This window comes from Bacillus sp. EB106-06-01-XG163, assembly GCF_058791615.1.
Window position 1 is genome coordinate 57,672 of record NZ_JBYTDS010000002.1, and the last position, 55,649, is coordinate 113,320.

Here is a 55,649-nt window from a genome sequence, read left to right on the forward strand (position 1 = left end):
TCAAGGAGGAATGAGCATGAGCCTTGGAATTGACTTTCATGTCAAAGAATCCGTGCTTTGTATTCGATTAACAGGTGAACTCGACCATCATACGGCAGAATCATTAAAACAAAAGGTTACTGAATCGCTGGAGGCTGACGGCATCCGTCACATTGTGCTGAACCTTGAAGATCTTACCTTCATGGACAGCTCCGGCCTCGGCGTGATTTTAGGGCGTTATAAACAAATTAAACAGCTCGGCGGAGAAATGGTCGTGTGCGCGATTTCACCCGCGGTGAGACGTCTGTTTGACATGTCCGGCCTGTTTAAAATCATCAGGTTCGAACAATCAGAACAAAAAGCGCTTTTAACGTTGGGGGTGGCATCATGAAAAACGAGATGCATCTTGAATTTTCAGCCCTCAGTCAGAACGAATCGTTTGCGCGCGTAACAGTTGCTTCTTTTATCGCACAGCTCGACCCGACGATGGATGAGCTGACGGAAATCAAGACCGTCGTATCAGAAGCGGTAACAAACGCGATCATCCACGGCTATGAAGAAAACTGCGACGGAAAGGTGTACATCTCCGTTACGCTGGAGGATCATGTCGTCTATCTGACCATACGTGACGAAGGCCTCGGGATCACGGATCTTGAGGAAGCGCGCCAGCCGCTATTTACGACAAAACCCGAGCTTGAACGCTCCGGAATGGGCTTTACCATTATGGAAAACTTCATGGATGATGTCACGATTGATTCCTCGCCGGAGATGGGAACGACGATACGCTTAACAAAACACCTATCAAAAAGCAAAGCGCTTTGTAATTAAGGAGATTTGTTATGGATGTGGAGGTTAAGAAAAACAGCAAAAACGCGCAGCTCAAGGACCATGAAGTCAAAGAATTAATCAAAAAGAGCCAAGAGGGCGACCAGCAGGCAAGAGACCTCCTCATAGAAAAAAACATGCGTCTTGTGTGGTCCGTCGTTCAAAGGTTCTTAAACAGAGGCTATGAGCCGGACGATCTGTTTCAGATCGGCTGTATCGGATTGTTAAAATCCGTTGATAAATTCGATTTGTCCTATGATGTCCGTTTTTCAACTTATGCCGTGCCGATGATTATCGGAGAAATCCAGCGCTTCATCCGCGATGACGGAACCGTCAAAGTTTCAAGATCTTTAAAAGAGCTCGGCAATAAAATACGCCGGGCGAAAGATGAACTGTCAAAAACATACGGAAGAGTGCCGACCGTCCAGGAAATCGCGGACCATTTAGAAATTGATGCGGAGGATGTGGTGCTTGCGCAGGAAGCGGTGCGGGCGCCTTCATCCATTCATGAGACCGTGTATGAAAATGACGGGGACCCGATCACCTTGCTTGATCAGATCGCCGATCATTCAGAAGAGAAGTGGTTTGACAAAATCGCCCTCAAGGAAGCGATCAGTGATTTGGAAGAACGGGAAAAACTCATTGTCTATCTGAGATATTATAAAGATCAGACACAGTCGGAAGTAGCCGAACGGCTCGGGATTTCCCAAGTCCAGGTATCGAGGCTGGAGAAAAAAATATTAAAGCAGATTAAAGTGCAGATGGATCATACGGAAAGCTGACCTTTTACGGGCCGGCTTTTTTTATTTGTGCATCGGTGGTAATTTATGGTCTTTTGCCGCTGATGAATGAGAACAAAAGTGAACCGCATACTACATATATAACCACCCGAAAGATGGTGATGCAAGATGGAAAGACGAATATTTCTCAGACTTCGCCACCGCGTGAAGGCTCATACCGGAGATATCATCACAATCGGCGACGCCGCGCAGATCGCGGGACAGCAAAAGCTGAAAAAAAAACTGTCGGCACTGCCGCTGTATAAGGTCACGAAAAAAGACAAAAATATCGTCGTGCTGGACATCATAAAAGTGCTGAAAACCATTCATACCGCTTTTCCCGCTCTTGATGTACAGACCGTCGGCGGCGCTGAAACGATAGTGGAAATCCATTACCAGAAAAAGCAGCTGTCAGCCGTTTTGTTCGTCGGTGTCTGGCTCCTGCTTTTTATCGGTTCATGTCTTGCCATTATGAATTTTCATGAAGATGTCAGTATGAGAGAAGTTCATATCGCCTTATATGAAATCATAACGGGCGAACGGAATGAATATCCGTATCTGCTTCAGATTCCATACAGCATCGGCCTCGGTCTCGGTATGATCGTCTTTTTTAATCACATCTTCAAAAAACGCCTGAATGAAGAGCCAAGCCCGCTGGAAGTCGAGATGTTTAATTATCAGCTTGATCTCGATCATTATGTCGCAATGCACGAAAATGAAGAGACGATGAAAGATCTGCATGATCGTTAGCATTCTTTTCGTTATGTTTGTCGGGCTTGGCGGAGGGCTGACCGTGGGAGCGGGCTTTGTGGCTTTTTTAACCGTTATGGGAATCATCCCCCGCCTTATGCAGCTGACAAAAACAATGCGCTTTGTACAGGCCTACGAAGGAGCTGTTATTTCAGGAGCTGTGTTCGGCGGCTGGGAAACCTTAAATATGAATCATTTTTTTTTATCTGAATGGCTGGCCGTTCCGGTCGGGCTTTTGGCCGGCATGTTTGTCGGCATGCTGGCCGCCGCGCTTACAGAAGTGCTGAATGTGCTTCCCATTCTTGCCAAACGGATCGGCTTCGGCAGCAAAATCATCATATTGCTGATGGCCATTGTGTTCGGCAAAATAGCCGGCTCTTTATTTCATTGGCTGTATTTTATCCATCATTCATAAGGAGGAACCGACATGACAAACTTAAAAGAAAATTACAAAACAAAAGTGAAAGACTATCAGCCGAAACCGCCATATGTTTGGAATTGCGTCAAAGCCTTTCTGATCGGCGGTTTGATCTGTCTGATCGGGCAGGCTCTTCAAGACTTTTACATCCACTTTTTTAATTTTAATGAAAAAACAGCGGGCAACCCGACGGCCGCCACTCTTATTTTAATTTCCGCCCTTTTGACCGGATTCGGCATTTATGACAGACTCGGGCAGTTTGCCGGAGCGGGTTCAGCCGTGCCGGTGACGGGTTTTGCAAACAGTATGACAAGCGCCGCTCTGGAACACAGAAGTGAAGGACTCGTGCTCGGAGTAGCGACAAACATGTTTAAATTGGCGGGAAACGTCATTGTATTCGGCGTCGTGGCAGCCTATATCGTAGGCCTGATACGGTTTGCTTGTGAAAAACTGTTTTCGTAGGAGGAGAAAAAATGAAATTGACCGGAAAGCAAACCTGGGTGTTTGAAAACCCGTTATTTGTAAATGCGGCGGGGACGGCAGCCGGACCGAAAGAAAAAGACGGCCCGCTCGGTTCGCTGTTTGATAAGACATACGATGAAATGCATTGCAATCAGAAAAACTGGGAAATGGCGGAACGTCAGTTAATGGAAGATGCCATCAACTCCGCTTTGCAAAAACAGAACTTGAAAAAGAGCGATATTGATTTGTTACTCGCGGGGGATCTTTTAAATCAAAATGTGACCGCCAACTACGTCGCCAGACATCTGAAAATTCCGTTCCTCTGTCTGTTCGGCGCCTGTTCGACATCAATGGAAACGATTGCCGTCGCATCCGCGCTCATTGACGGCGGTTTTGCGAACCGGGCGATCGCAGCCACGAGCAGCCATAACGCGACGGCAGAACGGCAATTCCGCAATCCGACGGAGTATGGCGGGCAAAAACCGGATACCGCCACTTCAACGGTTACGGGGGGCGGGGCGGTCATCATCAGCCAAAACCCTTCTGATATCAAGATTACAAGCGCAACAGTGGGAAAAGTAAGCGACCTTGGAATAACAGATCCGTCCGATATGGGATCCGCCATGGCGCCCGCTGCCGCCGACACAATCAAACAGCACCTGCAGGACTTAAACCGCACGGCGGATGATTATGATCTGATTTTAACGGGAGACCTTTCAGGCGTCGGCTCGCCGATCGTGAAAGATTTGCTCAAAGAAGAAGGCTATCCCGTGGGAACGAAACACGATGACTGCGGTCTTCTCATCTATACGCCGGACCAGCAGGTGTTTGCGGGCGGAAGCGGCTGCGCCTGCTCCGCGCTTGTTACGTACACACATATTTTTAATCAATTAAAAGCAGGGACTCTAAACAGGGTACTCGTTGTCGCGACAGGAGCGCTTTTGAGTCCGACAATGATCCAGCAGAAGGAAACCATTCCGACCATCGCGCACGGTGTGGTATTTGAGCGGGCGGGAGGTGCATCATAAATGGAATATCTGTTGGCTTTTGTTTGCGGGGGAATCATTTGCATTATCGGTCAGCTGCTGCTTGACATTTTTAAACTGACACCCGCCCATGTGATGACAACTTTTGTCGTCATCGGCGCCTTGTTAGATGGGTTCGGAATTTATGACAAATTTATCGAATTCGCAGGCGCGGGCGCGACGGTTCCCATCGTCAGCTTCGGTCACAGCTTATTGCACGGCGCCATGCATCAAGCTCACGAGCATGGATTTATCGGGATCGCCATGGGGATTTTTGAACTTACTTCCGCCGGTATATCTTCAGCGATTTTATTCGCATTTCTTGTAGCCGTTATTTTTAAACCGAAAGGATAATGCCTGATGACGAAACGGAAGGTCATTCTTGTGACAGACGGGGACGTATACGCCGCAAAAACAATTGAATACGCCGCGGAAAAAGCAGGCGGACGGTGTATTTCCCAATCAAAGGGCAATCCGTCAACGAGAAGCGGCCCCGAACTTGTTCAGCTGATTAAAGCCGCGCCGAATGACCCGGTGTTTGTCATGTTTGACGATTCAGGCCTGCAAGGGGAAGGGCCGGGCGAAACGGCGCTGAAATATGTCGCCTCACATCAGGACATTGAAGTGCTGGGTGTGATTGCAGTCGCTTCTAAGACCCATCAGGCTGAATGGACGAAAGTCGATGTCTCCATTGACCGTGATGGAGAAGTGACGGAGTTTGGCGTCGATAAAACCGGAATGAGAGAAATGGACGAGCACAGAATGAACGGAGATACGGTGTATTGTCTGGATAAATTGGACGTTCCCCTCATTGTGGGCATCGGCGACATAGGTAAGATGGGAAGAAAAGATGACATATCCAAAGGCTCGCCGATCACGATGAAGGCGGTCGAATTCATTTTAGAAAGGAGCGAAAGCCATGCCGGAAAAACCGGAAAACATGATCAAGGTGTACCGGGATCCTAGAAAAAATGAACAATTTTTTAAAGACCGCGTCGGTATGGGAACGAGCTATGATGTCGGCGTCCGCAAAGTTCGAGTATTAGACCGGGAAGTCCAGATTTACTTTGTCAACGGATTAACCGATACTTTGTTTATCATTCATTTAATGGAACAGCTCGTCGACGTCAATAATTATGACGAGAATGCGGATGAAGCGATTGACGTTGTTGAAAACAGGCTTGTCAATCAGCAGGTCCAAAAAGTCAAAACGCTCGACGAAGCAACGGATCAAGTGCTTTCCGGACTTGTGGCCGTTATCGTTGAAGACGCGGGTTTCGCCTTTATCGTTGACGTCAGAAGTTACCCCGGACGCACACCTGAAGAACCGGATACGGAAAAGGTCGTCCGCGGTGCAAGAGACGGTTTTATTGAAAATATCGTCATTAATACAGCATTGATCAGAAGACGAATCAGGGACGAAAGGCTCCGCGTCAAAATTACGAAAGTCGGCGAGCGCTCTAAGACCGATCTTGCGATTGTGTATATAGAGGACATCGCGGACCCGGACCTTGTCAGCATCGTCGAAAACGAAGTGAATGCGATTGACATTGACGGACTGACGATGGCTGATAAAACGGTGGAGGAATTCATCGTCAAACAAGGCTACAATCCGTTTCCGATGGTCAGATACACGGAGCGGCCGGATGTGGCCGCCAATCACATTTTGGAAGGGCACGTCATCATCGTCGTCGATACGTCACCGAGCGTGATCATAACGCCGACAACAATATTTCACCATGTTCAGCATGCGGAAGAATACAGGCAGGCGCCTTCAGTGGGCACATTTTTAAGATGGATCAGGTTTTTCGGTATTATCGCTTCAACCGTTCTGCTTCCGATCTGGTTCCTCTTTGTTCTCGAGCCGTCTCTTCTGCCTGAAAGATTGGATTTTATCGGTTTAAATAAAAATACGCATATCCCGATCATTCTGCAAATCTTTTTGGCCGATTTGGGGATTGAGTTTCTCAGGATGGCCGCGATCCATACGCCGACCGCTTTATCCACCGCCATGGGTCTGATTGCGGCGGTGCTGATCGGTCAAATCGCCATAGCGGTGGGGCTGTTTTCAGCAGAAGTGATTCTGTACGTATCGATCGCCGCCATCGGATCATTTACCACGCCGAGCTATGAGCTCAGCCTCGCCAATAAAATGATACGCCTCATCTTAATGGTGCTCGTGGCCATTTTCCAAGTGAAAGGCTTTGTGATAGGTTTTACATTGCTGCTGATCATAATGGCGAATATCCGCTCGTTTCACACGCCGTATTTATGGCCGTTTTTACCGTTTAACGGCAAGGCGTTGTGGCAGGTGCTCGTCCGGACGACAGTGCCGGGAGCCAAAGTCAGACCGAGCATTGTTCACCCGAAAGACCGTCAAAGACAGCCAAGCGGTTCATAATCGCATTGAAACCGACAGAAGATTATGATATTGTATGTCTTAACTTATACGGGACTTGTATAAGGACAGCTCAAAAGAAGCTGTCCTTTTCACCCATATGCGGATCAGAAAGAGGGAATGAGCATTGTTCTTACATGGCACAAGCAGACAAAACAAACTAGGTCATTTGGAAATCGGAGGTGTGGACGCGCTGTATTTAGCGGAGCATTACGGCACGCCTCTTTATGTTTACGATGTGGCTTTAATACGTGAGCGCGCTAAAAGCTTTAAACAGGCATTCATTGACGCGGATTTAAAGGCGCAGGTCGCGTACGCGAGCAAGGCGTTTTCTTCCGTTGCGATGATACAGCTCGCTGAGCAGGAGGGGCTCTCATTGGACGTTGTATCCGGCGGAGAGCTGTTTACGGCGGTTGCGGCTGGTTTTCCGGCTGACAGGATTCACTTTCACGGCAATAACAAAAGCGAAGAAGAGTTGAAAATGGCGCTCGATCATCAAATCGGCTGCATTGTCGTTGATAATTTTTATGAAATATCCTTACTCGCGGAACTGTGCCGCAAATCAGGGCGCACAATGGATGTGCTTCTGCGGATCACTCCGGGGGTAGAGGCGCATACGCATGATTATATTACAACGGGACAGGAAGATTCCAAATTCGGTTTTGATCTGCATAACGGGCAAATAGAAAAGGCGATTGAACAAGTATTACAGTCAGACCATATCCGCCTTCTCGGCGTTCACTGCCACATCGGATCGCAAATTTTTGATACGGCGGGCTTTGTGCTGGCCGCAGAAAAAATCTTCGCAAAACTGAATGAATGGAGAGAATCATTCGGCTTTGTCTCTGAAGTGCTGAATTTAGGGGGCGGCTTCGGCATCCGCTACACGGAGGAGGATGAACCCCTTCATCCCGCCGTTTATGTGGAAAAAATTATCGAAGCGGTAAAAGAAAACGCAGCGCTGCACGCTTTTGACATTCCGGAGATCTGGATTGAACCGGGACGCTCGCTCGTCGGAGACGCCGGAACGACGCTTTATACCATCGGTTCGCAAAAAGAAGTGCCCGGCACCCGTAAATATGCAGCGGTTGACGGGGGCATGAGCGATAATATCCGTCCTGCGCTGTATCAGGCGAAATATGAAGCCGTATCGGCAAACAGAATCGGAGAACACCACGATAAAACGGTATCCATCGCGGGTAAGTGCTGTGAAAGCGGTGATATGCTCATTTGGGATATAGATCTTCCGGAAGTGAAAGAAGGCGATCTTCTCGCCGTTTTCTGCACGGGAGCATACGGATACAGCATGGCTAACAACTACAACCGCATTCCGCGTCCCGCCGTCGTTTTTGTGGAAGACGGCGAAGCGCATCTTGTCATTAGAAGGGAAACTTATGAAGACATTGTAAAACTGGATCTGCCGTTTAAGACGGGGGTCAAACAATAAATAAAAAAGAGACCGGAACAATGGCGTCCGGTCTCTTTTTGCATTCAGCTGTTAGAACTTGATCCGCTGTCTCCTGTAAATACCGACACGATCGCATTCCAAATCGAAGCGAAGAAATCAATGACTTTTTGAACAAAGCTTTTGCCTTCATCGGATTGAATGAACTTCGTGATTTTGTCTTTTGCCTTGTCAAGCTGGCTGCCGACTTGGCCCCAATCAATCTTGGCATTTTTCATTTTATTAAACAATGAAACGAGCTGGTCTTTTTGAGCGTCAGTCAGTGTAATGTTAAGGTTTGAAGCCGCATCATCGACCTTTTTCTCGATTCCTTCTTTTGTATCGGGCACACCGTTTTTCGCGAAATCATCTTTAATGTTTGCGATGAGCGCGGAGGCGTTTTTATCCCCGATTTTATCCCCGAGATTTGAAGTGGTGACAAGCTCTTGGTTGGCGACCTGTTTTACATCTTCTGAAATCGCTTTGTCTGATGAGACTTCATATGCCTTGATGATTCCCGTTAATGCTGCGGTGCCTGATACCTCAAACGGCGCCGTCACGTATACTTTCGCATCTTTCACTCCTGCTGTCATCAGGGCGTTTAAGTACATTTCATCCGTGATGGAATCGATATTATGGGTCTTAACGTCAAGCCCGGACCCTTTCTTTGCCACCGTGATGGATGATGAAGAGATGGCTCTTGTGCCGATTTGGGCATTCGATATATATTTTCCCAGATATTCATGTTCTTCTTTATTCGTGACCGTCACTTTTGTCGCGTTATCAGGGACATTTAATTCGTCAAGCACTTTCTGACGGTTTTCGTTTGACAGATCCGCCCCCAGTGTGACGATGACATCTCCGACTGCGGCATCGGCCAGGCTGATTTTCGGTATTGTGCACAATACAACGGCCGCCGCCAGCAATCCAATCCACATTTTTTTCAAAGCGGTTAACCTCCTTCTTTTCACAAAAGCCGTTTTGAAGCGGTTTGTGAGGGCCTGCGTGAAGCAGTTCCGATACATAGACGGCTGTGAAGCTGTTCTGGTTTCATTTTCTTTCTGTGGAAGCGGGGAGATTCGTTTTCCGGCTGAAGGTATGGTATAATAGCCGCGAAAAGAAGAGCAGAGGCCTCTTCCTTCAAAAGAATATCAAAAAGAAAGCCGGCTTACAATTGAAATTCATATTGAAGAAGGCTTTGACAAAAAACAATACGGAAGTAGGAATGAGAATGAAAACTGGTTACATCGAAATGGAAAACGGCAGCAGAATTGAATTTGAACTTTATCCGAATGAAGCGCCTAATACAGTCGCTAACTTTGAAAACCTGGCGAATACGGGCTTTTATGACGGCGTTATTTTCCACCGCGTGATTCCGGGCTTTGTCAGCCAAGGCGGAGATCCGACTGGGACAGGCATGGGCGGAAGCGGAAAAACGATCAAATGTGAAACAGAAGGCAATCCGCATAAGCACGAAGCCGGTTCTTTATCAATGGCGCATGCCGGTAAAGACACGGGTTCAAGCCAATTCTTCATCGTACATGAGCCGCAGCCGCATTTAAACGGCGTTCATACTGTATTCGGAAAAGTGACAAGCGGTTTAGAGCATGCGAAAAACATGTCTAACGGAGACAAAATGAAAGAAATCCGTGTAGAAGGATAATGACGGAAAACCCGCCTTTTTCAGGCGGGTTTTTTTATGTATATGAAAATTCTCATGTGTAAATCATGAAAAAATACATATATGAACATCAGCGATCATTCTGGTATAGTGAAAAAGACCGATTACAACAATGAAAAGAGGTAGAAACGTTGGTTCAATTGGCAACCGTTTTATTTGTCATTATCATTCTCGCACTTATGATTTGGTTCAGGGTGAAAAAGGGAAACAGGCCGATTAAAGGCGGCGGCTTCGGCATCATTCTCCCGCTTTTGATTATCGCCGTCATTTTTACATTCAGCATCAGCCAGCTCATGAATATCCCGGGAAAGCCGTTTCATTTTCCCGCTCTTTGGGAGCTCGCCATCGCCGGACTGTTAGGCGCGGTATTCGGTGTCATCATGCTGTCGCAAACCGCCTATGAAATCCGGGAAGACGGCTTTGTCTACTCCAAGCGGAATAAAAACTTTAAATATGTCATTATCGCGATTATTGCGATCCGTATCGTGCTCAGCCAATATTTCAAAAACATTGACGCGGCGGAATTCGCCGTTTTAACGATGGAACTTGCTTTTGTGTATTTGTGCATTTGGCGGATCGGAAGCTTCGTGAAATACCGTAAAATCAGCAGATCCGGCTTATAAAATGAAAAAAATGGATGAGGTGCGGGGCTTATTTGCCCTCTGTGCAGGGATTCATGGTAAAATAAAAACGACCATGGCTAATGGGAGGAAATCACTTGAAATCAGAAAAAGAAAAAACTTCTAAAAAAAGCGCCGTACTTGATTGGGCGAAAGCCATTATCATCGCTGTCGTTCTGGCACTGCTCATCCGAAACTTTTTATTTGCCCCTTATCTCGTTGATGGAAGATCAATGGATCCGACGCTGCATGACCGCGAGAGAATCTTTGTCAATATGACGGTCAAATACATAAGCGACTTCAAACGCGGCCAGATCGTCGTGCTGAACGGAGAAAACGAGCACTATGTCAAGCGGATTATCGGACTTCCCGGCGACACGGTGCAAATGAAAAACGATCAGCTGTACATCAACGGCAAAAAAGTGTCCGAACCGTATTTAGCGGCAAACAAGCACAAGGCGAAGCAAGACGGCTATGACCGGCTGACAGAAGACTTCGGCCCGGTGAAGGTGCCGGACGACAAATATTTCGTCATGGGTGATAACCGCAGAGAATCTATGGACAGCCGCAACGGCCTCGGTCTCTTTACGAAAAAACAAATAGCGGGCACATCAAAATTCGTCTTCTTCCCGTTTAATGAAATTCGCAAGACGAAATAAACCGTACAGGCAGTTTTCTTATAAGAAAACTGCTTTTTTATATAAATTTATCTTTCCACCCTCAAAAACAGAACATAAATTCGTATATCTATTTAATAGATAGAAAGTTTTACAGATACATGAAACATCTTCCCTTTATGAAACGTTATATGAATAACTCACGCAGGGAAGAACGGTTTTCTATTCATGAACAAAAGGAATATGACATAGTAATGAATAGATTGATACGGGCTGGAGGTAGAAAAATGGGAAGAATTAAAACAAAAGCAGCCATTTTACTTGTACTGCTGCTGTTATTAGCGGGCGGTTATATGGTCATAAACGATATTGAACTGAAAGACGTGCCGACTGCAATCGGACAAACCCTGTCCCAGGAAAAAGAAGAATATACAGTCAAAACATATAAAATTACGAAAATCGAAGGAACTGAGTACCACGGTACGGCAGAAAACGGCACAAAAATTATTTTTAACGGCGACAAGCTGAAGCAGGATCTCTCCGATGTGAAAAAGGGAGATAAGATTAAAGCGTATTTCAGCAAGTCAAACCGGATTGACGGCTTATTGAAGGTCGTCAAAGTGAACGAATAAATAAAGGCGCCTTTTATGGGAAAAGGGCGCTTTTTATTTTTCTGAATAATTAGGTGCAAATTCATTGCGCCTGCCGCAAAGGATGTTATAATAGCGGATAAGGACAAAAAAATATTGATTGTATCCTTCGGGGCTGGGTGAAAATCCCGACCGGCGGTAATAAGGCGTTTTGCGCTTTACAGCCCGTGACCCGTATGCATCTGTATACGGTGGATTCAGTGAAAAGCTGAAGCCGACAGTGAAAGTCTGGATGGGAGAAGGATGAGAGAAGCTATGCAAAAAATAAACTTACTGTATAGTCTTATTTCTTATGGATTAAAACTGGCAAAGCCCCGAACTGTGTAAACATTCGGGGCTTTTTTGACGCCAAATTGCGTGGAAGAAGGGAGGGATAACGATGGAAGAATATTATATGAATACGGCAATAGAACTTGCCAGACGCGGTGAAGGACAGACACAGTCCAATCCTCTTGTCGGCGCTGTCGTCGTCAAAAACGGACAGATCGTCGGAATGGGCGCCCATTTGCAATACGGAGAAGCGCATGCCGAGGTTCACGCGATTCATATGGCCGGCAGACACGCAAAAGGCGCCGATTTGTATGTGACGCTGGAGCCTTGCAGCCATTACGGAAAAACACCGCCATGCGCCGAACTGATAATAAAGTCGGGGATAAAAAGGGTGTTTATCGCTGTGAAAGATCCGAATCCGCTTGTAGCCGGAAAAGGCATCGGAATGCTGGAAGCAGCGGGCATCGAAGTGAAAACCGGACTTCTCAGGCAGCAGGCAGAAGAGCTGAATAAAATGTTTCTTCACTTCATGCGGACCGGACTTCCGTATGTCACCTTGAAAGCGGCCGCGAGCCTTGACGGGAAAACAGCGACTGAAACCGGTGACAGCAAATGGATTACATCAGAGGCGGCAAGGCTTGATGCCCAGCAATACAGGAAATCGCATCAAAGCATTCTTGTCGGAGCAGGCACAGTCAAAGCCGATAATCCGAGCCTGACCTGCAGGCTTCCTGATGCGGTGAAGCAGCCGGTCAGAGTGATTCTCGATACAAAGCTGACCATTCCTGAAACGGCAAATGTGCTCACTGACGGCGCTGCGCCGACATGGATATTTACGGCCAAAGGTGCAGACGTGCAAAAGAAAGACCGGCTGACCGCACTCGGAATAAAAGTTATTCCGCTGGAAACAGACCGCATTCACGTCCCTGAGGTGCTCAGTATTCTCGCTGAAAACGGCATAATGTCGGTTTATGTGGAAGGCGGAGCATCCGTACACGGAAGTTTTGTCAAGGAAGGCTGTTTCCAAGAGCTTCATTTCTATTTCGCCCCTAAATTAATCGGAGGAACGCTTGCTCCCAGCTTGATCTCCGGTGAAGGTTTTCAATCAATGAAAGATGTCCCCCATTTACAATTCACACAAATCACCCAAATCGGGCCGGATATAAAACTGACGGCCATACCTAAAGATGGAAAGGATGGTGACGATGTTTACAGGAATCGTTGAAGAAACAGGCACGATCCAAGCAATCAAAAAGACAGGCCTTTCCATGGCATTAACCATCGCCGCTTCAAAAGTGACAAGTGATGTGAAACTTGGCGACAGCATTGCGGTAAACGGCATCTGCCTGACCGTAACCGGATTTTCTGACAATCAATTTACGGTTGATGTCATGCCGGAAACAGTGAAAGCCACTTCGCTGAACGGCTTGTCAAAAGGCAGTAAAGTAAACTTGGAAAGAGCGATGTCCGCCAACGGGCGGTTCGGCGGCCACTTTGTATCAGGGCACGTGGACGGAACGGCGGAAATTACGCGGATCGAGAAAAAAAGCAACGCGGTCTATTACGATTTAAAACTTTCGCCGGAACTGACAAAAGCGCTCGTATTGAAAGGTTCAATTACGGTAGACGGCGTGAGCCTGACGATTTTCGGTTTATCAGACGAAAGCGTGACGGTATCCATCATTCCGCATACCATCTCAGAAACGATTTTTCAGACGAAAACAGTCGGATCGACCGTAAATATTGAGTGTGACATGATCGGCAAATACTTATACCGCTTTTTGCACAAAACAGAACAAACGAAAAGCAATCAAACTATCACGGAAGCCTTTTTAAGCGAGAACGGCTTTTAGAAAGGAAGATCGATATGTTTCATCCGATAGAAGAGGCGTTAGAGGCGCTGAAAAAAGGTGAAGTCATCATTGTTGTCGATGATGAAGACAGAGAAAACGAAGGAGATTTCGTAGCGCTGGCTGAGCATGCCACGCCGGAAGTGGTGAATTTTATGGCGACCCATGGGAGAGGCCTGATCTGCACGCCGCTGTCTGAAGACATCGCCGGCCGGCTGGATCTTCACCCGATGGTCGATCATAATACGGACTCACATGAGACCGCGTTTACGGTCAGTATTGACCACAGGCTGACAAAAACGGGCATCAGCGCGCAGGAACGATCCTTTACCATTCAGGCGCTGTTGAACGAAGAATCTGTGTCTGACGATTTTCAGCGTCCGGGCCACATTTTCCCCTTAATCGCAAAAAAAGGAGGCGTCCTGAAGCGGGCCGGCCATACGGAAGCAGCCGTTGACCTTGCAAAAGCCTGCGGATCTCAGGGAGCGGGCGTCATTTGTGAAATTATGAATGAAGACGGCACTATGGCCAGAGTGCCGGAGTTAGCCGAAATCGCCGAACGCCACCAGCTGAAAATGATTACGATAAAAGACTTAATAGAGTACCGTTACAACATTACGACCCTTGTGAACAGAGAAGTTGATATTACGCTGCCGACTGACTTCGGCACGTTTAGAGTTTACGGATATACAAACGAGGTTGACGGAAAAGAACATCTCGCCTTTGTCATGGGGGATGTCCCGTTTAACAGCGAACCCGTTCTTGTCAGAGTGCACTCAGAATGCCTGACGGGCGATGTGTTTGCATCCCATCGCTGTGATTGCGGACCTCAGCTTCATGCCGCGCTTGCGCAAATTGCTGAAGAAGGCCGCGGCGTTCTATTGTATTTGCGCCAGGAAGGCAGAGGGATCGGTTTAATCAATAAGCTGAAGGCGTACCGATTGCAGGAACAAGGGTACGACACGGTTGAAGCGAACGAAGCGCTCGGCTTTCTGCCTGATCTGCGCAACTACGGCATCGGCGCCCAGATTCTCCGCGACTTAGGGGTTCAGCATATGAAACTTTTAACCAATAACCCCCGGAAAATCGCCGGCCTCGAAGGATACGGTCTCAGCATTTCAGAACGGGTGCCGCTTCAAATGGAAGCGAGTGAGCATAACAAGCAATATTTACAGACCAAAATGAAAAAACTTGGACATCTGCTTCATTTCTAAAAACAAATCTCACAAAAAAGGATGGATAACATATGAATATCATACAAGGAAACCTAGTAGGAACAGGACTTAAAATCGGAATCGTCGTCGGCAGATTTAATGAATTTATTACGAGCAAGCTGTTAAGCGGAGCGGAAGACACGTTGCTTCGCCACGGTGTAGAATCAAACGACATTGACGTCGCTTGGGTGCCGGGAGCGTTTGAAATCCCGTTTGCGGCAAAGAAAATGGCGGAAACGAAAAAATACGATGCCGTCATTACGCTCGGCACGGTTATCAGAGGAGCGACAACGCATTATGACTATGTCTGCAATGAAGCGGCAAAAGGCATCGCCCAGGCGGGAACGGCGACGGGCGTCCCGGTTATCTTCGGCATCGTGACGACTGAAACCATTGAGCAGGCCATCGAACGAGCCGGAACAAAAGCCGGAAATAAGGGAGCGGATTGCGCAGTATCTGCCATTGAAATGGCAAATTTAAACCGTTCATTTGAATAATTTGTTGAAAAGCGTTTAAAACAGCGGCGAAAATGATATAATGTGAGGAAACGGATCGCCTTTATGTATCCGTTTGATAGGACATGAATGGACATTTTGGATATAGAGGGGTTTTTATGTTAATTCGTTATAAAAAATCGTTTGAAAAGATTGCGATGGGTCTTCTGTCATTTATGCCGAATGAAAAAGATCTCAAGCAGCTTCAGCAGACAATAAAGGACTATGAAACGGATACTGGCCGCCAGCTCTTTCTTTGGAAAGAGGATGAAGATATCGTCGGAGCGATCGGAGTCGAAAAAAAGGACTCAGAAGTTGAAATCCGGCATATCAGCGTGAATCCTTCTCACCGCCATCAAGGAATCGGAAAGCAAATGATGGACGCCTTAAAACGCCTGTTCAAAACGGAGGCACTCGTTCCGAATGAATTAACGCAAAGCTTTTTTGAACGCTGTCAACATCAAAAAGATCAGGATATCTCATATAATAACTGACAAATGCTCCCGGAATCTTCACGGTTTCGGGAGCTGTTTTGATATAGAAAAAGCAGGGCTGACCGTCAGCCTCTGCTTTTTTTTCTTCTCTCAATTTCCCGTTCGCGTTCCTTAATGACATCCGTCCTGTCCCGCAGGCGGTGTTTATGAATAAGAAAGGTATCTGATACGCCGTCTTGCCCCCATGTATAGCCCTTTCGGCGGCATTCGGCAAGACATGCTTCTTTCAGGGCTTCATCTGTAATCGGCAGCATAACACTTCTGTAAGGCAGGCCCGCTTCTATATCGTCTGACAGCGTTTCTATCAGCTCAATCAGCTTCGGGTGGCTGAGACCGAGAGAACAGACCGCCTGCTTTTCAGACCGGAGAATACGTAAGCTGTTGGCAATCAGCCGTTTCGCCCCGGCTTCATTTCCCCTGCGCTGGTGATACAGAGCGACGGCAAGCTGAATCAGGCCGACCCAATGAATGCTCCGCTTTTCAGCCGGGCTTTCTTTCCAATATTCCTCTAACAGTTCATGACACTCAAAATAATCTCTTGATGCGTGAAATTCGGCCAAAAAGCCGATATAAGCTTTAGGATACAAGCCGCTTCCTCCTTTTATGCTAAAACCAGTGTACCACAGCGCTATGAAAAGGAAAAAAAGAGCGGCTTGGTGTCTGAAGCCTGAGGAACTAGCAGATGTAAGATGCTCCTACGACAACGAGCAAAATAAACAGAACGACAATTAATGCAAAACCTCCGCCGAAACAAGCTCCGCTCATGTGAAATCAGCCTCCCTTTGTTTCAAGTTTACACGGCTATCATATGTGCATCCGCCTTTAAAGGTATAGGCGTATATCTTCTTTTTCAGTATTTTCTAAATAACGGAGGACGTGTATAAAAGTATTGGACGAGAGCATTTCGGTGGATTATACTAAAGGGTAGCCAGTTTTTCCGGCAATGAGAGTGATATTGAAAATGGTGAGATAATGGTAGAATATCAAGTGAAAATTGATACGTTTGAAGGCCCATTGGACCTGCTGCTTCATCTGATTAACCGTCTTGAAATCGACATATACGACATACCCGTGGCAACCATTACTGAACAATATTTATTATATGTACATACAATGCAAGAGCTTGAACTTGATGTCGCCAGTGAATATCTGGTCATGGCGGCGACGCTTCTCAGCATTAAAAGCAGAATGCTGCTTCCGAAACAAGAGGAAGAGCTGTTTGAAGACGAAATGCTTGAAGAAGAAGACCCTCGGGACGAGCTGATTGAAAAGCTGATTGAGTATAGAAAGTATAAAACCGCTGCGAAGGATTTAAAAGAGCGGGAAGAAGAAAGACAAAAGTCATTTACAAAGCCGCCGAGTGATTTAAGTGAGTATGCAAAAGAAATCAAACAGACGGAGCAGAAACTGTCGGTGACCGTTTATGACATGATCGGCGCGTTTCAAAAGGTGCTTCAGCGTAAAAAAATCACGCGGCCGAAAGAAACGACCATTACAAGGCAGGAAATACCGATTGAAGACAGAATGAACGAAATCGTAAAAAGCTTAAAAACGGCGGGGAGAAGAATAAACTTCACGGAGCTTTTTCCTTCTCGGCAAAAGGACCATCTCGTCGTGACGTTTTTAGCAGTCCTGGAACTGATGAAAAATCAGCAGATTATCATTGAACAGGAAGAAAACTTTTCAGATATATACATTACGGGGAGTGAATCCATTCATGGCGCTTGATATCGTGAATTGGAAAGCGATTGTGGAAGCCCTGCTGTATGCGGCGGGTGATGAAGGGCTGACCAAAAAGCAATTGGTGACGGTGCTTGAAATAGAAGAAGCGGAACTGGCCGGAATCATGGAAGAAGTGGCCGCTCAGTACAAGGAAGACGACAGAGGCATCGAGCTTACCGAATATGCGGATACGTATATGCTTGGGACGAAAAAAGAATTCGTGCCTTATTTGAAAAAACTAATCGAAGTGCCGTCAAAAGGGCTGTCACAGGCTTCTTTGGAAGTGCTGGCGATCGTTTCGTACAAGCAGCCGATCACACGGGCGGAAATTGAAGATATCCGGGGCGTGAAGTCTGAGCGGATTCTGCACAGCCTCGTGTCAAAAGCGCTGCTGTGTGAGGTGGGCCGCGCCGACGGTCCCGGCCGGGCGATTTTATACGGCACGACACCGGTATTTCTTGAACAATTCGGCTTAAAAACATTGGAGGAGCTCCCGCCGCTTCCTGAAAATGCGGAGGAAGACGTTCTCCAGGAGGAAGCCGATTTATTCTTTGAAAACTTCAACCAAACTTTTGAGGATATTAAATAATAATCGTTTTTCATCATACGATAGTAGGGAAAGGCCATTGATGAATGACGCAAATGACGACGTACAAGAGAGGAAGGAAACGGACGGAAATGGGAAATTCGATTGTGAGGGCCCATACTGAAGAAACTGGTGAATTTTTAGCCGAGGTTGTCACGATGGTCAGCAGCTATTTAAATCATACAACTTTGCCGGAGATGCGGGCTCAAGGAGAGGCGGATGAGGCATACTGCCGCGACGTGCTCAGTGTGCTGAGGAGGATGACCGTCTTTTGCGAAGGCGCCCAGGAAGCCTGCAGGCGGCTTTTAATGCAGGAGCCGTTTCATGAGGCGAGAGCGGAAAAAACGCTGTATAAAGTATATCATCAGTGCGTGGAAGAGTTTTTCATGCCGAAAAAGGATACATGGTACGAAAACAGCCGCGCCGCTTATACAGGCCAAAGCGCGATTGAATTCTACCAGCAAGTGCCGGACTCGCTGCGGAGCCTTCTGCTTTCGCTCAGCAGTGAATTTCTGCGCATGCGGGAAGAATTGGCGCAATATGAAGCATCAGGCTCAAATATGGCATCAGTCAGATAAAAACTCTTCCTTTTGGGAGAGTTTTTTTATGTGAAAGTGATGCAATTGGTATTCATAAGTCATGGACATGCGCATAAACTTGTACAAACCCACAACAAGGACGTGAGCATTCATGCGCTTTCTCAAAAAAGCTGCCGTATTTCTTTTGACTTTTGTTATTCTTTTTTCCATTACAGACGGCAATACGGCACATGCCCAAATACATGTCAGCGCAAAAAGCGCGATTATAATCGACGGAGCATCTGGCAGGGTGTTATTCGCCAAGGATGAACATCATAAGCGGCGGATTGCAAGCATTACGAAAATCATGACGGCGGTGCTGGCGATTGAATCAGGGAAGATGGAAGAGACCGTGACGGTTTCCCCGAATGCCGTAAAAACGGAAGGCTCAGCCATTTATCTTCAGCCGGGACAAAAAGTAAAGCTGAAAGATCTCGTATACGGGCTTATGTTAAGGTCAGGAAATGACGCCGCTGCGGCAATAGCGGAATATGTCGGCGGAAGCCTTGACGGTTTTGTATTTATGATGAACAAAAAAGCCGAGCAAATCGGGATGGAAAATACAAAATTTCAAAATCCGCACGGGCTGGACGACCATGAAAATTTATATTCAACGGCGTATGACATGGCGCTTTTGACTAAATACGCGATGGAAATCAAGGAATACCGGACCGTTTCAGGCACAAAAGTGTATAAGGCGGAAACGATGGACCGGGTATGGAAAAATAAAAACAAGCTTCTGACCGGGCTCTACCGTTACAGCACAGGCGGAAAAACAGGTTACACAAAAATCGCGAAACGGACGCTCGTCTCGACGGCCTCAAAAGACGGAACGGATCTCATCGCGGTCACCATAAATGATCCGGATGATTGGGATGATCATATGAATATGTTTAATTATGTCTTTGAGCACTATAAAACCTATGTCGTCGCTAAAAAAGGCGGCATCCCGAAGCTGAAAAAGACGTTTTACGGAAAGCGCGCTTTTATTGCCCGGGATGTCAAATATTTGTTAAAAGAGGATGAAATCGACGATGTAAAAATCCGCACAACCTTAATAAAACCGAAAAAAGCCTGGAAAAAGGACGCCTCTCTCATTCCTGATGTCGTCGGCCGGATGACTGTTATGCATGATGGGAAAGTGATCGCCAAGATCCCCGTCTATTATGAAAATGAGCGCCATAAAAAACCGAAAAAGCATTTCATTGAGACGTTTACGAGCCTGTTTATGAGCGCGGCGGGCGGTTCGTCATGGTCAATTTAATCTGGGTATGTCTGACGGTAATCGGACTTGTCTTTGCGATGTTTAACGGTACCTTGCAGGATGTGAATGAAGCCGTTTTTAAAGGAGCGAAAGAAGCGGTTACGATCTCGTTCGGATTAATGAGCGTTCTCGTGTTCTGGCTCGGCCTGATGAAAATAGCCGAGCAGTCCGGCCTTTTGGATATATTCAGCAGAATGTGCCGCCCGTTTATTTCTAAGCTGTTTCCCGATATTCCCCCTGATCATCCGGCGATGGGATACATCTTATCAAATCTCATGGCAAACTTTTTCGGACTGGGAAATGCGGCGACACCGCTCGGCATTAAAGCCATGGAGCAGATGAAAAAGCTGAATGGAGGTAAGTCTGAGGCCAGCCGTTCCATGATTACCTTTTTGGCGGTAAATACTTCGAGTATTACATTGATACCGACAACCGTCATTGCCGTGCGCATGGCTTACTCGGCGAAATCACCGACCGATATCGTCGGGCCGACCATCTTAGCGACTTTAATTTCGGGAATCGGCGCGATTTTCATTGACCGCTACTTCTGGTACCGCCGCAAAAGAAAAGGGAGGTAAGCGAATGGAAATGGTGAATTGGGTGTCTTTAGCCATGATTCCGATTATTATCGCCGGTATATTGATATACGGCACGATCAAAAAAGTGCCGACGTATGAATCATTCGTTGAAGGCGGAAAAGAAGGAATTGAGATTGCGTTTTCCATCATTCCGTATTTGGTCGGGATGCTGGTGGCGATTACCGTATTCCGGGCCTCGGGCGCGCTGGATTTTGTCATGGGGCTGTGCAAGCCTTTCTTTACAGCGCTCGGCATTCCCGCAGAAGTCGTGCCGCTTGCTCTGATCCGCCCGATTTCGGGGACGGCGGCGCTCGGCATGACGACAGATCTGATCGCCGTGTACGGGCCTGATTCATTTATCGGCAGGCTGGCCTCGGTCATGCAGGGATCGACTGACACGACGCTGTATGTCCTGACGGTGTATTTCGGGGCGGTCGGCATCAAAAAAATGGGGGATGCTTTAAAGGTTGGTCTTCTTGCTGATTTGATCGGGGTGGTTGCATCAATCATCATAGTTACGTTATTATTTGGAAGCGCCTGAAATCAGGCGCTTTTTATATATCAGAATAACTCTCCTTGAAAAAGCTTGTTTGTTCAAGGGGAAAAAAGTAAGATTATACTTGAGGTGAACGACATGGAAAGACTGCAAAAAGTTATTGCTCATGCCGGCGTGGCATCACGCAGAAAGGCGGAAGAGCTGATAAAAGAAGGAAAAGTAAAGGTGAATGGAAAAGTAATAACAGAGCTCGGCGTAAAAGTGACCGGTTCTGATCAGATTGAAGTAAACGGATTAAAGGTGGAGCGGGAAGAACCCGTGTACTTTCTGCTTTATAAACCGAGAGGAGTGATCTCAGCAGCTGATGACGACAAAGGGCGGAAAGTGGTGACCGACTTTTTCAAAGAAGTGCCGCAGCGCATTTATCCGATCGGCAGGCTTGATTATGATACGAGCGGACTTTTATTGCTGACAAATGACGGCGAGTTTGCCAACAAACTCATGCATCCGAAATACGAAATTGATAAGACGTACGTCGCCAAAGTGAAGGGGATTCCTTCCAAGGAACTTCTGAGAAAGCTTGAGCGCGGCATTCAGCTTGAAGAAGGCAAGACGGCGCCGGCCAGAGCGAAATTGCTTTCCCTGGACAAAAGAAAGCAGACGAGCATCATTCAGCTGACGATTCATGAAGGACGGAACAGACAGGTCCGCCGCATGTTCGAGGCGATCGGTCATGACGTGCTGAAACTAAAACGTGAAGAATACGCATTTTTAGATTTAAGAGGCCTGCGCACAGGAGACGCAAGAGAATTGTCGCCGCATGAGGTGAAAAGGCTGCGGGCTTTAGCGGAACACGGTAAAAACGCTTTCTAATTTTCACATAACCTTCAAAAATTACAAAACGTGTTGATGATATAATTGAATGGATTTGCAGGCAGGGGAGGGGAGCAGTGTACAATGAACAAAAAACGGCGGCGTTTATTCATTCGGACCGGCATCCTTCTCATCTTACTCTGCGCGCTCGGATATACCATCTATAATGCCGTATACACAAACGGTGAGCGTATATCTGAGGGGTCCAAAGCCCCGAATTTCGCGCTGAAAGATACAGAGGGCAGACTCATAGAACTGAGTCAGTTAAAAGGAAAAGGTGTTTTTCTGAATTTCTGGGGAACGTGGTGTGAGCCGTGCAAGCAGGAATTTCCCTACATGGAGAATCAATACAAGCATTTTAAAGACCTCGGTGTCGAGGTGGTTGCGGTAAATGTCGGCGAATCAAAAATTGCAGTACATAATTTTATGAAAACATACGGCGTCAATTTCCCGGTTGCGCTCGATACTGACCGGCAAGTGCTGGACGCGTACGGCGTATCACCTATTCCGACGACATTTTTGATCAATCCCGACGGAAAAGTCGTGAAAGTGGTGACCGGCACGATGACAGAACGCATGGTTCATGACTATATGAATTTAATTAAGCCGGAGGCGTCTTCATGAAAAAGGTCAAATGTGAATGCGGGCACGTGAATCCAGCCGGGACGGTTTTGTGCGAGTCGTGCGGGAAGCCGCTTGATGATCAAAAATCGCCGCTTGCCGATATGCGGTACGACGGCAGCGCAAGGCGTTCGCAAACATATAACAAAACAATCGTAGATAAGGTATGGAACTTCTTTTCTTCCGTAAAAGTCGGAATATGGCTGATCGTCATTACTCTGGCGGCGTCTGCTTTCGGCACGGTTTTTCCGCAGGAAGCTTATCTGCCGCCGGGCGCCCAGCCGGATACATATTATGAACAGCAGTACGGCATAATCGGCCAAATGTATTATCTGTTGGGATTTCATCACCTGTACGGCTCATGGTGGTATATGCTCCTGATCGCATCCATTGGCATATCACTGGTCATCTGCAGCCTGGATCGGGTGATTCCTTTGTACAGGGCGCTGAAAAATCAAGGAGTTCGGCGGAATCCGGTCTTTTTGAAGAGGCAGCGTCTATACAGCCGGACAGAAACCGAGCTGAGCGGGGATGCGGCTGATAGCCTCAGAACACGATTGAAAAAAAAGCATTATAGAGTGCGAGAACAAGAGGGAAGCATTCTGGCGGAAAAAGGCCGTTTTTCAAGGTGGGGGCCCTACGTCAATCATATCGGCCTGATCATTTTTCTGATCGGAGCCATGCTGAGATTTGTACCCGGTATGTATGTCGATGAAACGCTCTGGGTCCGTGAAGGCGAAACCGCTCAGATCCCCGGTACCGACGGCAAATATTACTTAAAAAACAACCGGTTCACGATGCAGACATATAACAAAGACACTGAGAAAAAAGTATTCGCCGACGCCATTGACAGAGCCGGAAACGGCAAAGTCGCCAAATCCTTCACAACGGACGCGGTTTTGTACAAGAGGGAAGGCGACATTGTATTCGGTGAAAAGCCGAAGCTTAAAAGAGTCAAAGAAAACAATATCCGCGTCAATGAACCGCTGCGCTTTGACTCCTATTCTGTGTATCAGGTGGACTATAAAGAAAACCAGCTCGATCAGATGGTATTTCAGCTGATCGACCAAAAAACAAAACAGTCATTCGGCAAACTGAAGATCAATCTTCTTGATCCCGACACGGACTATGATCTTGGTAACGGTTACAAAGTGCAGATCGCCAGTTATCTTCCTGATTTTTATTTTAACAAGGACGGAGAACCGAGCACGAAAACGAAGGTTCCTAACAATCCGGCTTTTGTCTTTAAAATCACGGCTCCTGACAAGCCGAAAGGGGAGAAAAGTTTTGTTGCGATTCAGCAGACTGTTGAAGGTTCCGAAAGTAACAAGTACAAATTAAAATTCGACCATGTGGAAACGAAAAACATTACAGGACTCACCGTCAGAAAAGACTTAACCTTATGGGTGCTTGCCGTCGGCGGCGCGATCTTTATGATCGGCGTCATTCAAGGAATGTACTGGCAGCACAGAAGGATCTGGATCAAAACAGGTGATCATGAAGTGCTTGTGGCGGGACATACGAACAAAAACTGGTTCGGTCTGAAAAAGGATATCGAATTTGTTCTTAGCGGGACCGGGATTCAAGAGCCGGCCGATCAAAAAGAATTGGCCAAAAATCAGGCCTAGTGAAAAAGGAGTGGTGTCATGGCGGAGCTGAGCGCAAATTTTCTTTATGCTGCCTTTTTGATTTATTTAATTGCCGTCCCGATTTTCGGCGGCGCCATCCGGGGAACAAAAGGTGCTAAGGACGGTAAGGGCCGCTGGTCGGCTATCGGAATCACGTTAACCATTTTCGGATTTCTTTGTCATCTCGGCTACTTCATTGCGAGATGGTCGGCAAGCGGACATGCGCCTGTCAGCAATATGTTTGAATTTACGACGTCATTCGGCATGATGCTTGTTCTCGCTTTTATTATTATTTACTTTATTTACAGACTGCCTTCATTAGGCATGTTCACATTGTCTATCGCGCTTTTGCTTATCGCATATGCAAGCATGTTTCCGACAGACATTACGCCGCTTATTCCGTCACTGCAGAGCAATTGGCTGTACATTCACGTCACGACGGCGGCGCTCGGGCAGGCGATTCTTGCGATCAGTTTTGTAGCCGGCGTCATTTTCCTGTTAAAGCATGTCGACCAATCCAGACCGGGCAAAAAAACGTTCTGGCTTGAAGTCATCATGTTTATACTCGTGACGACCGTGGCATTTATCGCCGTCACGTCGGCATTCCGGCTGGCGGACTACAAAGCTGAATTTAATTGGGTGGATAAAAAAGAAGCCAAAAGCGTCATGATATATGATATGCCTGCGCTTGTCGGCCCGCATGAGGGAGAACTGCTTACGGAAGGCGCAATGAAGCCGCTTATTGAGCTTCCGGCCATTTTTTCAGGCAGAAAGGTCAATACGGTGATCTGGTCGTTTGGCGCAGGTCTCGTTTTATACGGTGCGCTCAGGCTGATATTCAGAAAGAGAATCAGCGCTCTTATCAGCCCGCTCGTCAAAAATGTGAATCTGGACTTGGTCGATGAAGTCGGCTACCGCGCTGTTTCCATCGGTTTCCCGGTATTCACACTCGGCGCGCTTGTGTTTGCGATGATTTGGGCGCAGCTTGCATGGACGCGTTTTTGGGGCTGGGACCCGAAGGAAGTATGGGCGCTGATCACCTTTTTATTTTACGCAGCGTATTTGCACTTGCGGCTGTCAAGAGGCTGGCATGGCGAAAAGTCCGCGTGGCTTGCCGTCATCGGCTTCGCCATTATTATGTTTAACTTAATTTTTGTGAATCTCGTGCTTGCCGGACTTCATTCGTACGCATAGATGCAAAAAGCCGATACAGTTCTCAAGCTGCCGCACAGTTTGTTAAAATGAAAGTAACAGAAGGAAAGCAGGGGGAAAACGATGGATCAAACAAATGAAACTAAAATATTAGTAGTAGATGATGAAGCCAGAATTCGACGCCTTTTAAGAATGTACCTTGAACGGGAAAACTATGTGATTGAAGAAGCGGAAAACGGCGACGAGGCCATTAAAATGGGGCTGGCATCAGATTATGATCTGGTGCTCTTGGATTTAATGATGCCGGGAACGGACGGAATCGAAGTATGCCGGCAGCTCAGAGAAAAAAAAGCGACGCCGATTATCATGCTGACGGCAAAAGGGGAAGAAGCCAACCGCGTCCAGGGGTTTGAAGCGGGTACGGACGATTATATCGTCAAGCCTTTCAGCCCGAGAGAAGTGGTGCTTCGGGTAAAGGCGCTTTTAAGAAGGGCTTCCCAAACATCTTATCTGACAGCCAATACCCCGACAAAAAATGTGCTCGTCTTTTCGCATCTATCCATTGATCACGATGCTCACAGGGTGACTGCGGACGGCACGGAGGTGAGCCTGACGCCGAAGGAATATGAACTGCTGTACTTCCTGGCGAAAACACCGGACAAAGTGTACGACAGGGAAAAGCTTTTAAAAGAAGTGTGGCAGTATGAATTTTTCGGAGACCTCAGAACGGTGGACACCCATGTCAAACGGCTCCGTGAAAAATTAAATAAAGTGTCCCCGGGAGCGGCGAAAAAAATCGTCACCGTATGGGGAGTCGGATACAAATTTGAGGTAGGCGCTGAATGAAGTTTTGGAAAAGCGTAGTAGGAAAGCTTTGGTTTACCATTCTTTCACTCGTGTTAATTGTTTTATTTATTTTAACGGTGCTGCTTCTGGAATTTATAGAAAATTACCACGTTGAAGAAGCGGAAAAAGATTTAACGCAGCTTGCCGACAAAATTGCGGTCATAATAGAAAATCATGAAGACCAGCCGCTTGCCAGATCCATCACGTGGGAACTGGCGGACAATTTAACGAGCATCGCGATCATTCAGGATGATAAGCATGTCTGGTATTCGCCCAATGACGATAATCATTTATCCTCTATTACATTAGAGCAGATCAAACATGACCGGGATCTGCACAAGGCGCTGACAGACCGCAAAAAAGTAAGCAAACGCGCGGTCCCCAACAATGCCGGTTCGGATAACGAACGGCTGATCGTCGGAGTGCCGTATGAAAAAGACGGCAAAAAAGGCATGGTCTTTTTATCCCAATCGCTGCTTGCCGTCAAAGATACGACGAAACATACGACACGCTATATTTTTCTTGCGGCGGGCATTGCCATCGTCTTGACAACGTTTTTCGCGTTCTTTTTATCCAGCAGGGTGACATATCCCCTTCGGAAAATGCGGGAAGGCGCCCAAGACTTGGCGAAAGGAAAGTTTGATACAAAAATTCCGATTCTGACCCAAGATGAAATCGGGGAACTGGCCATTGCCTTTAATCAGATGGGACGGCAGCTCAATTTCCATATTAACGCGCTGAATCAGGAAAAAGAACAGCTGTCCAATATTTTAAGCAGTATGGCAGACGGGGTCATCACCATTAATATCGACGGCACCATTTTGGTGACCAACCCGCCGGCCGAACGTTTTCTGCAGGCATGGTATTATGAGCAGAACATGAACATTAAAGAAGGAGACAACCTTCCCCCTGAAGCAAAAGAGCTATTTCAAAATGCAGTGAACACGGAAAAAGAGCAAATGATTGAAATGACGCTTCAAGGAAGGTCATGGGTTTTATTGATGTCGCCTCTTTATGCGGAATCACACGTCCGCGGCGCCGTGGCCGTGCTCCGTGATATGACCGAAGAGCGCAGGCTGGATAAATTGCGTGAAGACTTCATTGCCAATGTCAGTCATGAGCTCAGAACCCCGATTTCTATGCTGCAGGGATACAGCGAAGCAATAGTGGACGACATTGCAAGCACCGAAGAGGAGAAAAAAGAAATCGCGCAGATCATTTATGATGAATCTCTTCGCATGGGCCGGCTCGTCAATGATTTGCTGGATTTGGCCAGAATGGAATCCGGACATACGGGCCTGCACTATGAAACGGTAAACCTGCATGAATTTCTGGAGAAGATCTCCCGCAAATTTTCCGGGGTAGCGAAGGAAAAAGGCGTTTCGCTCACAGAGGACATCTCGGTGTCTCAGCCGGAGTGTGTCTTTGATGAAGACAAAATGGAACAGGTGTTTACCAACCTTATAGATAATGCGCTGCGCCATACGGAGTCAGGCGGAAGCGTTCATATCGCGGCTCAGACCGTAAAAGACGGACTGAAGATCGATATCAAAGATTCCGGCTCTGGAATACCGGAAGAGGACCTGCCTTTTATTTTTGAACGTTTTTATAAAGCGGACAAAGCAAGAACAAGAGGCAGGGCGGGAACCGGGCTCGGACTCGCCATCGTAAAAAATATCGTGGAAGCCCACGGCGGCTCAATTGCGGTTCACAGCAGCATCGACAAAGGGACGACGTTTACATTTTATATTCCGACAAAAGTGCAGGATGACGTCTGAAATTGACGAACAATCTTGTTCCATACGAAACACCCGCATGTTCTGCGGGTGTTTTTTATTTGTTTCTCCTTTAAAAATTTAAGAATATGTTAATATAAATTCCCTTCCAAATTCCAGTTTCTCGTAATATAGTTGTAATGTAACTTTTCAACGCATTTTTACGACAAAAAAGTGAACGGAGGGGTTTCCCATGGAAGAAACCTTTCAGATATTATATGATGCATACCATCAAGATTTATATCAATTTTTATTTTATATGGTAAAAGATAAGTCGCAGGCTGAAGATTTGACGCAGGAAGTGTATATCCGCGTCTTGAATTCCTATCATACATTTGAAGGAAGAAGCAGTGAAAAAACATGGCTGTTGTCCATCGCACGCCATGTGGCGATTGACTGGTTCCGCAAGCAGCAGACGATCAGACAGCGTATTATGGGTACGTTTGATTGGGATACACAAGATGTCAGAGATCAGCATTTGCTTCCGGACGAACTCGCCGTACAGCATGAAAACGTCCGGGAAATTTATACCGCGCTTGATCATTGCACCATTGATCAAAGAGCTGTTATTATCTTGAGATTTATTCAGGGATATTCCATTCAGGAAACAGCCGCCGCTCTCCGCTTCTCGGAAAGCAAAGTCAAAACGACCCAACACAGAGGGCTCAAAATACTTCGGAAACAGATGGAGCTTTTGAGGGAGGAGCTAATGGATGATGAAGTCATATTGGAACGAAGAAAGAGTAGAGGAGTTGTTAAGACAACTTCCGGCGGTTAGAGATCATCGTTCACCCGAGGCCATTTACCGGAATATTGAAACGGGTAAACCGTACAGGAAAAAACCGGCCCGAAGCTGGATCGGCCCCGCCGCAGCCGGCGTCTGCGCATTGTGCATCGCTCTGATTATATCTCCTCACCTGATGACAAACAAATCTTCCGGTGATCTTACCGCTGACAGCCGCCAGACAGAAAAAGCCAGTCAGTCAGCTTCTGTCAAGCCGCCGGATCAGAAGACGTTCGTCGTCTCAAACCAAAACAAAAACAATTACATTACTTTGGCATTTGCCGATTCAGAAACATCCGCCGTCATTCCGGTCAGTTTTGAAAAAAAGAAGCCGGATGAATCGGTTTCAGAGGCTTTATCCGAAGCGGAAGACCTAGAAGTGCCCGAATCCTTCCTGTCTGTGCCGAACCTTTTGGACGGTGTGCAGGTAACGGCGGATAAGAAGGATTTGCTTGTGCAGGTAAACGGACGGCTCTCTATCGAATCAGTTGCCGATGCTGACTTATTGAAAAAGATGCTGAAAGAGACTTTGACATGGAGTCCTTACGAGCGGATTAAATTGAAAAAGGTTCAAAACGGAGCCGGACAGGATTTTTATAAATCTTACGGCATATCCGCTGAAATGTCCGTACATAAACAGACAAACCGGGCGTATTTTTCTTACAGCGACAGTCTGGGACAAGAGTATCTCATCCCGTCTGAACAAACCTATTATTCAGTATATCAGGCTATTGACGGGATGAAGACAACAGACGGAGGCTCACAGACCGCGAGCATTATAGAAGCCGATGCGATTGCATCGGTATCGGAAAGGGAAGACGGCGAGCAGCTGCGGATTCAATTGTCCGAAAAACATAAGGTTGAAGATTCGCTGGAAGGGATTTTAATGATCGAAGGGCTTCTGTTAACTGCGAAGGAATTCGGTTATTCTGAGGTGCTGTTCACACATGCGCATACAAAGAAAATCGGTAATTATGATGTGACAAAACCTATCGCTGTGCCTGCCGCGCCTAATCCGCTTCCAAGCCATTAAACGTAATAAAACCCAAAACATATGAATGTTTTGGGTTTTTTGTTGGTTACGGAAGGTCAATCAGTTTAACGGAAACAATATCCTGAATTGAAGTCAGCTCATTGACGACTTTATCATCTAAATGTTTATCAAAAGAAAGCATCATAATGGCTTCTCCGCCTTTTTCTTTACGGCCTACCTGCATAGTAGCGATATTGATATCATTATCGCCGAGGATGCGTCCGACGCGTCCGATTACACCAGTCGTATCCTGGTGCTGGATATAAACGAGGTGGCCGGCAGGATTTAAGTCAATATTAAAGCCGTTCAGTTCAACGATTCGTTCACCGAAGTGAGGGATATACGTAGCCGTTAACGTAAATGTGCTCCGGTCTCCGGTTACTTTTACGCTGATGCAGTTATCATATCCTGATTCATTGGAGGAAATCTTCTCGCTGAAGCTGATACCGCGTTCTTTTGCTACACCGCCGGCGTTCACTTCATTGACCGTTGAGTCTACACGCGGTTTTAAGAAACCGGACAGCAGGCTTTTTGTAATAAATGATGTTTCAAGTTTGGCGATGGTGCCTTCATATTGAATCGCAACATCTTTGACGGGTTCCTTCATACATTGTGACACGAGACTTCCGATTTTATCGGCAATTTGGTGATAAGGCTGGATTTTTTTGAATTCATCTTTCGTCATCGCAGGCAGGTTGATCGCTGACATGACAGGCAGACCTTTTGCAAACTGCAGCACTTCTTCAGAAACCTGTGCAGCGACATTCAGCTGTGCTTCTTTCGTTGAAGCGCCTAAGTGAGGTGTGGCGATCACCAGCGGATGGTCGGGAAGCTTTGATTCAACTGGCGGTTCCACTTCAAACACGTCAAGGGCAGCGCCTGCGACATGGCCGCTTTCCAGCGCTTCCAAAAGCGCCGCTTCATCAATAATGCCGCCTCTTGCGCAGTTGATAAGACGGACGCCTTTTTTCGTTTTGGCAATGGTTTCTCTGTTAAGCAGTCCTTTTGTTTCCTTTGTTAAAGGCGTGTGGACGGTAATGATATCCGCGCTTTCAAGCACTTCTTCGAATGTCCGGCTGTTTACGCCGATTTTACCGGCTCTCTCTTCGGTTAAGAAAGGATCGAATACATGAACCGTCATACCGAACGCTCTGGCGCGCTGGGCAATCTCGCTTCCGATCCGGCCCAGACCGACAATGCCTAAAGTCTTTCCGTAGAGCTCCGCCCCGACAAAAGCCGTCCGGTTCCATTCTCTTGATTTTACTGAGATATTGGCTTGCGGAATGTGTCTCATTAATGAAGAAATCATCGCGAATGTATGCTCTGCCGTTGAAATGGTGTTTCCATTCGGCGCGTTTATCACGATAACCCCATGTTTTGTGGCCTCATCGATGTCGATGTTGTCTACGCCGACACCGGCTCTGCCGACGATTTTTAAAGAGGTCATTTTTTTAAACAATTCTTCGGTTACTTTCGTGGCACTGCGGACTAACAGGGCATCAAAGGTATGTAATTCATCTTCTGCATCCGCGACGTTTTTTTGAACAATTTCTATAAAGTCTGATTCCATCAGCGGCTTTAAGCCGTCATTGCTCATCTTATCTGAGACCAAAACTCGAAACATTGTTAGATTTCCTCCTAGTTTAGCTGACTAAATATCTGATAATTTATCATATTCTCAATAGAGTGTCAATGTGTATTGACGCAGTAAAGGAGAAAAGGAAACCGCTGAATCAGCTTAAATTGGGCTTCCCCAATATTTTATTTAAATTTGAGCAGTTCTCTATACAATTGCAATTTGATCATATATAATGTGAATAAATTCATAAGATCAATCTTCGGGGCAGGGTGAAATTCCCTACCGGCGGTGATGAGCATCATGCTCTAAGCCCGCGAGCTGCTTCGGCGGCAGGATCCGGTGAGATTCCGGAGCCGACAGTATAGTCTGGATGGGAGAAGATGGAGGTTCAGCAGACGTTTTGATGCTTATATCAAACGTTTCTTTGCCAAGCCTTAGTAAGCTCCCGCTTTTTAACAAAAGCGGTTTTTTTATTGGGGCGCAAAAGAACCTTTCCTCTTTTCGAGAGATTTGATCGAAAAGGAGAGAGCATTGTGAAAGTAAAAAAATTAGTTGTCATCAGTATGCTTAGCAGTATTGCTTTTGTGCTTATGCTGTTAAATTTCCCGTTTCCGGGGCTGCCGGATTACTTGAAAATTGATTTCAGTGACGTTCCTGCAATTATCGCCATTTTGGTTTACGGGCCTGCGGCGGGGATTGCGGTTGAAGCGATTAAAAATATTCTGCAGTATATCATTCAAGGAAGCATGGCCGGCGTGCCTGTCGGGCAGGCAGCCAATTTTATCGCAGGAACGCTGTTTATTCTGCCGACGGCGTTTATGTTTAAAAAGCTCAATTCGGCAAAAGGGCTTGCAGTGAGCCTGCTGGCCGGAACCGCGGCGATGACCGTGCTGATGAGTATTTTGAACTATATTCTTATCCTGCCCGCGTATACTTGGTTTTTACATTCACCGGCACTGTCAAACAGCCAGTTAAAAACGGCGGTTGTGGCAGGAATCCTGCCGTTTAACATTGTAAAAGGCGTTATCATCACCATCGTCTTTACGTTCATCTTTACGAAGCTGAAACCTTGGATTGAACAAAAACGCAGCATCCAAACACAATAAAGGCTTAAAGCGTCCGTTCTGTGAAAACAGCCGGACGCTTTTTTGTTTGTGCTGATCGCAAAAAATAAGACTCCGGCCGATAACAGCCGGAGTCTTATTCAGGACGAAAAAGCTCCTCTCACGGGGAGGGCTTTTTTATTCGTATTTCAGCGGGTCGCCTTCGAACGGTTCATCCGCAACTTTGATTGAATCAGTAGGGCATCCTTCAAATGCGTCAATCATATCTTCTTCCAGAATTTCCGGAACTTCGACGACGCCTTTATTTTCGTCAAGCGTAACGAACGCAATGCCTTCATCATCATAATCATAAATGTCTGGTGCCGCAGCTCCGCAGGCGCCGCATGCAATACACGTATCTTTATCTACAATTGTGTACTTTGCCATGAATAAAACCTCCCAGATTGTTCGTGTTGGAACAAATGGTTTACCTTATATATTTTTAAATATAACACCTATTCCTCTTACTTATTGTAATGATGTTAGTGTCAAATTTCAACAGAAAAATGATTGAGAATGCTTATCACATAAGGGATTCTCTTTAGCACTTCCCCCTAAAAGATGACTTTAAACGTCAAATTTATATGAAAATCTGTTAAAATAAAAAGAACCAAAAAACGAAACTTGTCACAGAAGAAATGTAGGTGTGTTTAGATTGGCGATAAACTACTTTGATACCGTGGTTCTCGACTGTCTGGACAAAATAGACGGCGAACGGACTCCGAGTGCTGTGTTTCATTTATTAAAAGGAAAAAAGTCGTCTCAAACCATTCAGGATGCCGGCTTATTTCAGATCGCTAAATATTTCGGCATGGCTTCACATTGTGAACGCGGCGATATTGCGGCTTCTTTGCATAAACTCACCGAGAACTCATACATTACAGCCGGAAAAGAAGAGGGAACGTGGAAAGTGACTGCGCGCGGCGTTCAAAAGCTTGAACGGGCGTTTGCCGAGCGGCCTTGGCCGAAGCACTGCCACGGCGCGAATTATCAAACGCCTGCTGTCACCCTGTGGAGGCGGCTTTCCCTGCTCATTCAAGTCCTGTCAAACAAAGAGCATCAATGTAATCAATATATACCGGTTACCAACGATGTGCAGACGCTGAGATGGGTCAAACGGTTTATGCGCAAAAACAGAGATGCTAAAGAGCTTTCCGTCCAAATGCATGAGACGCTGTTTCACCTTCTGCAAGGCGTAAGTGAACGGCAGGCGCTTATTTTTGTCTATTCTTTAACTTCATTCAACAGAATCGGCAAAACGAATAAGCAGCTTGCTCTCCAGCTGAACGAAGATGAATGGTATGTGTCCGTCCAGTTTTGGGGAGCGGTACATTATGTTATTCAATCGCTTCCGCAATGTGCATATCCCGCTCTGCGCGAGCTGTTGTCCGATCTGCAGGCGGAAAGCGCGCTGACACAGTCTGCCAGAAAAACCTTTGAGCTGTTGGAAAAAGGGTTTCCGATTGAACGGATCGCCGCGGTCAGAAATTTAAAAACAGCCACAATCGAAGATCATATCGTAGAAATATCATTGCATCAGCCTGCATTTTTTATAGAACAGTATCTTTCTGAAGAGGAACAGCGTATGATAACGGCATTTGCAAAACAGCATCAAACGAATAAAATTAAACGGATTCGCGAAGGAATGCAGATGCGCTTCAGCTATTTTCAGATCAGGCTGGCGCTGGCAAAGACGGTGAATCAGCATGACTGAGCTGCATAAAGCTTTATCCAGGTATTTTGGTTTGCATTCCTTTAAAAAAGGGCAGGAAGAGATTATGACTAGCGTGCTCCAAAAAAAAGATACGATCGCCATGCTTCCGACCGGCGGGGGAAAATCATTATGCTATCAGCTCCCAGGTTACATGATGGACGGGCTGGTGCTGATTATTTCGCCGCTCCTTTCATTAATGGAAGATCAGGTGCAGCAGCTGAAAGCGAAAGGAGAAAAGCGGGTTGCTGCATTAAACAGCATGCTGAATTCCGCAGAGCGGCATTTTATCCTCAGCAACATCAGCCGGTATAAATTTCTCTATATGTCTCCTGAAGCCCTTTCTTCACCTTATGTGCTGAACCGTTTGAAAAATGTCCCGGTCAGTTTATTTGTTATTGATGAGGCTCATTGCATATCAGAATGGGGACATGATTTCAGGCCTGATTATTCGAAGCTCGGGCCCTTCAGGCAGGCACTCGGAAAGCCGCCTGTATTGGCGCTGACCGCAACAGCGACAAAAGAAACGCTCAGAGACGTGACGGATGTGCTCGGACTTGAGCATGCGGTGCGTCATCTTTATTCAGTCAACCGGCCGAATATTCTCCTGGCGGCAGAACATTTGGCGGATAATGCCGAGAAAATAAGCAGGCTCACGGAGCTTGCCGAAAAGCTTGAAGGTCCGGGTATCATATATTGTCCGACCAGAAAATGGGCGGAAGAGCTTGCGGCTGAGCTGAACGAAAAAACGGGAAAGCGGACGGATTATTATCACGGCGGTATGGATACAGGCGACAGGATTTTAATCCAGCAGCAATTTATCCATAACCAGCTTGATTGCATCTGCTGCACCAATGCGTTCGGCATGGGGGTGGATAAGTCAGATATCCGCTTTGTCATTCACTTTTATCCTCCCCAAACGGCCGAGGCCTTTATGCAGGAAATCGGCAGAGCGGGACGAGACAGCAGCCCGAGTGTCAGTATTTTGCTGAGGACGCCCGGCGATACCGAGCTTCAGCAGCAGATTATTCAGACAGAAAGCCTGTCTGATTATGACCTGGAAGGCATTCTGGCCGTCATACGGGATGCCGGTACGGGTGATGAGCGAAAGCTTCGGGACGTTCTGATCAATAAGGGCGTCCAGGAAACACAGGCGCGAACGGCCGTTCATCTGTATCTGCAAGGAAAAACCACAAAAGAGCAGCTGCAGGAAGAACTGACATACCGCGTGGAAAAGAAGCTGCGTAAAATGAATCGTTTTTCGGCGTTATTAGAGCGGAAAGAATGTATAAGAGAAGCGCTGCTGTCTTATTTTGATGAACCGTATGAGCCTGATGGTCAAACCGGACAATGCTGCAGCAGCTGCGGACTTGATCTGGCTCCGTACGAGCAAAAAGGAGAACGTAAAAACATGGAACGGTTTGAAGATTGGAAGTTGGAATTAGGCCGGATTTTCGGTTCAGAGTCTGCGGGTGAGTTCAGCTGAGACGGCAAAGCGAATTGATCCGGCAGCTCTCAGACCGGGAGATTGTGATGCAGCTGTATACCACTCAATTGCTCATATTGGCGGTTTCAGCTGTTATCGGCTTTTTCTTTTTTACCGACATTCACGATTTTTTAAAGCTGTGGCATATACGTGACGATAATATCATATGGTACGGTGTAACTCTTGCCGTCCTTGTCATTTTTGCCGATCTGGCGGTGATGAAATGGTGTCCTTCGCATTTATATGATGACGGCGGCATTAATGTATTGCTTTTTAAGAACAGGCCGGTTCTGCACATTTTGTTTTTGACGCTTCTCATTTCGTTCAGCGAAGAGATTTTGTTCAGAGGCGTTCTGCAGACACATATCGGCTTATGGGCCGCCAGCTTCATTTTTACCGTGCTTCATTTCAGATACTTGGCGAAGTGGCTTCTGTTTATGATGGTTGCGGGCATCAGTCTTTTGCTGGGGCTTATCTATGAATGGACCGGCAATTTATTCGTTCCGGTTACAGCGCATTTTATTATTGATGCGGTATTTGCCTGTCAGATCCGTTTTCAATATGTTAGGAGGGGTTTGCATGACGGAAATGTCAAGAGTTGAAAGAAGAAAAGCTCAGCTGCGTGCCGAGCAGCAGGTTGCCGCGGCCGCGGATGAACAAATTGAATATCTTGAAGACAGCCTCCCGACAAGACAATCTGTAAAAGAGGAGCGTAAAAAAAAGGAAGAGCAGGTGAAGGAAAAAACCAAAACAAAAACGCCGCTGTTCACTTTTCTGACCGTCCTGTTCATTATCGTAACAATCGGTGTCTTTTTCGGTCTTCTTTATATGACGAACAGCAGCAGATTTGACCCGAAGGACTATGAAGATGTCTTCATAGACCACAGTGAAAGCGCGCCTGCCGTTATTCCGAAAGGCGCTCAGAAAGAAACGTCAGAAACCGCTCTTTTAGAACAACCGAAAAAAAAGTCTGACGACAAAGATAAGAAAGAAGCGGCTGCACCTGAAAAAACGAAAGAAAAACCAAGTGAAAAAACACCTGAAAAAACGGAAACGCCCTCAGAAAAACAAGTAAAGCCGACAGACACCGATTACGCGGAGACAAAACAGCAGTCTCCGCCGGCTGTCCGTGAAAAAGCGGCTCCGGCTGAGGCGAGTGATCAAGCCGGGACTGTCCCAAAAAAAGTGCGGACCGTACAGCATACTGTACAGCCGAAAGAAACGCTTTACCGCATTTCAATGAAATATTATAAAAGCCGGGCGGGCGAAGAAAAAATCCGCAGCTACAACGGATTAAACGGAAACGACGTGTACACCGGCCAGGTTCTGAACATTCCGCTGTCTGATTAAAATAAATGCATGTTTTCACCGCGTTTTTCATATAGTGTACCAATGAAAACGGACAAGGTGTGAAGCGCATGGATTCTTTATGGAAGCAATTAGACCGATTTGCTGACGGACCGACGAAACAAATGCTTCAGGCGCTGGTGAAACGGAAATTAAAATACGAAAATTATGCCGCACAATGCCGAAGATGGCAGTGGGCGTCCCTCGTTTGTTTTTCCCTGATGTGCATACTGCTGATGTTTAAAAGCTTTAATGCCCCCCAAGCCTCTCCGCAGCTGATTCTGCAGGAAATATTAGGCCATACGGTTTACTTGTGCTGGATTATGGCTTCCGCTTTTGCGTATTGCACTTCTTATTATTTCAAAAAAAAGGAAGAAAAAGCTGAGGGTGAATTTCATAAACTGAGGTGTGAAATTATCCAAAAAAGCACGGATTTATGGCCCCAGCCTGAAAAATGGAGGGCGAGAGAATCTGTTTTTCACTTGATGAAACATCGGTATGATATCAATCTTTATTTTGAAAGCAAATAAAATGAGGCGTTTTCCGGAAAGGATAGAAACGTCTTTTTTTGTTTGTCCGTCTAATATAAGACAATGACAGAATGGAGAGTGCGTTTATGAAGCTTACAGCGGGAATTCTCGGCTCATTGGCGGGAGCGGCTGCGGTTATGGCGGCCGTTATGTACAAAACGGCAAACGGCAGCCATCTGAAAACACATACATTTACGCTTGATAAAATGAAGGGGATGAAGCCGCTCACCATCTTTTTTATATCTGACGTGCACCGCCGTTTAATTGATGAAAAGCTTCTCCGCGAAGCGGCAGGTTATAAGCCGGATGCCGTTTTGCTCGGCGGTGATTTGGCGGAGGGCGGAGTTCCTTACGCCAGAATTGAAGAAAACATCAAACGTCTGACGGCTCTCGCGCCTGTCATGTATGTGTGGGGAAATAACGATTACGAGGTCAGCCAGCAAAAACTGCTCTCTCTTTTACGGGCATACAAAGTGATCCCGCTGAGAAATGAATCGGTTCAGTTTGCTTATAAAGGGGAAACCGTTACGATCTGCGGCGTGGATGATATCAGGATGATGATGGATGATTACGATGCTGCAATCAGATATACGGATGCTGACAAAGTAAACCTCCTGCTTTGCCATAACCCCGACATCCATGAGCAGATGAGGGAGTCAGACGGGATTGACGCTGTGTTCAGCGGCCATACGCATGGCGGCCAAATCCGTTTCGGACGGTTCGGGCCGTACGAATTGGGCGGGACGGGAACGGTAAAAAAAGCGCATTACCTGATCAGCAACGGCTACGGGACGACAAAAGTTCCGCTGAGGCTCGGGGCGAAACCGGAGACGCATATGATTACGCTGTGCGGACCGGATGAGCCGTCTTCCTGAAACAAACCCGGCCGCGGTGATAAAAAACGGCATTCTGCTTGTCTTCCCGCTGTACACGGTGTAAACTGATAACAAATTAAGAACCTATGACTCATTTATTCATATACTGTGTTATATGATTTGTGTGCAAGAAGAGGCAGGAGGGAACATTATGCGGCTTGAGCGTCTGAACTATAATAAGATTAAAATCTTTTTAACCCTCGACGATCTGACTGATCGGGGACTGACAAAAGAAGACCTCTGGAAGGACTCGTTTAAAGTCCACCAGTTATTTAAAGATATGATGAATGAAGCAAATACAGAGCTCGGCTTTGAAGCGAATGGTCCGATCGCGGTGGAAGTATATTCTCTTCAGGCACAAGGCATGGTTGTGATTGTAACGAAAAATCATGACACGGACGCAGAAGATGACGAATATGACGATGATTATATCGAGATGCAGGTCAAACTTGACGAAAGCCCGGATATTATTTATCAGTTCCATTCGTTTGAAGATATCATTCAGCTTGCCGGAAGCCTTCACCGTATCGGGATTACCGGCGGCACCGTCTACCACTATGAGAACCAATACTATGTAAGCCTTGAAGACCTCGGCTCCCGTTCCGCCGAAGGCGTCATCGCGGTGCTGGCTGAATACGGACACCCGGCGACGATTACGATTTACAGGCTCCATGAGTACGGAAAACTCATCATGGACGGCAATGCTGTGGAGACCATCCAGAAACATTTTTCATAAAAAAGATTTGAAACGGCAGCTGTTTTCAGCGGCCGTCTTTTTTTAAGCGAAATAATGGAAAAATCATTGTCTTTCTTCTATGCACGGAGATATTGAAGGTGTATACTAGTCACTGAAAGGGAGCATGAGAGAAACAGAAGATTTTAGGAGGTTAACTCAAATGGCAGCCGATCGATTCACCGGTCATAATGAAGAAGACAAACATGATGTATTAAAATCAACCCAAACCGTAATACATAAAGCTCTGGAAAAATTGGGGTATCCAGAAGAAGTGTATGAACTGCTGAAAGAGCCGCTCAGATTATTAACGGTTAAAATTCCTGTTCGGATGGATGACGGGTCTGTGAAAATATTTACAGGCTATCGTGCGCAGCACAATGATTCCGTAGGTCCGACAAAAGGCGGCATTCGTTTTCACCCAAATGTAACTGAAAAAGAGGTGAAAGCACTTTCCATCTGGATGAGTTTAAAATGCGGAATTATTGATCTTCCTTATGGCGGTGGTAAAGGCGGAATTGTTTGTGATCCGAGAAATATGTCATTCAGAGAGCTTGAAAGACTGAGCAGGGGATATGTCAGAGCGATCAGTCAGATTGTCGGACCGACTAAAGACGTCCCGGCGCCTGACGTATTTACAAACTCACAGATTATGGCTTGGATGATGGATGAATATTCAAGAATTGATGAATTTAACTCACCCGGCTTTATTACGGGAAAACCGCTTGTACTCGGCGGATCCCACGGCAGGGAATCAGCGACGGCAAAAGGCGTCACCATCTGCATAAAAGAAGCGGCCAAGAAAAAAGGTCTCGATATTCAGAACGCGCGCGTCGTCGTACAAGGTTTCGGAAACGCGGGCAGCTATCTGGCCAAGTTTATGCATGACGCCGGCGCGAAAGTTGTCGGAATTTCTGACGCGTACGGAGGCCTTTACGATCCGGACGGTCTTGATATTGATTATCTGCTTGACCGCAGAGACAGCTTCGGAACGGTGACGAAGCTTTTCAATGACACCATTACGAATCAGGAGCTGCTTGAGCTGGACTGTGATATACTTGTCCCGGCGGCGATCGAAAACCAAATTACAGAAGAGAACGCTGACCGCATCAAAGCGAAAATCGTTGTAGAAGCGGCAAACGGACCGACGACACTGGAAGGAACGAAAATCCTGACAGACAAAGGAACGCTGCTGGTTCCCGATGTTCTGGCGAGCGCCGGCGGTGTAACGGTTTCTTATTTTGAATGGGTTCAAAACAACCAAGGCTTCTACTGGAGTGAAGAAGAAGTCGAGGAAAAACTGGAAAATATGATGATAAAATCGTTTAATAATATTTATGAAATGTCCCAAAACCGCCGGATTGACATGAGGCTTGCGGCTTACATGGTCGGCGTGCGGAAAATGGCGGAGGCTTCGCGTTTCAGAGGCTGGATATAAACCAATCGTTTGCATAAACAAAAAAAATCTCCTATGATAATATAGGAGATTTTTTATATGAGTGGAAACTTATGATGGAAATGCCAATCGCAGGAGTTGAAGGACATGACAGAAGAAAAAGCAATTATAATAGGCGGAGGTCCTTGCGGATTATCGGCGGCTATACATCTGAAGCAAATTGGCGTGAACGCGCTTGTAATCGAAAAAGGGAATGTCGTAAACAGCATTTATAACTATCCGACCCACCAAACTTTTTTCAGTTCAAGTGAAAAATTGGAGATCGGCGATGTCGCCTTTATTACGGAAAACAGAAAACCGGTCCGAATACAGGCTCTCTCTTACTACAGAGAGGTTGTCAGAAGAAAAGAGCTGCGCGTAAACGCCTTTGAAACGGTGGAGCGCGTAACGAAACAGGAAGACGGCCGTTTTCTTGTAGAAACATCAAAAGACCGCTACCTCACTCCGTTTTGTATCATTGCGACAGGATATTATGATCATCCGAATTATATGAACATACCGGGTGAAGGGCTTCCTAAGGTATTTCATTACTTTAAAGAAGGCCATCCTTATTTTGATAAAGATGTTGCTGTGATCGGCGGGAAAAACTCAAGTGTGGACGCGGCTTTGGAACTGGTGAAGTCCGGTGCGCGCGTCACGGTGCTCTACAGAGGACATGAGTACTCCCCGAGCATCAAGCCGTGGATTCTGCCTGAGTTTGAGGCCCTCGTCAGAAACGGCACAATCCGGATGGAATTCGGCGCTTGTCTTGAAGAAGTGACGGAAGATGAAATCATTTTCCGCTCCGGCCGGAATGAGACGGTCCGGCTGAAAAACGATTTCGTATTTGCCATGACGGGATACCATCCCGATCACGGTTTCCTCGAAAAAATCGGTGTGCGGATTGATGCGGAATCAGGCCGGCCGTTTTTCCGGGAAGAAACGATGGAAACAAATGTTGACGGTGTTTTTATCGCCGGAGTCATTGCGGCTGGAAATAACGCCAACGAAATTTTTATCGAGAACGGCCGTTTTCACGGCGGCTTAATCGCAAACGAAATATCAAAACGGCTGGGTGCAGAGAGCATATGATCATTCATATGCTCTTTTTTAAAAAAATTGAAAGATGTAAAAATATGAACAACATGGTACGATAGATATAGGAATATAAAGGAAAGAGGTTGCCTGATGTTTGCAATCATCTCTGCAGGAATTGCTCCCGGCATTGCGCTGTTAAGCTATTTTTATTTAAAAGATCAGTATGACAATGAACCCGTACATATGGTGCTGAGGTCTTTTTTTCTCGGGGTTGTCCTTGTGTTTCCGACCATGTTTATCCAATATGTTCTTGAAAAAGAGCATGTGGGGGGAGGAAGCTTTTTCGTTTCGTTTTTGTCTTCGGGATTTCTGGAAGAATCGGTGAAATGGTTCGTTCTGATGATCAGTGTGTATCCGCATGCTCATTTTGATGAGCATTATGACGGAATCGTTTACGGGGCCAGTGTGTCTTTAGGATTTGCCACGCTTGAAAATATTCTGTATCTATTCGGCCACGGTGTTGAGCATGCTTTCATCAGGGCGCTTCTGCCGGTCTCCTGCCATGCGCTGATCGGAGTGATTATGGGATTTTATCTCGGAAAAGCCCGCTTTTCGCAGAAAAAAGCCCGTGTCAAATGGCTTGTGATTTCGCTGGCCGTGCCTTCATGTCTGCACGGTTCTTACGATTTTATTCTTACCGCCCTCAATCATTGGGTATATTATATGCTGCCGTTTATGCTGTTTTTATGGTGGTTCGGGCTGCGAAAGGCAAAAAAAGCACGCTCCGTCAATATGATCCAAGTGTGAAGAAACCGCGCGTCGCGTGCGGTTTCTTTTTTTATGCATTGACGAGGGATAAGAAGGAAACGTGCATAAAAATAACCTCGTGACAGACAATACGGGTACACTTTAAATTTTGCAGTAGGAGGCTTGAAGAGATGAAGTGCAAAGGAGCCTTTATGGCATGTCTCATTCTATTTTCTTTCGCCGCCGCTTTCTTCGATCATCATGAAACGGTTCATGCGTTTTCAAATCAAGTGATTCAAAGAGGCGCGACAGGTGATGATGTTATAGAATTGCAGGCCCGTCTTCAATATAACGGATTTTATAACGGGAAAATCGATGGTGTTTACGGCTGGACCACATACTGGGCCGTGAGAAATTTTCAGGAGAAATTCGGCATGAAGCCGGTTGACGGCCTCGTCGGCGCGAAAACCAAACAGGTGCTGATTTCTAAATCAAAATATTACCGTGAATATGTAATGGAGCAGATCCAAAAAGGGAATACGTTCACTCATTATGGCAACGTCCCATTGAAAAACCAAACAAAACCGAGAGCCGGAACGCAGAAGCCGGCGGGAACGAATAAGCCTGTTCAAAAGCCGCAAAACAATACAGGCGGTCAGTCAAATCAAAAGCAAAATACGACAGCGGCCAATATGCCTGGCGGTTTCTCAAACAACGACATCAATCTTCTGGCACAGGCTGTGTACGGGGAAGCGCGCGGTGAGCCGTTTGAAGGACAGGTTGCCATCGCCGCGGTTATTTTAAACCGTATTAAAAGCCCGTTATTTCCGAATACGGTGGCCGGCGTCATTTTCGAACCGCTCGCGTTTACCGCCGTTGCCGACGGCCAAATATATATGCAGCCGAATGAAAGAGCAAAAGAAGCGGTTCTTGATGCGATCAACGGCTGGGATCCTTCTGAAAACGCGATTTATTATTTCAATCCTGATACGGCGACAAGTAAATGGATTTGGGGACGTCCACAGATTAAAAGAATCGGAAAGCACATTTTCTGTGAGTAAAAGTACGCAAAATGAGGTGTTAACATGATTAGAGGAATCATTATCGCTGTTCTCGGTGTCGCGATCGCCGCAACCGGATACTGGGGATATAAAGAGCATCAGGAAAAAGATGCGGTCCTTCTGCACGCGGAAAATAATTATCAGAGGGCTTTTCATGAATTGACGTACCATGTAGATCAGCTTCACGACAAAATCGGGACGACGCTTGCGATGAACAGTAAAAAATCTCTGTCTCCGGCGCTCATTGATGTATGGAGAATAACATCTGAAGCTCATAACAATGTGAGCCAGCTGCCCTTGACTCTCATGCCTTTTAATAAGACGGAGGAGTTTTTATCCAACATAGGAGATTTCAGCTATAAAACATCCGTCCGGGATTTAGACCAAAAACCGCTTGATAAGAAAGAATATACAACACTGAACAGCCTGTACAAACAGGCGGAGAACATTCAAAACCAGCTCCGCAGCGTTCAGCATCTCGTCATGAGCAAAAATTTACGGTGGATGGATGTTGAGATGGCGCTCGCCTCTGACAAAAAACAAAGCGATAATACGATCGTCGACAGCTTTAAAACAGTCGAAAAAAATGTAGGCGCTTTTTCTGAAGACAGCATCAGCCCCACGTTTACAAGCGCAAATACAGAACGAAAAGGTTTTACGCATCTGAAAGGAAAACAAATTACGGAGAAAGAAGCGGTCAAAATCGCGCAACGGTTTGCGCCTGATCATAATTATTCAATTAAAGTGGTCAAAAGCGGCAGGAAGACGAATCGGGACGTATACAGCATCCGCATGAAAGACGCCGACAACAAGTCTTTTATCTATATGGATATTACCCAAAAAGGCGGACATCCGGTCTATTTGATTCAAAAACGGGCCGTGAAGAAACAAAAGATCAGCCTCAATGAAGCATCTAACCGGGCCGTCGCGTTTTTAAAGAAAAATGGATATGAAACAAAAGGCCTCGAAATTGATGAAAGCGCGCAATATAATAACATCGGCGTCTTTTCTTTTATCCCCGTGGAGAAAAATGTCCGCATTTATCCGGAAGCCATCCGAATGAAAGTGGCGCTGGATGATGGTGAAGTCGTCGGTTTTTCCGCGCGTGATTACCTGGCGGCGCACCGCACGAGAACGATTCCGGCTCCCGCTTTGTCAGCTGATGAAGCGAAAGCGAAGCTGAATAAAAATGTTGAAGTGCGGGAGACCCGGCAGGCGCTGATCACGAATGAGCTCGGTCAGGAAGTGCTTTGCTACGAAATGCTCGGGACGATCGGGAAAGACACATATCAAATGTTCATTAATGCGGACGACGGAAAAGAGGAAAAAATAGAAAAGTTAAAAAGTGCAGAACCTATATATAAAGACCTATAAAAATAAAGGAGGAAAGGACTAAAAGTCTTTTCCTTTTTTTCGTTACATGCTTTAATAAAAGCATAAATAATGAAAGAGTGAAGGCCCATGATAGCTGTCGGAGATTATATTTGGATTGAATACATAGAGAACAATGAGCCCAAAAAAGCGAGGAGCAAAGCAGTAAGCGTTGAAAACGGCGAACTGCACATCTCATATCCCGTCGATCTGGATTCGGGACGGACGGTCTTTTTGCATAAAGGATTGGAAATAACAGCGGAATTTATGGGGAATGGCCACGTGCCGTATCAATTTAAAAGCATAATCAAAGGAAAGAAAAAAGACCCCATCCCGATGATCGGATTGGACATCCCCCCTCAGGAGGAAATGAAGCGGATTCAAAGACGCCGATACGTCCGTGCAGACGCAGTATTGGATGTATCCGTCAAAATGGAAGCGAAAAAAACCGCTTTCCAAACGGTTTCCTCTAATATCAGCGCCGGCGGAATCGCTGTTGTGATGCCTGAGCATATTTCCGCGGAACCAGGTGAAAAGCTGTATGTCTCATTTTCTCTTCCCGGCAAGGAAAATACAGCCGATATTACGGCCGAGGCTGTTACCCAGCGGATTTTTTATGATGAAAAGGCGGATAAACAAAAAATGACGCTTGAATTTGCAGAAATCGATCCCGCATCGCAGCAGCTTTTACTCCAATATTGTATGCGCGCGCAGCTGCAGCAGAGAAGAAACAGTCTGTCGGAATAAACAGCAGCGCACTTTTCCATACTAATCCTAATGGAGGTGCGCGTGTATGAAAACGTTTGAACGTCTGCTGGTCAAATTGGTCTGCATTCAGCTTATCATTTTGGGCGCGGTGCAATTTTTGCTTCATTATCAGCCTATTGAACCTTATATTTCGAAAGCTGTGAAATATGAGGGAGTTGATAAAATGGAGAAAAAAGAATGGATTGAAACGGTAAAGCGGTAAATCAGCTCAATTTTTTCGCCCCTTTTCCGGCAGTTCATGATACAATCCATAGAGGAGTAAAGAGCAAGGAGAGAGATTATGGACAAGAAATTATCAATTGCGATCGACGGGCCGGCCGCTGCCGGAAAAAGCACCGTTGCTAAAATAGTGGCTGAGAAAAAATCATATGTGTACATTGATACAGGAGCGATGTATCGTGCCATTACATATACGGCGCTCAAGCAGAATGCCGATTTAACTGATGAAGCGGCGCTTACAGAGCTGCTGAAGCGTACGGAAATTGAGCTTGTATCCGTTCCGGAAGGACAAATCGTTCTGGTAAACGGAGAAGATGTGACAGAAGAAATCCGTAAAGACGAAGTCAGCAACCAAGTATCAATCGCCGCCAAGCATAAAGGCGTCAGAGAAGAAATGGTCAAAAGACAGCAGCAGCTCGGACAAAAAGGCGGTGTCGTCATGGACGGCCGTGATATCGGTACTCACGTGCTGCCTGATGCCGAAGTGAAAATTTTTCTGCTCGCGTCCGTAGAGGAAAGAGCGAAGCGCCGATATGAAGAGAATAAGAAAAAAGGCTATGACGTGAATTACGAGACGCTCATTGAAGAAATTGCCAGACGCGACAAGCTCGATTCAGAGAGGGAAGTTTCCCCGCTGCGCAAAGCGGAAGACGCGATTGAAATCGATACGACGTCACTCAGCATTGCCGAAGTCGCAGGAAAAATTCTGGAGATCGTCGAACAGAAATCACGTTAACTTCGGGCGGAGTGCTTTATAATTTTTTTCGAAAGACAAGATGTTATTGCTTGACAAACCAGTCCATTTATTAGAAGTTAATACTAATAAAACTTTTTATTGATCATTCAAAATCTTTTTTGGATGATTCTTTAATACATATTCGGCTGAAAAGCGGACATTCACATGTTCAGCTTTCAAACCGTATTAATTAAGCTGTGTAGGTTTGGACCAAGGAGGTTATTCAAATGACAGAGGAAATGAATCAAATTGATGTTCAAGTGCCAGAGGTTGGAGATGTAGTAAAAGGGATTGTGACAAAGGTAGAGGACAAGCATGTAGATGTCGAAATTGTCAATGTCAAACAGTCCGGAATCATTCCAATCAGTGAATTATCAAGTCTTCATGTAGAGAAAGCATCGGATGTCGTAAAAGTTGACGACGAGCTTGACCTGAAAGTAACAAAAGTGGAAGACGATGCTTTGATTTTATCTAAACGTGCCGTTGATGCTGACCGCGCTTGGGAAGACCTTGAAAAAAAATTCGACACAAAAGAAGTGTTTGAAGCTGAAGTGAAAGATGTGGTGAAAGGCGGTCTCGTCGTTGATATCGGCGTTCGCGGCTTCATTCCCGCATCACTTGTCGAAGCTCATTTCGTCGAGGATTTCACTGACTATAAAGGGAAAACCCTCTCTCTTATCGTCGTTGAACTCGACCGTGATAAAAACCGGGTGATTCTGTCACACCGGGCTGTAGTGGAAAAAGAACAGACAGCCAAAAAGCATGATTTTCTCCAAACGCTTGAGGTTGGAAGCGTGCTTGAAGGAAAAGTGCAGCGTCTGACTGATTTCGGCGCATTTGTCGACATCGGCGGAATTGACGGGCTTGTTCATATTTCGCAGCTGTCTCATTCACACGTCGAAAAACCGTCTGACGTGGTGGAAGAAGGTCAGGACGTAAAAGTGAAAGTACTGTCCGTAGACCGCGATAACGAACGTATTTCTTTATCTATTAAAGAAACGCTGCCGGGACCTTGGAGCCAGATCGGCGAAAAGGTAAAACAGGGAGATGTGCTTGAAGGAAAAGTGCAGCGCCTTGTAAGCTTTGGCGCCTTCGTTGAAATTCTTCCGGGCGTGGAAGGACTTGTGCACATTTCGCAAATTTCCAATAAACATATCGGAACGCCGCATGAAGTGCTTGAAGAAGGACAGACTGTTAAAGTGAAAGTGCTTGACGTGAACGAAAGCGAAGAGCGCATTTCCTTAAGCATGCGTGAGCTTGAAGAAGCGCCGAAAGCCGATCAGGAGGACTTCCGCCAATACCAGGCGAAAGAAGAGCCGAGCACCGGCTTCCAGCTTGGCGATTTAATCGGAGACAAGCTTAATAAATTAAAATAAATTGGTGATAAAACGTGACACGAGCAGAACGAAAAAGAGAACATATAAATCATGCGCTGTCTACCGGCCAAAACCGGGAAACGGGGCTTGATGATATTACGTTTGTTCATGTCAGCCTACCGAACCTAGCATTGGAAAAAGTGGATATATCAACGAAAATCGGCGGACTCACAAGCAGTTCGCCGATTTTTATCAATGCGATGACAGGCGGCGGCGGACAGCTTACATACGAAATTAACAGATCGCTGGCAAGAGCCGCGCGCAAAGCCGGCATGCCGCTGGCTGTCGGTTCGCAAATGTCAGCTTTAAAAGATCCCTCCGAACGGTGTTCTTACGAGATCGTCAGAAAAGAGAATCCGGATGGGCTGATATTTGCCAATTTAGGCAGCGAGGCGGATGCCGAGCAGGCGAAAAGGGCAGTTGATATGATTCAAGCAGATGCCCTCCAGATTCATTTAAATGTGATTCAGGAGATCGTCATGCCAGAGGGTGACAGAAGCTTTACTGGCGCTCTCGGCCGTATTGAGCGGATTGCGGCGGAAGCGGGAGTGCCCGTTTTTGTCAAAGAAGTCGGCTTCGGAATGAGCAGGGAATCGGCACGGCAGTTATTTGATGCTGGCGCAGCAGCAGTTGATGCCGGCGGATACGGCGGTACAAATTTCTCTAAGATCGAAAATATGCGCAGAGAGAAGGCGCTTCAATTTTTTAATACGTGGGGAATTTCCACTGCCGCAAGCTTAGCGGAAATCCACTCGCTCTCCGCTGATCAATCAATTATCGCATCCGGCGGGCTGCAAAGCGCCCTGGATGTCGCCAAATCGATTGCCCTCGGCGCTTCCGGCGCGGGAATGGCGGGCACTTTCCTGAAAGCTCTCACCTCTAAAGGAGAAGAGGGCCTGTTTGACGAGATGACGGCGCTTTTACAAGAGCTGAAAATGATTATGACCGCCCTCGGATGCCAATCGGTTTCCCAATTGCAAAAGGCGCCTTTGGTCATAAAAGGTGACACACATCACTGGCTTTCTGAACGGGGGATTGACACGTCCCGTTTCAGCAGACGTTAAAAGGCATGCGAACCCGCATGCCTTTTTCTGTTTTTTACGATTTTCTTTTTCGGAATTCCCCGTTTTGCTCAAGGCTTGTCGCTCCTTTATGGTGAATCGAATCATCGCGATCAGATTCCACCCGGCGGGAGGCTTTCAGTTTTTTCTCCTGTCTGTCTTTTCCCATCCTTATCCGCTCCTTTCAGGCATAATTGGTTTAAAAAATGCGTTCCCGCTCCATACTGATCAGAGGAGGAGCGATTATGGAACCGTTTTATTATTACTGGTCAATGTGGTTTTTATGGATACTTGCGACTTTTATTTTTGCCAAAACGAAAAGCCGTTTTTACGTATCAGTCTTTATTTTGACTAATATGATGGCAAGCATACATCAGATTACGGCTTATTTTACGCTGAATGCGGCATATGTCATGTTTTTTGCTGCGGCATTTGTTTATGCGGGGAGCCTCGGCATGCATAAACGGCTCCGTAATATTGTGATTCATCTGACGGCGGCTGCGGCGTACGGCTTTATTTTTCTTTTTGCATTATATGACCCTGTTTGGTTTATCATAAAACCTGAATGGGCGGCGGTTATACTGCTTACCGTTATTACGCTTTCCGTTGAGGGGCGGTTCCCTGAGAGGCTTTGTCTTTTTGTTCTCGGCATGTGCCAGGGGGAGCTATTGTATGCTGCGGTCATCCGCAACATTGCGGGTGCAGCAGCCGTCGGTGATTATAAATGGCTTTCAGGCTGTTCGGCGGGAGTGATTCTTCTCGTCGGGCTGACTACATATGAACAGCTTGCGGCGCGCATCAGCCAAAAAAGCAAAAAGCAGGGCAAAGGAGCGACAAAAATGTCTTGAAAACAGACGGAGACTGTTACATGAATGCGAAACATTTTGAAGAATACATTGTGATCTCAGTGAAAACTGATATAATAAATGAGTTAAGCCCTTCTGTTTGAAGGGTTCTTTTCATAGCGAAGATGATTTTTAATAACCGGTTGAACAATTTTTTGTGAAAATGTAAGCGGCTGGATTGAAAGGAAGGGTACTATGGGTAAACCTGTCGTAGCCATTGTCGGAAGACCGAATGTGGGAAAATCCACAATCTTTAACCGGATTGCGGGTGAAAGAATTTCAATAGTAGAAGATACCCCCGGAGTGACGCGGGACCGGATATACAGTTCGGCGGAATGGCTGAATTATGATTTTAACCTGATTGATACGGGCGGAATTGATATCGGAGACGAACCGTTTCTGACACAGATCCGCCAGCAGGCTGAAATCGCCATGGACGAGGCTGATGTGATCATCTTTATGGTGAACGGCCGTGAAGGTGTGACGTCTGCGGATGAAGAAGTGGCAAAAATACTGTACCGGACGAAAAAACCGGTCGTATTAGCCGTAAATAAATTAGATAATACCGAAATGAGAGCGAACATCTATGACTTTTATGCGCTCGGCTTTGGAGAACCGTATCCGATTTCGGGCACACACGGTTTAGGATTGGGAGATTTGCTCGATGCTTGTGCCGAGCATTTTAAAAACATTCCGGAGACGAAGTACAGTGATGATGTCGTTCAATTCTGCCTGATCGGCCGCCCGAATGTCGGAAAATCATCCCTTGTCAATGCGATGCTCGGCGAAGAGCGGGTTATCGTGAGCAACGTAGCCGGAACGACTAGAGACGCTGTGGATACGGCGTTCACCTACAATCAGCAGGAATTTGTAATCGTTGACACGGCGGGAATGAGAAAAAAGGGTAAAGTATATGAAACAACAGAAAAATACAGTGTGCTTCGGGCGTTAAAAGCCATTGACCGCTCAGACGTCGTCGGCGTTGTGCTGAATGCAGAAGAAGGCATCCTTGAGCAGGACAAGCGGATCGCCGGATACGCCCATGAAGCCGGGAAAGCCGTCGTCATTATCGTAAACAAATGGGATGCCGTTGATAAGGACGAGCGCACGATGAAAGAATTTGAACAGAATATTCGGGAGCATTTCCAATTTCTCGATTATGCGCCGGTGCTGTTTATGTCGGCACTGACGACAAAGCGGATTCATACACTCATGCCTGCGATTATTAAAGCGAGTGAAAACCACTCTCTCCGCGTGCAGACAAATGTCTTAAATGATGTCATCATGGATGCGGTCGCCATGAATCCGACTCCGACGCACAACGGCTCCCGTCTGAAAATTTACTATGCGACTCAAGTCGCTGTTAAGCCGCCGAGCTTCGTTGTTTTTGTCAACGATCCGGAACTGATGCATTTTTCTTATGAACGCTTTTTAGAAAACCGAATCCGGGACGCTTTCGGATTTGAAGGTACGCCAATTAAAATATTTGCAAGAGCAAGAAAATAAAAAGGTGTGATACAGAGATGAAAAAAGTGGCAATGCTTGGAGCGGGAAGCTGGGGCACTGCACTTTCTTTAGTGCTGGCTGATAACGGACATCAAGTCATGATGTGGGGACACCGTGCCGAATTGATCGATCAAATCAACGAACTGCATGAAAACAAAGATTACCTGCCGGGGGTGGAGCTATCAAGTTCTATCATCGGTACAGCTGATTTAAGCGAGGCTTTAAAAGGAGCTGACTTCATCATTGTGGCAGTTCCGACAAAAGCCATTCGGGAAGTGCTGAAAAAGGCTCTGCCGTACATCCCGAAACAATCGATTTTTGTTCATGTCAGCAAGGGAATTGAGCCGGATTCGCTTCTCCGCATTTCAGAATTAATGGAAGAGGAGCTGCCTGAGGAGTACAGAAAAGACATCGTCGTGCTTTCAGGGCCGAGCCACGCTGAGGAAGTCGGATTAAGACACCCGACGACTGTTACATCATCTTCAAAAAATATCAAGGCTGCAGAAGCGGTTCAGGATTTATTTATGAACCAGCATTTCCGCGTCTATACCAATCCGGATATGATCGGTGTTGAAATAGGGGGAGCGTTAAAGAATATCATCGCTCTTGCAGCGGGGATTACAGACGGATTGGGATACGGAGATAATGCAAAAGCGGCCTTAATCACCCGAGGTCTTGCTGAAATCGCCAGACTCGGCACAAAGATGGGCGGAAATCCGCTCACCTTTTCCGGCCTGACCGGCGTAGGCGATTTAATCGTGACGTGTACAAGCGTTCATTCTCGAAACTGGCGCGCCGGCAACCTGCTCGGCAAAGGATACAAGCTGGAAGCTGTCCTGGATAAGATGGGGATGGTTGTTGAAGGCGTGCGGACGACGAAAGCTGCGTATCAGCTGTCTCAAAAATACCAAGTGAAAATGCCGATCACAGAGGCGCTTCACCAAGTATTATTTAACGGGCAGAAGGTAGAAACGGCCGTAGAATCCTTAATGGCCAGAGTGAAAACCCATGAGATGGAAGACTTGGTCAACACATTCGAAAACCGGGTGAAGTGACAATAACATGCCGTCAGCATATTCTGAAGTGACGAAAGTCCAAAACGCAGAACTCTCCGGCTGAAATCGCTTAAAACATTTGCTGATTTAGGCAGAAGAGGATGCAGACGTATGCATCTGCGCATACTATAGCATCGAAGTCCAAGAGAGTGTATCTCAGACGTACAGGTGAATATAGTCAACTTGACTGAAGCAAAGTCCCCCTCTTTGCTTCAGTTTTTTTGTTTTTTCAATAGATGGAAAACCTGTTGATCTTTTCAACATTTGTATATTAAAATGAAATATAACGCTTACAATGATGGGACGGGGGGCACGAACGTGAGTGTGGCATTGATGAAAATGTGGTTTGCGCTTGGTGCTATGGGATTAATGTTTGTTGCGGTGGCCTCTATTTATGTCAGCAGATACAAAGTGAAAAACAAACTGATAAAAGCAGCAGTTTCTTCACTCGCTTATGCCTGCATGGTCATCTCGGGATTGATCGTGTTAATGGTCGTTTTCAGCGGGCCTGTCAATGAATAAAGCAAAAAGGGGGCGCGGAATGCATAAGTTAAAAATGGCCGTCATAACGGCAATGGCGGTGCTTCTGCTGTCCGGCTGTCTGTACCCTGAAGCGGAAAAAACTGAAAATAAAGTATCTTACAAACATCAGCTTCAGCAGGTGCAAGCGGCAGTGGATGAATTTAAAAAGGCGAACGGCGGACTTCTGCCGATTCAGACAAAAGATATGAAAACACCGCTCTATCAAAAATATCCGATAGATTTTAAGCGGCTCGCGCCCAGATACATAGAGGAGCCGCCGGCCTCAGCTTATGAAAGCGGAGGAATGTACCAATACGTGCTTGTCGATGTGGAAAATAAGCCGACCGTCAAGCTGGTCGATCTCCAAATGGCGGAAGCAATCCGCGACATGAAGCTGCGTGTCAAAATGTATCAGGAAAAGCATACATATCCTCCCTATGAGGACGCCGTTTCAAAAGGGCTGTTCACTTTAAATAAAAAAAAGCTCGGCATGAAAGACTCTCCTTCAGTCAAAAGTCCGGTTTCAGGCACGTCTCTGCCGCTTTTAATCGGCGCTGACGGAGAAATCTATGCCGACTATCGCGTCGATCTCGCCCGCTGCCTGAAGGAAAACAAAAAGAAAATCAAACCGGGCGCGGAAATTCAAGATATTTTATGGAAAGAGACTCCTTTCGTCCCGGCCTTTTCAGTCACATACACCGTAAATGAAAAACAGGAACCCGTTTTTTTAGAAAGTCAAACGAAACAGGAATGAACCTTTTTCCCGCGCATACAAATAGGGAGAAAGGTTTTTTTGATTTTGATAGAAAAGACTGCCTGAAAATTTTTTAAAGATGTCATATTGAAATAGGACAACGTCATACACATATAGTGTCCTGTATTTGATTGGAGAATGGTGAATGAAAAATGATAAGGATAGGAAGTCCGGGAGGGGATCACTTGGAAAAGGTCGATATTTTCAAGGATATCGCTGAACGAACAGGGGGCGATATATACTTAGGAGTCGTTGGCGCTGTCCGTACAGGGAAATCTACATTCATTAAAAAATTTATGGAGCTCGTGGTGCTCCCGAATATCAGCAATGAGGCCGACCGAGCGCGGGCGCAGGATGAGCTTCCGCAAAGCGCAGCAGGAAAGACGATAATGACCACAGAACCAAAATTTGTCCCGAATCAAGCCATGTCCGTTCATGTCGCGGAAGGACTTGATGTCAACATCCGTCTTGTGGATTGTGTGGGATATACGGTTCCCGGGGCGAAGGGATATGAGGATGAAAACGGCCCGAGAATGATCAATACACCTTGGTACGAAGAACCGATTCCCTTTCATGAGGCAGCGGAAATCGGCACGAGAAAAGTCATCCAGGAACACTCCACAATCGGGGTCGTCATTACGACAGACGGCTCAATCGGCGATATTGCGCGGGGCGATTACGTGGAAGCGGAAGAAAGAGTCATCGACGAGCTGAAGGAAGTCGGCAAACCGTTTATTATGGTCATCAACTCGGTAAAACCGTACCACCCGGAAACAGAAGCGCTCAGAGCTGAATTAAGCGCGAAATATGATATTCCCGTCCTCGCCATGAGTGTTGAAAGCATGCGGGAAACAGATGTGTTAAGCGTCCTCAGAGAAGCGCTTTACGAGTTCCCTGTGCTGGAAGTCAATGTCAACCTTCCGAGCTGGGTCATGGTGCTGAAAGAAAATCACTGGCTCAGAGAGAGCTATCAGGAATCAGTGAAAGAAACCGTAAAAGATATTAAACGCCTGCGCGATGTCGACCGGGTTGTCGGCCACTTCAGTGAATTTGAGTTTATTGAAAGCGCCGGTCTGGCCGGAATCGAACTTGGCCAGGGTGTCGCAGAAATTGATTTGTATGCGCCGGATCATTTATATGACCAGATTTTAAAAGAAGTGGTCGGCGTTGAAATCCGCGGGAAAGACCACCTGCTTGAATTAATGCAGGACTTCGCCCACGCGAAAAAAGAATATGATCAGGTATCAGATGCGCTGAAAATGGTGAAACAGACCGGCTACGGCATTGCCGCCCCGGCCTTAACCGATATGAGCCTTGATGAACCGGAAATCATCAGACAAGGATCAAGGTTCGGAGTAAGGCTCAAAGCGGTCGCTCCGTCCATTCATATGATCAAAGTGGATGTGGAAAGTGAATTCGCGCCGATCATCGGGACGGAAAAACAAAGTGAAGAACTTGTCCGCTACTTAATGCAGGACTTTGAAGATGATCCGCTTTCTATCTGGAACTCCGATATTTTCGGCAGATCATTGAGCTCTATCGTAAGAGAAGGAATCTCCGCAAAACTGTCACTCATGCCGGAAAATGCGAGATATAAACTGAAAGAAACGCTGGAGAGAATTATTAACGAAGGCTCAGGCGGCCTGATCGCCATTATTTTGTAAGCTGAAGGACCTCTTCCTGAAACGGGGGGTCTTTTTTTATTCTTTTTAGATACTGGAAATCAATCAAGGATTAGGAGGAAAAAAGCAAAAAAAGGAATATTTGTTCGGTAAAACACGTGAAAACCTTGACGAGCAAGGGATTGAGGCTTTAAAATGCTTGATATGGCTTTTTATATGTGTTACTCTACATACAGAAAATCTTCACTTTGTTGGACAAACAT

The 55,649-nt window shown here is 46.4% G+C and carries 64 protein-coding genes and 2 riboswitches; of the genes, 58 read left to right on the forward strand and 6 right to left on the reverse strand.

Translation table 11 applies throughout. The annotated features are described in order from the left end of the window. Window positions 1-16: 16 nt before the first annotated feature. From spoIIAA to lysA, 11 genes are all read left to right on the forward strand, one after another. Window positions 17-370: an anti-sigma F factor antagonist gene (spoIIAA, locus tag AC3WTF_RS02130; protein ID WP_007409411.1), complete on the forward strand. Its 354-nt coding sequence runs from the start codon at window positions 17-19 to the stop codon at window positions 368-370. Beyond that, window positions 367-807: an anti-sigma F factor gene (spoIIAB, locus tag AC3WTF_RS02135; protein WP_003153347.1), complete on the forward strand. Its 441-nt coding sequence runs from the start codon at window positions 367-369 to the stop codon at window positions 805-807. The genes spoIIAA and spoIIAB overlap by 4 nt, the downstream gene beginning before the upstream one ends. Before the next feature lie 11 nt (window positions 808-818). Next, complete coding sequence (gene sigF / locus AC3WTF_RS02140; protein ID WP_003153348.1) at window positions 819-1,586, forward strand: RNA polymerase sporulation sigma factor SigF; 768 nt, start codon at window positions 819-821, stop codon at window positions 1,584-1,586. A 126-nt stretch (window positions 1,587-1,712) separates the two neighbouring features. Next, window positions 1,713-2,333: a stage V sporulation protein SpoVAA gene (gene spoVAA, locus AC3WTF_RS02145; RefSeq protein ID WP_007409412.1), complete on the forward strand. Its 621-nt coding sequence runs from the start codon at window positions 1,713-1,715 to the stop codon at window positions 2,331-2,333. Beyond that, window positions 2,323-2,748: a stage V sporulation protein AB gene (locus AC3WTF_RS02150; RefSeq protein WP_007409413.1), complete on the forward strand. Its 426-nt coding sequence runs from the start codon at window positions 2,323-2,325 to the stop codon at window positions 2,746-2,748. The genes spoVAA and AC3WTF_RS02150 overlap by 11 nt, the downstream gene beginning before the upstream one ends. 12 nt (window positions 2,749-2,760) lie before the next feature. Beyond that, window positions 2,761-3,213 carry a stage V sporulation protein AC gene (gene spoVAC / locus AC3WTF_RS02155; RefSeq protein WP_003153353.1) on the forward strand — a complete coding sequence of 151 codons (453 nt, stop codon included), beginning with the start codon at window positions 2,761-2,763 and terminating at the stop codon, window positions 3,211-3,213. Window positions 3,214-3,224: 11 nt separating this feature from the next. Further along, window positions 3,225-4,241 carry a stage V sporulation protein AD gene (gene spoVAD, locus AC3WTF_RS02160; RefSeq protein WP_007409414.1) on the forward strand — a complete coding sequence of 339 codons (1,017 nt, stop codon included), beginning with the start codon at window positions 3,225-3,227 and terminating at the stop codon, window positions 4,239-4,241. After that, window positions 4,242-4,592 (forward strand): stage V sporulation protein AE, encoded by a 351-nt coding sequence (spoVAE, locus tag AC3WTF_RS02165; RefSeq protein ID WP_007409415.1) that lies wholly within the window; start codon window positions 4,242-4,244, stop codon window positions 4,590-4,592. Between the two features lie 3 nt (window positions 4,593-4,595). Next, entirely contained in the window at window positions 4,596-5,204 is a 609-nt protein-coding gene (spoVAEA, locus tag AC3WTF_RS02170) for a stage V sporulation protein SpoVABEA (RefSeq protein WP_025284950.1), read from the forward strand. Beyond that, window positions 5,158-6,639: a spore germination protein gene (locus AC3WTF_RS02175; RefSeq protein ID WP_007409417.1), complete on the forward strand. Its 1,482-nt coding sequence runs from the start codon at window positions 5,158-5,160 to the stop codon at window positions 6,637-6,639. Before spoVAEA ends, AC3WTF_RS02175 begins: the two co-directional genes overlap by 47 nt. Before the next feature lie 124 nt (window positions 6,640-6,763). Then, on the forward strand, window positions 6,764-8,083 hold the full coding sequence (gene lysA, locus AC3WTF_RS02180) for a diaminopimelate decarboxylase (protein WP_012117893.1): 1,320 nt from the start codon (window positions 6,764-6,766) through the stop codon (window positions 8,081-8,083). A 44-nt stretch (window positions 8,084-8,127) separates the two neighbouring features. Here the strand turns inward: lysA and AC3WTF_RS02185 are convergent, their stop codons facing one another. Further along, window positions 8,128-9,027 (reverse strand): DUF1002 domain-containing protein, encoded by a 900-nt coding sequence (locus AC3WTF_RS02185; protein WP_014418285.1) that lies wholly within the window; start codon window positions 9,025-9,027, stop codon window positions 8,128-8,130. 284 nt (window positions 9,028-9,311) lie between these two features. On the opposite strand from AC3WTF_RS02185, the gene AC3WTF_RS02190 reads away from it, so the two are divergent. The 9 genes from AC3WTF_RS02190 to ribT all read left to right on the forward strand — a co-directional run bounded on the left by AC3WTF_RS02190 (window position 9,312) and on the right by ribT (window position 15,970). After that, window positions 9,312-9,743 carry a peptidylprolyl isomerase gene (locus AC3WTF_RS02190; protein WP_003153363.1) on the forward strand — a complete coding sequence of 144 codons (432 nt, stop codon included), beginning with the start codon at window positions 9,312-9,314 and terminating at the stop codon, window positions 9,741-9,743. 149 nt (window positions 9,744-9,892) lie between these two features. Continuing rightward, on the forward strand, window positions 9,893-10,384 hold the full coding sequence (locus AC3WTF_RS02195) for a CcdC protein domain-containing protein (RefSeq protein WP_007409421.1): 492 nt from the start codon (window positions 9,893-9,895) through the stop codon (window positions 10,382-10,384). A gap of 80 nt (window positions 10,385-10,464) precedes the next feature. Continuing rightward, on the forward strand, window positions 10,465-11,040 hold the full coding sequence (lepB, locus tag AC3WTF_RS02200) for a signal peptidase I (protein ID WP_032861567.1): 576 nt from the start codon (window positions 10,465-10,467) through the stop codon (window positions 11,038-11,040). A gap of 245 nt (window positions 11,041-11,285) precedes the next feature. After that, window positions 11,286-11,630, forward strand: a complete 345-nt coding sequence (locus AC3WTF_RS02205) for a hypothetical protein (RefSeq protein WP_007409423.1) — start codon at window positions 11,286-11,288, stop codon at window positions 11,628-11,630. Between the two features lie 119 nt (window positions 11,631-11,749). Beyond that, window positions 11,750-11,896, forward strand: a riboswitch (FMN riboswitch). 131 nt (window positions 11,897-12,027) lie between these two features. Then, on the forward strand, window positions 12,028-13,143 hold the full coding sequence (gene ribD / locus AC3WTF_RS02210) for a bifunctional diaminohydroxyphosphoribosylaminopyrimidine deaminase/5-amino-6-(5-phosphoribosylamino)uracil reductase RibD (protein WP_015240125.1): 1,116 nt from the start codon (window positions 12,028-12,030) through the stop codon (window positions 13,141-13,143). Beyond that, entirely contained in the window at window positions 13,124-13,771 is a 648-nt protein-coding gene (gene ribE / locus AC3WTF_RS02215) for a riboflavin synthase (protein ID WP_047935906.1), read from the forward strand. Before ribD ends, ribE begins: the two co-directional genes overlap by 20 nt. A 14-nt stretch (window positions 13,772-13,785) precedes the next feature. Continuing rightward, on the forward strand, window positions 13,786-14,982 hold the full coding sequence (locus AC3WTF_RS02220) for a bifunctional 3,4-dihydroxy-2-butanone-4-phosphate synthase/GTP cyclohydrolase II (protein WP_003153371.1): 1,197 nt from the start codon (window positions 13,786-13,788) through the stop codon (window positions 14,980-14,982). Window positions 14,983-15,014: 32 nt separating this feature from the next. Next, window positions 15,015-15,479, forward strand: a complete 465-nt coding sequence (gene ribH, locus AC3WTF_RS02225; protein WP_003153372.1) for a 6,7-dimethyl-8-ribityllumazine synthase — start codon at window positions 15,015-15,017, stop codon at window positions 15,477-15,479. A 116-nt stretch (window positions 15,480-15,595) separates the two neighbouring features. Continuing rightward, window positions 15,596-15,970, forward strand: coding sequence for a GNAT family N-acetyltransferase RibT (gene ribT / locus AC3WTF_RS02230; RefSeq protein ID WP_003153373.1), 375 nt, complete (start codon window positions 15,596-15,598; stop codon window positions 15,968-15,970). A 65-nt stretch (window positions 15,971-16,035) separates the two neighbouring features. Here the strand turns inward: ribT and AC3WTF_RS02235 are convergent, their stop codons facing one another. Next, the gene (locus AC3WTF_RS02235) at window positions 16,036-16,557 is read right to left on the reverse strand and encodes a DUF309 domain-containing protein (protein ID WP_003153375.1); all 522 of its coding nucleotides are present in this window, start codon (window positions 16,555-16,557) and stop codon (window positions 16,036-16,038) included. 88 nt (window positions 16,558-16,645) lie between these two features. Beyond that, window positions 16,646-16,735 (reverse strand): YjcZ family sporulation protein, encoded by a 90-nt coding sequence (locus tag AC3WTF_RS02240; RefSeq protein WP_003153376.1) that lies wholly within the window; start codon window positions 16,733-16,735, stop codon window positions 16,646-16,648. Between the two features lie 207 nt (window positions 16,736-16,942). Here AC3WTF_RS02240 and AC3WTF_RS02245 point away from each other — a divergent pair, with 207 nt between their 5' ends. The 14 genes from AC3WTF_RS02245 (at window position 16,943) to AC3WTF_RS02310 (ending at window position 29,906) form a co-directional block, all read left to right on the forward strand. Then, window positions 16,943-17,698 (forward strand): segregation/condensation protein A, encoded by a 756-nt coding sequence (locus AC3WTF_RS02245; RefSeq protein ID WP_007409427.1) that lies wholly within the window; start codon window positions 16,943-16,945, stop codon window positions 17,696-17,698. Then, window positions 17,688-18,281, forward strand: a complete 594-nt coding sequence (gene scpB / locus AC3WTF_RS02250; protein WP_007409428.1) for an SMC-Scp complex subunit ScpB — start codon at window positions 17,688-17,690, stop codon at window positions 18,279-18,281. Before AC3WTF_RS02245 ends, scpB begins: the two co-directional genes overlap by 11 nt. An 89-nt stretch (window positions 18,282-18,370) precedes the next feature. Next, on the forward strand, window positions 18,371-18,856 hold the full coding sequence (locus AC3WTF_RS02255) for a DUF3907 family protein (RefSeq protein WP_015240120.1): 486 nt from the start codon (window positions 18,371-18,373) through the stop codon (window positions 18,854-18,856). A gap of 112 nt (window positions 18,857-18,968) precedes the next feature. Then, on the forward strand, window positions 18,969-20,120 hold the full coding sequence (locus AC3WTF_RS02260; protein WP_007409430.1) for a D-alanyl-D-alanine carboxypeptidase family protein: 1,152 nt from the start codon (window positions 18,969-18,971) through the stop codon (window positions 20,118-20,120). After that, window positions 20,108-20,698: a nucleoside recognition domain-containing protein gene (locus AC3WTF_RS02265; protein WP_003153385.1), complete on the forward strand. Its 591-nt coding sequence runs from the start codon at window positions 20,108-20,110 to the stop codon at window positions 20,696-20,698. Before AC3WTF_RS02260 ends, AC3WTF_RS02265 begins: the two co-directional genes overlap by 13 nt. Before the next feature lie 4 nt (window positions 20,699-20,702). Continuing rightward, window positions 20,703-21,239: a spore maturation protein gene (locus AC3WTF_RS02270; protein WP_007409431.1), complete on the forward strand. Its 537-nt coding sequence runs from the start codon at window positions 20,703-20,705 to the stop codon at window positions 21,237-21,239. Window positions 21,240-21,332: 93 nt separating this feature from the next. Continuing rightward, complete coding sequence (rluB, locus tag AC3WTF_RS02275) at window positions 21,333-22,067, forward strand: 23S rRNA pseudouridine(2605) synthase RluB (protein WP_007409432.1); 735 nt, start codon at window positions 21,333-21,335, stop codon at window positions 22,065-22,067. Window positions 22,068-22,151: 84 nt separating this feature from the next. Further along, the gene (gene resA, locus AC3WTF_RS02280) at window positions 22,152-22,691 is read left to right on the forward strand and encodes a thiol-disulfide oxidoreductase ResA (protein ID WP_003153391.1); all 540 of its coding nucleotides are present in this window, start codon (window positions 22,152-22,154) and stop codon (window positions 22,689-22,691) included. Further along, window positions 22,688-24,316 (forward strand): cytochrome c biogenesis protein ResB, encoded by a 1,629-nt coding sequence (gene resB, locus AC3WTF_RS02285; protein WP_032870107.1) that lies wholly within the window; start codon window positions 22,688-22,690, stop codon window positions 24,314-24,316. The genes resA and resB overlap by 4 nt, the downstream gene beginning before the upstream one ends. 18 nt (window positions 24,317-24,334) lie before the next feature. Further along, the gene (ccsB, locus tag AC3WTF_RS02290) at window positions 24,335-25,510 is read left to right on the forward strand and encodes a c-type cytochrome biogenesis protein CcsB (protein ID WP_113766713.1); all 1,176 of its coding nucleotides are present in this window, start codon (window positions 24,335-24,337) and stop codon (window positions 25,508-25,510) included. Between the two features lie 81 nt (window positions 25,511-25,591). Then, window positions 25,592-26,314 carry a DNA-binding response regulator ResD gene (gene resD / locus AC3WTF_RS02295; protein WP_003153397.1) on the forward strand — a complete coding sequence of 241 codons (723 nt, stop codon included), beginning with the start codon at window positions 25,592-25,594 and terminating at the stop codon, window positions 26,312-26,314. Continuing rightward, window positions 26,311-28,092, forward strand: a complete 1,782-nt coding sequence (locus tag AC3WTF_RS02300) for an ATP-binding protein (RefSeq protein ID WP_007409435.1) — start codon at window positions 26,311-26,313, stop codon at window positions 28,090-28,092. Before resD ends, AC3WTF_RS02300 begins: the two co-directional genes overlap by 4 nt. Window positions 28,093-28,282: 190 nt before the next feature. After that, window positions 28,283-28,867, forward strand: a complete 585-nt coding sequence (sigX, locus tag AC3WTF_RS02305) for an RNA polymerase sigma factor SigX (protein WP_003153399.1) — start codon at window positions 28,283-28,285, stop codon at window positions 28,865-28,867. After that, window positions 28,803-29,906 carry an RsiX family anti-sigma factor gene (locus AC3WTF_RS02310; RefSeq protein WP_459253349.1) on the forward strand — a complete coding sequence of 368 codons (1,104 nt, stop codon included), beginning with the start codon at window positions 28,803-28,805 and terminating at the stop codon, window positions 29,904-29,906. Before sigX ends, AC3WTF_RS02310 begins: the two co-directional genes overlap by 65 nt. Before the next feature lie 46 nt (window positions 29,907-29,952). Here AC3WTF_RS02310 and serA read toward each other — a convergent pair whose 3' ends face one another. Next, window positions 29,953-31,530: a phosphoglycerate dehydrogenase gene (gene serA, locus AC3WTF_RS02315; RefSeq protein WP_007409437.1), complete on the reverse strand. Its 1,578-nt coding sequence runs from the start codon at window positions 31,528-31,530 to the stop codon at window positions 29,953-29,955. Between the two features lie 206 nt (window positions 31,531-31,736). Next, window positions 31,737-31,871: riboswitch (FMN riboswitch) on the forward strand. Window positions 31,872-32,018: 147 nt separating this feature from the next. On the opposite strand from serA, the gene fmnP reads away from it, so the two are divergent. Beyond that, complete coding sequence (fmnP, locus tag AC3WTF_RS02320; protein ID WP_007409438.1) at window positions 32,019-32,591, forward strand: riboflavin transporter FmnP; 573 nt, start codon at window positions 32,019-32,021, stop codon at window positions 32,589-32,591. A gap of 135 nt (window positions 32,592-32,726) precedes the next feature. On the opposite strand, the gene AC3WTF_RS02325 is transcribed toward fmnP, so the two are convergent. Further along, window positions 32,727-32,975, reverse strand: a complete 249-nt coding sequence (locus AC3WTF_RS02325) for a ferredoxin (RefSeq protein ID WP_129003164.1) — start codon at window positions 32,973-32,975, stop codon at window positions 32,727-32,729. 268 nt (window positions 32,976-33,243) lie between these two features. Here AC3WTF_RS02325 and AC3WTF_RS02330 point away from each other — a divergent pair, with 268 nt between their 5' ends. The 17 genes from AC3WTF_RS02330 (at window position 33,244) to fni (ending at window position 49,085) form a co-directional block, all read left to right on the forward strand. After that, the gene (locus tag AC3WTF_RS02330) at window positions 33,244-34,302 is read left to right on the forward strand and encodes a YpbB family protein (protein ID WP_032866329.1); all 1,059 of its coding nucleotides are present in this window, start codon (window positions 33,244-33,246) and stop codon (window positions 34,300-34,302) included. Beyond that, a complete protein-coding gene (locus AC3WTF_RS02335; RefSeq protein WP_038464025.1) occupies window positions 34,295-35,785 on the forward strand; it encodes a RecQ family ATP-dependent DNA helicase in 1,491 nt (496 codons plus the stop codon). Before AC3WTF_RS02330 ends, AC3WTF_RS02335 begins: the two co-directional genes overlap by 8 nt. A gap of 14 nt (window positions 35,786-35,799) precedes the next feature. After that, entirely contained in the window at window positions 35,800-36,387 is a 588-nt protein-coding gene (locus tag AC3WTF_RS02340; protein WP_020956011.1) for a CPBP family intramembrane glutamic endopeptidase, read from the forward strand. After that, window positions 36,365-37,135 carry a LysM peptidoglycan-binding domain-containing protein gene (locus AC3WTF_RS02345; protein WP_038464022.1) on the forward strand — a complete coding sequence of 257 codons (771 nt, stop codon included), beginning with the start codon at window positions 36,365-36,367 and terminating at the stop codon, window positions 37,133-37,135. The genes AC3WTF_RS02340 and AC3WTF_RS02345 overlap by 23 nt, the downstream gene beginning before the upstream one ends. A gap of 68 nt (window positions 37,136-37,203) precedes the next feature. Next, window positions 37,204-37,662, forward strand: a complete 459-nt coding sequence (locus AC3WTF_RS02350; RefSeq protein ID WP_007409443.1) for a YpbF family protein — start codon at window positions 37,204-37,206, stop codon at window positions 37,660-37,662. 86 nt (window positions 37,663-37,748) lie between these two features. After that, window positions 37,749-38,537 carry a metallophosphoesterase gene (locus AC3WTF_RS02355; RefSeq protein ID WP_020956008.1) on the forward strand — a complete coding sequence of 263 codons (789 nt, stop codon included), beginning with the start codon at window positions 37,749-37,751 and terminating at the stop codon, window positions 38,535-38,537. A 151-nt stretch (window positions 38,538-38,688) separates the two neighbouring features. Beyond that, window positions 38,689-39,273, forward strand: a complete 585-nt coding sequence (locus tag AC3WTF_RS02360) for a genetic competence negative regulator (RefSeq protein WP_007409445.1) — start codon at window positions 38,689-38,691, stop codon at window positions 39,271-39,273. A gap of 160 nt (window positions 39,274-39,433) precedes the next feature. Continuing rightward, the gene (gene gudB, locus AC3WTF_RS02365; RefSeq protein WP_003153413.1) at window positions 39,434-40,708 is read left to right on the forward strand and encodes an NAD-specific glutamate dehydrogenase; all 1,275 of its coding nucleotides are present in this window, start codon (window positions 39,434-39,436) and stop codon (window positions 40,706-40,708) included. Window positions 40,709-40,813: 105 nt separating this feature from the next. Then, window positions 40,814-41,797 carry a YpdA family putative bacillithiol disulfide reductase gene (locus AC3WTF_RS02370; RefSeq protein ID WP_012117874.1) on the forward strand — a complete coding sequence of 328 codons (984 nt, stop codon included), beginning with the start codon at window positions 40,814-40,816 and terminating at the stop codon, window positions 41,795-41,797. Window positions 41,798-41,893: 96 nt separating this feature from the next. Next, window positions 41,894-42,550, forward strand: coding sequence for a glutamic-type intramembrane protease PrsW (gene prsW, locus AC3WTF_RS02375; protein WP_003153415.1), 657 nt, complete (start codon window positions 41,894-41,896; stop codon window positions 42,548-42,550). A 131-nt stretch (window positions 42,551-42,681) separates the two neighbouring features. Next, on the forward strand, window positions 42,682-43,551 hold the full coding sequence (sleB, locus tag AC3WTF_RS02380; RefSeq protein ID WP_020956006.1) for a spore cortex-lytic enzyme: 870 nt from the start codon (window positions 42,682-42,684) through the stop codon (window positions 43,549-43,551). A gap of 24 nt (window positions 43,552-43,575) precedes the next feature. Further along, window positions 43,576-44,925, forward strand: coding sequence for a germination protein YpeB (ypeB, locus tag AC3WTF_RS02385; protein WP_007612264.1), 1,350 nt, complete (start codon window positions 43,576-43,578; stop codon window positions 44,923-44,925). Window positions 44,926-45,012: 87 nt separating this feature from the next. Then, the gene (locus tag AC3WTF_RS02390; RefSeq protein WP_007409449.1) at window positions 45,013-45,669 is read left to right on the forward strand and encodes a flagellar brake protein; all 657 of its coding nucleotides are present in this window, start codon (window positions 45,013-45,015) and stop codon (window positions 45,667-45,669) included. A 46-nt stretch (window positions 45,670-45,715) separates the two neighbouring features. Further along, entirely contained in the window at window positions 45,716-45,892 is a 177-nt protein-coding gene (locus tag AC3WTF_RS02395) for a YpfB family protein (RefSeq protein WP_003153420.1), read from the forward strand. Between the two features lie 78 nt (window positions 45,893-45,970). After that, window positions 45,971-46,645 carry a (d)CMP kinase gene (cmk, locus tag AC3WTF_RS02400; protein WP_007409450.1) on the forward strand — a complete coding sequence of 225 codons (675 nt, stop codon included), beginning with the start codon at window positions 45,971-45,973 and terminating at the stop codon, window positions 46,643-46,645. Between the two features lie 227 nt (window positions 46,646-46,872). Further along, window positions 46,873-48,021 (forward strand): 30S ribosomal protein S1, encoded by a 1,149-nt coding sequence (gene rpsA / locus AC3WTF_RS02405; protein WP_003153426.1) that lies wholly within the window; start codon window positions 46,873-46,875, stop codon window positions 48,019-48,021. Between the two features lie 14 nt (window positions 48,022-48,035). Beyond that, on the forward strand, window positions 48,036-49,085 hold the full coding sequence (fni, locus tag AC3WTF_RS02410; RefSeq protein ID WP_020956005.1) for a type 2 isopentenyl-diphosphate Delta-isomerase: 1,050 nt from the start codon (window positions 48,036-48,038) through the stop codon (window positions 49,083-49,085). A 34-nt stretch (window positions 49,086-49,119) separates the two neighbouring features. Here fni and AC3WTF_RS02415 read toward each other — a convergent pair whose 3' ends face one another. Beyond that, a complete protein-coding gene (locus AC3WTF_RS02415) occupies window positions 49,120-49,251 on the reverse strand; it encodes a YpzI family protein (RefSeq protein WP_003153429.1) in 132 nt (43 codons plus the stop codon). A gap of 76 nt (window positions 49,252-49,327) precedes the next feature. Between AC3WTF_RS02415 and AC3WTF_RS02420 the strand changes: the two genes are divergently transcribed. The 6 genes from AC3WTF_RS02420 (at window position 49,328) to spoIVA (ending at window position 55,428) form a co-directional block, all read left to right on the forward strand. Further along, on the forward strand, window positions 49,328-49,930 hold the full coding sequence (locus tag AC3WTF_RS02420) for a YphA family membrane protein (RefSeq protein WP_012117870.1): 603 nt from the start codon (window positions 49,328-49,330) through the stop codon (window positions 49,928-49,930). Between the two features lie 192 nt (window positions 49,931-50,122). Next, entirely contained in the window at window positions 50,123-51,433 is a 1,311-nt protein-coding gene (der, locus tag AC3WTF_RS02425) for a ribosome biogenesis GTPase Der (protein ID WP_003153433.1), read from the forward strand. A 17-nt stretch (window positions 51,434-51,450) separates the two neighbouring features. Next, window positions 51,451-52,488, forward strand: coding sequence for an NAD(P)H-dependent glycerol-3-phosphate dehydrogenase (locus tag AC3WTF_RS02430; RefSeq protein ID WP_003153434.1), 1,038 nt, complete (start codon window positions 51,451-51,453; stop codon window positions 52,486-52,488). Between the two features lie 318 nt (window positions 52,489-52,806). Beyond that, window positions 52,807-53,010 (forward strand): DUF2768 domain-containing protein, encoded by a 204-nt coding sequence (locus AC3WTF_RS02435; RefSeq protein ID WP_003153435.1) that lies wholly within the window; start codon window positions 52,807-52,809, stop codon window positions 53,008-53,010. A 19-nt stretch (window positions 53,011-53,029) separates the two neighbouring features. Further along, window positions 53,030-53,764, forward strand: coding sequence for a YphF family lipoprotein (locus AC3WTF_RS02440; protein WP_007409453.1), 735 nt, complete (start codon window positions 53,030-53,032; stop codon window positions 53,762-53,764). 185 nt (window positions 53,765-53,949) lie between these two features. Continuing rightward, window positions 53,950-55,428, forward strand: coding sequence for a stage IV sporulation protein A (gene spoIVA, locus AC3WTF_RS02445; protein ID WP_003153438.1), 1,479 nt, complete (start codon window positions 53,950-53,952; stop codon window positions 55,426-55,428). The last annotated feature ends 221 nt before the right edge of the window (window positions 55,429-55,649 follow it).

What these genes read in the sequence shown, in the direction of transcription:
- spoIIAA (WP_007409411.1), top strand. Translation starts at nt 17, where the DNA reads ATGAGCCTTGGAATTGACTTTCATGTCAAAGAATCCGTGCTTTGTATT.
- spoIIAB (WP_003153347.1), top strand. Translation starts at nt 367, where the DNA reads ATGAAAAACGAGATGCATCTTGAATTTTCAGCCCTCAGTCAGAACGAA.
- sigF (WP_003153348.1), top strand. Translation starts at nt 819, where the DNA reads ATGGATGTGGAGGTTAAGAAAAACAGCAAAAACGCGCAGCTCAAGGAC.
- spoVAA (WP_007409412.1), top strand. Translation starts at nt 1,713, where the DNA reads ATGGAAAGACGAATATTTCTCAGACTTCGCCACCGCGTGAAGGCTCAT.
- AC3WTF_RS02150 (WP_007409413.1), top strand. Translation starts at nt 2,323, where the DNA reads ATGATCGTTAGCATTCTTTTCGTTATGTTTGTCGGGCTTGGCGGAGGG.
- spoVAC (WP_003153353.1), top strand. Translation starts at nt 2,761, where the DNA reads ATGACAAACTTAAAAGAAAATTACAAAACAAAAGTGAAAGACTATCAG.
- spoVAD (WP_007409414.1), top strand. Translation starts at nt 3,225, where the DNA reads ATGAAATTGACCGGAAAGCAAACCTGGGTGTTTGAAAACCCGTTATTT.
- spoVAE (WP_007409415.1), top strand. Translation starts at nt 4,242, where the DNA reads ATGGAATATCTGTTGGCTTTTGTTTGCGGGGGAATCATTTGCATTATC.
- AC3WTF_RS02175 (WP_007409417.1), top strand. Translation starts at nt 5,158, where the DNA reads ATGCCGGAAAAACCGGAAAACATGATCAAGGTGTACCGGGATCCTAGA.
- AC3WTF_RS02190 (WP_003153363.1), top strand. Translation starts at nt 9,312, where the DNA reads ATGAAAACTGGTTACATCGAAATGGAAAACGGCAGCAGAATTGAATTT.
- lepB (WP_032861567.1), top strand. Translation starts at nt 10,465, where the DNA reads ATGGGAGGAAATCACTTGAAATCAGAAAAAGAAAAAACTTCTAAAAAA.
- AC3WTF_RS02205 (WP_007409423.1), top strand. Translation starts at nt 11,286, where the DNA reads ATGGGAAGAATTAAAACAAAAGCAGCCATTTTACTTGTACTGCTGCTG.
- ribD (WP_015240125.1), top strand. Translation starts at nt 12,028, where the DNA reads ATGGAAGAATATTATATGAATACGGCAATAGAACTTGCCAGACGCGGT.
- ribE (WP_047935906.1), top strand. Translation starts at nt 13,124, where the DNA reads ATGTTTACAGGAATCGTTGAAGAAACAGGCACGATCCAAGCAATCAAA.
- AC3WTF_RS02220 (WP_003153371.1), top strand. Translation starts at nt 13,786, where the DNA reads ATGTTTCATCCGATAGAAGAGGCGTTAGAGGCGCTGAAAAAAGGTGAA.
- ribH (WP_003153372.1), top strand. Translation starts at nt 15,015, where the DNA reads ATGAATATCATACAAGGAAACCTAGTAGGAACAGGACTTAAAATCGGA.
- ribT (WP_003153373.1), top strand. Translation starts at nt 15,596, where the DNA reads ATGTTAATTCGTTATAAAAAATCGTTTGAAAAGATTGCGATGGGTCTT.
- AC3WTF_RS02240 (WP_003153376.1), bottom strand. Translation starts at nt 16,735, where the DNA reads ATGAGCGGAGCTTGTTTCGGCGGAGGTTTTGCATTAATTGTCGTTCTG.
- AC3WTF_RS02245 (WP_007409427.1), top strand. Translation starts at nt 16,943, where the DNA reads ATGGTAGAATATCAAGTGAAAATTGATACGTTTGAAGGCCCATTGGAC.
- scpB (WP_007409428.1), top strand. Translation starts at nt 17,688, where the DNA reads ATGGCGCTTGATATCGTGAATTGGAAAGCGATTGTGGAAGCCCTGCTG.
- AC3WTF_RS02255 (WP_015240120.1), top strand. Translation starts at nt 18,371, where the DNA reads ATGGGAAATTCGATTGTGAGGGCCCATACTGAAGAAACTGGTGAATTT.
- AC3WTF_RS02260 (WP_007409430.1), top strand. Translation starts at nt 18,969, where the DNA reads ATGCGCTTTCTCAAAAAAGCTGCCGTATTTCTTTTGACTTTTGTTATT.
- AC3WTF_RS02265 (WP_003153385.1), top strand. Translation starts at nt 20,108, where the DNA reads ATGGTCAATTTAATCTGGGTATGTCTGACGGTAATCGGACTTGTCTTT.
- AC3WTF_RS02270 (WP_007409431.1), top strand. Translation starts at nt 20,703, where the DNA reads ATGGAAATGGTGAATTGGGTGTCTTTAGCCATGATTCCGATTATTATC.
- rluB (WP_007409432.1), top strand. Translation starts at nt 21,333, where the DNA reads ATGGAAAGACTGCAAAAAGTTATTGCTCATGCCGGCGTGGCATCACGC.
- resA (WP_003153391.1), top strand. Translation starts at nt 22,152, where the DNA reads ATGAACAAAAAACGGCGGCGTTTATTCATTCGGACCGGCATCCTTCTC.
- resB (WP_032870107.1), top strand. Translation starts at nt 22,688, where the DNA reads ATGAAAAAGGTCAAATGTGAATGCGGGCACGTGAATCCAGCCGGGACG.
- ccsB (WP_113766713.1), top strand. Translation starts at nt 24,335, where the DNA reads ATGGCGGAGCTGAGCGCAAATTTTCTTTATGCTGCCTTTTTGATTTAT.
- resD (WP_003153397.1), top strand. Translation starts at nt 25,592, where the DNA reads ATGGATCAAACAAATGAAACTAAAATATTAGTAGTAGATGATGAAGCC.
- AC3WTF_RS02300 (WP_007409435.1), top strand. Translation starts at nt 26,311, where the DNA reads ATGAAGTTTTGGAAAAGCGTAGTAGGAAAGCTTTGGTTTACCATTCTT.
- sigX (WP_003153399.1), top strand. Translation starts at nt 28,283, where the DNA reads ATGGAAGAAACCTTTCAGATATTATATGATGCATACCATCAAGATTTA.
- AC3WTF_RS02310 (WP_459253349.1), top strand. Translation starts at nt 28,803, where the DNA reads ATGATGAAGTCATATTGGAACGAAGAAAGAGTAGAGGAGTTGTTAAGA.
- serA (WP_007409437.1), bottom strand. Translation starts at nt 31,530, where the DNA reads ATGTTTCGAGTTTTGGTCTCAGATAAGATGAGCAATGACGGCTTAAAG.
- AC3WTF_RS02325 (WP_129003164.1), bottom strand. Translation starts at nt 32,975, where the DNA reads ATGGCAAAGTACACAATTGTAGATAAAGATACGTGTATTGCATGCGGC.
- AC3WTF_RS02335 (WP_038464025.1), top strand. Translation starts at nt 34,295, where the DNA reads ATGACTGAGCTGCATAAAGCTTTATCCAGGTATTTTGGTTTGCATTCC.
- AC3WTF_RS02345 (WP_038464022.1), top strand. Translation starts at nt 36,365, where the DNA reads ATGACGGAAATGTCAAGAGTTGAAAGAAGAAAAGCTCAGCTGCGTGCC.
- AC3WTF_RS02350 (WP_007409443.1), top strand. Translation starts at nt 37,204, where the DNA reads ATGGATTCTTTATGGAAGCAATTAGACCGATTTGCTGACGGACCGACG.
- AC3WTF_RS02355 (WP_020956008.1), top strand. Translation starts at nt 37,749, where the DNA reads ATGAAGCTTACAGCGGGAATTCTCGGCTCATTGGCGGGAGCGGCTGCG.
- AC3WTF_RS02360 (WP_007409445.1), top strand. Translation starts at nt 38,689, where the DNA reads ATGCGGCTTGAGCGTCTGAACTATAATAAGATTAAAATCTTTTTAACC.
- gudB (WP_003153413.1), top strand. Translation starts at nt 39,434, where the DNA reads ATGGCAGCCGATCGATTCACCGGTCATAATGAAGAAGACAAACATGAT.
- AC3WTF_RS02370 (WP_012117874.1), top strand. Translation starts at nt 40,814, where the DNA reads ATGACAGAAGAAAAAGCAATTATAATAGGCGGAGGTCCTTGCGGATTA.
- prsW (WP_003153415.1), top strand. Translation starts at nt 41,894, where the DNA reads ATGTTTGCAATCATCTCTGCAGGAATTGCTCCCGGCATTGCGCTGTTA.
- sleB (WP_020956006.1), top strand. Translation starts at nt 42,682, where the DNA reads ATGAAGTGCAAAGGAGCCTTTATGGCATGTCTCATTCTATTTTCTTTC.
- ypeB (WP_007612264.1), top strand. Translation starts at nt 43,576, where the DNA reads ATGATTAGAGGAATCATTATCGCTGTTCTCGGTGTCGCGATCGCCGCA.
- AC3WTF_RS02390 (WP_007409449.1), top strand. Translation starts at nt 45,013, where the DNA reads ATGATAGCTGTCGGAGATTATATTTGGATTGAATACATAGAGAACAAT.
- AC3WTF_RS02395 (WP_003153420.1), top strand. Translation starts at nt 45,716, where the DNA reads ATGAAAACGTTTGAACGTCTGCTGGTCAAATTGGTCTGCATTCAGCTT.
- cmk (WP_007409450.1), top strand. Translation starts at nt 45,971, where the DNA reads ATGGACAAGAAATTATCAATTGCGATCGACGGGCCGGCCGCTGCCGGA.
- rpsA (WP_003153426.1), top strand. Translation starts at nt 46,873, where the DNA reads ATGACAGAGGAAATGAATCAAATTGATGTTCAAGTGCCAGAGGTTGGA.
- AC3WTF_RS02415 (WP_003153429.1), bottom strand. Translation starts at nt 49,251, where the DNA reads ATGGGAAAAGACAGACAGGAGAAAAAACTGAAAGCCTCCCGCCGGGTG.
- AC3WTF_RS02420 (WP_012117870.1), top strand. Translation starts at nt 49,328, where the DNA reads ATGGAACCGTTTTATTATTACTGGTCAATGTGGTTTTTATGGATACTT.
- der (WP_003153433.1), top strand. Translation starts at nt 50,123, where the DNA reads ATGGGTAAACCTGTCGTAGCCATTGTCGGAAGACCGAATGTGGGAAAA.
- AC3WTF_RS02430 (WP_003153434.1), top strand. Translation starts at nt 51,451, where the DNA reads ATGAAAAAAGTGGCAATGCTTGGAGCGGGAAGCTGGGGCACTGCACTT.
- AC3WTF_RS02440 (WP_007409453.1), top strand. Translation starts at nt 53,030, where the DNA reads ATGCATAAGTTAAAAATGGCCGTCATAACGGCAATGGCGGTGCTTCTG.